This is a genomic window from Streptomyces sp. a15 (assembly GCF_059026085.1).
In genome coordinates this window covers 56254-113924 of record NZ_JBWLKM010000010.1, presented here as the reverse complement: position 1 = coordinate 113924, position 57671 = coordinate 56254, and the positions used below count along the sequence as shown (strand labels likewise).

Genomic DNA, 57671 nt, shown 5'->3' with positions numbered 1-57671 from the left:
ACGCGCACCACGACAAAGGGCCCCGGGACGAAACCCGGGGCCCTTTCGCCGCTACTCGCGACTACCGCTGCACGCGATTACCGCTGCACGCGCTAGTCGCTGCTGTTGAGGATCGCGATGATCCTCAGGAACTCCATGTAGATCCACACCAGCGTCAGCGTCAGCCCGAAGGCCGCCAGCCACGCCTCCTCGCGCGGAGCGCCGTAGGCGATGCCGTCCTCGACCTGCTTGAAGTCCAGGGCGAGGAAGCAGGCGCCGAGCAGGATGCCGACGACGCCGAAGATCACGCCGAGCGGGCCGCTGCGGAAGCCGAGGCCGTCACCGCCGCCGAAGACGGCGAACAGCAGGTTCACCATCATCAGCAGGATGAAGCCGAGCGCGGCCGCCATCACAAAGCCGTAGAACCGGCGGTTGACGCGGATCCAGCCTGCCTTGTACGCCACCAGCACACCGGCGAAGACCGCCATGGTGCCGATCACGGCCTGCATGGCCGCACCGTCGGCGATGCGGTTGTCGACGATGTTGGACAGGACGCCGAGGAAGACGCCCTCGAACGCGGCGTACGCCAGGATCAGCGCGGGCGAGGCCTTGCGCTTGAAGGCCTGGACGAACGCCAGGACCATGCCGATCAGCGCGGCGCCGATACCGATGCCGTACGAACGGCTGATGTTCGCGTCGTCGATGGGCAGCAGTGCCCAGGCGAGCGCGGCCGTGACGATCAGGACGCCGAGCGTGGTGCCGGTGCGCAGGACGACGTCGTCGATCGTCATGCCCCGGGTGGTGACCGGGGCCTGCGGCGGTGCGCCCTGCTGAAGGCCTTGCTGTGCGTAGGGGTTCTGCGCGTACGGGTTGCCGGCCTGCGGCTGCGCGTACGGGTTGCCCTGCGTACCCACAGCTGCGCTCCCGGCCTGCGGCGCGGTGTTGAAGCCCGCGTAGCCGTTGTCGCGGCTGAACCCCCGTCGCGAGAAGACCGGGTTGCTGCTCCTCATTTCACTCCTCCATGGCCACCGTGTGTGTGGGCCTTGGCTCAAGAGTAATAGGTAGGCAAAGGAATGACCCTAGTGCTTGGGGAGGATCTTTCCCTCGTCGTGGTGCGCAACACGCTACGCGGCCCGCTGATTCCCGGCCACGGCGGCCTCACCCGAACGGAAACCCCGTGTACCCCTCGGCCAGGTCGGTCTCGGCGGCCCGGGAGGACGCGAGCCGTTCCAGCCGGGCCAGCTGGAGGCGGTCCTCGAAGGCGGTGGCGTCGGGGGATCGGTGCAGGAGAGTCGTCATGTCGTAGGAGAACCGCTCGGCCTGCCAGACCCGGCCGAGGCAGGTCGCGGAGTAGGCGTCGAGCAGCTCGGCCGAGCCGGTCTCCTTCTCGTACGTCAGTGCCCTCGCGAAGGTGACGACGTCCCCGACGGCCAGGTTGAGGCCCTTGGCTCCCGTGGGCGGCACGATGTGGGCCGCGTCGCCGGCCAGGAACAGGCGGCCGTGCCGCATCGGCTCGTGGACGTAGGAGCGCATCGGGGTGACCGACTTCTGGGTGATCGGGCCGCGCTGAAGGCGCCAGCCGTCGGCGGTCTCGAAGCGGCGCTCCAGCTCCGCCCAGATGTCCTCGTCGCGCCACGCCTCGGCGTCGGTGCCCTCGGGCACCTGGAGGTAGAGGCGGGAGACGGACGGGGTGCGCATGGACAGGAGGGCGAACCCGCGGTCGTGGTGGGCGTAGACCAGCTCGTCGTGGGAGGGCGGGACGTCGGCGAGGATGCCGAGCCAGCCGAAGGGGTACGTCCGTTCGAAGGTCCGGGACAGCGCGGCGGGGACCGCCTTGCGGGCCACGCCCCAGAAGCCGTCGCAGCCGACGACGTAGTCGCACTCCAGGACGTCCTCGATCCCCTCGTGCCGGAAGCGGACGCGCGGGCTGTCGGTGTCGGCGCCCTCGACGGCCAGCGCTTCCGCCTCGAAGAGCAGCGGGCCGCCCTCCTTGAGCTGGAGGGCGATGAGGTCCTTGCAGACCTCGGTCTGGGCGTAGACCATCACCGACCGGCCGCCGGTGAGGGTGGGGAAGTCGACGCGGTGGCGCTTCTTGGCGTACCGCAGCTCTATGCCGTCGTGGCGCAGGCCCTCGCGGTCCATGCGCTCCCCGGCGCCGGCCGCGCGCAGGACGTCCACCGTGCCCTGCTCCAGGATTCCGGCCCGCTGCCGGTGCTCGACGTAGGCGCGGTCGCGGCTCTCCAGGACGACCGAGTCGATGCCGGCGTTGTGGAGCAGCCGGGCGAGGAGGAGGCCGGCGGGGCCCGCTCCGATGATGCCGACGGTGGTGCGCATCGACCAGCCTCCGTGTTTCCGCGTCGTCGCGTGCTCGCGTGTTCGCGTGGTGAAGTTTATTTCACTCACTTTCAGACATGAGTTTCCGACCGCACGCGCCCGCTGTCAACGGTCGTGCGGTGAACTCTTCAATGGAGGGTGCAGGTTCCCGAAGTGCCCGGAGCCGGACTTGAACCGGCACGCCCGCGAAGGGGCAGCGAGGTTTAAGCTCGCCGTGTCTGCATTCCACCATCCGGGCAGGCCATGGGCTCCGCATCGAGGTTCCGAGCCTATCGGGATACATCCCCCGAACATCGGCCGGGCGGACCGATGTTGTCTTATTTTATTGATGTCTGAGGGAGCATCAGCACCCGGAACAGGCCATCCGCACTTGCCAATAGCCTTGCGCGTGACCCTCGACGGCGCATGCGGAATGACGGAATTTCACCGCCCGAACGAGGGGGCTCCACCTGTTCTCTGCACAACACCGGTCAGGGACCACGGTCATCCCCAGGTATGACACCGCGGAGTGTGGTCCGACCCGAGTCCCCCCAACGAACCGGAGCAGCGGCTGACTACACGGCGGCTCGCGGGCCGGACGATGGATGTCGTCCCTCCGACCAACCCATCGTTCTTGGGGAGTGCCTTCTCGTGACCACCGCATCCATCGCCGGCCGGGCCACCGCCGTGGCCGCGCGTGCCACGGATCTGTCGAAGATCTACGGACAGGGCGAGACCCAGGTGGTCGCCCTCGACCGGGTCTCCGTCGACTTCCGGCAGGCCGAGTTCACCGCGATCATGGGTCCCTCGGGGTCCGGCAAGTCCACGCTGATGCACTGCGTGGCCGGTCTGGACACCTTCTCCTCGGGTTCGGTGCGCATCGGCGAGACCGAGCTGGGGTCCCTGAAGGACAAGCAGCTGACCAAGCTGCGCCGGGACAAGATCGGCTTCATCTTCCAGGCGTTCAACCTGCTGCCGACCCTGACAGCCCTGGAGAACATCACGCTGCCGATGGACATCGCGGGCCGCAAGCCGGACAAGCAGTGGCTGGACTCGGTGATCGCGATGGTCGGCCTCGCCGACCGGCTCAGCCACCGTCCCTCCCAGCTGTCCGGCGGCCAGCAGCAGCGCGTCGCCGTGGCCCGCGCCCTGGCCTCCAGGCCCGACATCATCTTCGGCGACGAGCCGACCGGAAACCTCGACTCGCGCTCCGGCGCCGAGGTGCTGGGCTTCCTGCGCAACTCCGTACGGGAGCTCGGGCAGACCGTGGTGATGGTGACCCACGACCCGGTGGCGGCGGCGTACGCGGACCGTGTGGTGTTCCTGGCGGACGGGCGGATCGTCGACGAGGTGTACGGGCCCACGGCCGAGTCCGTCCTCGACTTCATGAAGCAGTTCGACGCGAAGGGCCGTACCAGCTGATGTTCCGTACCGCCCTGCGCAACGTGTTCGCGCACAAGGCCAGACTGCTCATGACCGTGCTCGCCGTGATGCTCGGCGTGGCCTTCGTGTCGGGCACCCTGGTCTTCACCAACACCATCTCCGAGGCCTACCAGAAGAGTTCGGCCAAGGGCTTCGACCAGGTCGACGTGGCCGTGGAACCCGAGCACCAGGACAGCGAGGGCGACACCGTCGGCAAGACGGCCGAGCTGACGCAGCCGCTGCTCGACGAGAGCACGAAGGTGCCGGGTGCCGCCTCCGCCATCGGCGTGGTCAACGGCTTCACCGCCATCGCCGACAAGGACGGCAAGCTGATCGGCGGCGGCTTCCAGTCCCGGGGCGGGAACTACTGGGGCACCAAGGACACCCGGTACCCGCTGGTCAACGGGCATGCGCCGAGCGGTGCGGGCGAGGTCCTGATCGACTCGGAGACCGCGAAGCGCGCCGGGTACGAGGTCGGCGACACCGTACGGCTCTCGGTGGACGGCCCGGTGCTCGACCCGAAGATCACCGGCATCTTCACCACCGACGACGGCAATGTCGCCGCCGGCGGCAGCCTCGCCCTCTTCGACACGGCCACGGCCCAGCGGCTGTTCGGCAAGACGGGCACGTACGACCAGATCGACGTGCGGGCGAAGGCGGGCGTCAGCCAGACCGCGCTGAAGGCCGAACTGGACAAGGCGCTGCCGAAGAACCTCGTCGAGACGACGACCGGCCGGCAACTGGCCGACGACCAGGCGGAGATGATCTCCTCCTCGATGTCCGGCCTCAAGCAGGGCCTGCTGGTCTTCGCGGGTATCGCGCTGTTCGTCGGTACGTTCATCATCGCCAACACCTTCACCATGCTGGTCGCCCAGCGCACCAAGGAGCTGGCCCTGCTGCGGGCCGTCGGTGCCTCACGCCGGCAGGTCACCCGCTCGGTCCTCATCGAGGCGTTCGTGGTGGGCGTGGTCGCCGCGGTGACCGGTCTCGCCGCCGGTATCGGCATCGGGGCGGGGCTGCGGTCGCTGATGGGCTCGCTCGACGCGACCGTCCCGGACGGACCGCTGATCATCACGCCCGGCACGGTCGGGGCGGCCCTCGCGGTCGGCGTCCTCGTCACCATGCTGGCGGCCTGGCTGCCGGGCCGCCGGGCCGCGAAGATCCCGCCGGTGGCGGCGATGAGCAGCCTGTACGCCGCGGCGACCACCAAGTCACTGGTGCTGCGCAACACGCTGGGCGCGCTCTTCTCGGGCGCGGGCATCGCGGTCGTCCTCGCGGCGACGACGATGTCCGGCTCGGACGGCCAGGCCCCGATGGGCCTCGGCGCGGTCCTCCTGATCATCGGCGTCTTCATCCTGACCCCGCTGTTGTCCCGCCCGCTGATCGCGGCCGCGGCACCGGTCCTGCGCGTGTTCGGCGTCTCGGGCAAGCTGGCCCGCCAGAACTCGGTGCGCAACCCACGCCGTACGGCCGCCACGGCCTCCGCACTGATGATCGGCCTCACCCTGATCACCGGCATGACGGTGATGGCGGGCAGCCTGCAGAAGTCGATCGACAAGATGGCGGCGTCCGCGATCAAGGCCGACTACGTGGTGTCCATGGCGAACGGCAACGAGCTGTCGCCGGACGTCGAGAAGAAGCTGGGCCGGATCGACGACGTCACGGCCACCAGCCCGCTGCGCAACGCGCCTTCCCGCATCGACGGCGAGACCGAGTACCTCACCGGCGTCACGGGCAGCACCATCGGCGAGCTGACCGACCTCAAGGTCGACAGCGGCGCCTTCAAGGTGGGCGGCACGCAGGTCGTCGTGGACGACAAGACGGCCACGTCCCACGGCTGGAAGGCCGGTTCGAGCTTCACCGTCTCCTACGAGGACGGCAAGAAGCAGGAACTGAAGGTCGCCGGGGTCTACGAGGGCAACGAGATGATCCAGGGCATCATCCTGGACAACGCCACGCTCTCCCCGCACCAGTCGGACCCCGCCGACATGCAGGTCATGGTCAAGACGTCCGACGGCACGTCCGGCGCGACGAAGGACCAGCTGGAGAAGGCCCTCGGCTCCAACCCGGCCATCAAGGTCCAGGACAAGAAGGACCTCTCCGACGAGATCGCGCAGATGTTCACGCTGATGCTGAACATGCTCTACGGCCTGCTGGCCATGGCCGTCCTCGTCGCGGTCCTCGGTGTCATCAACACCCTGGCCATGTCGGTCTTCGAACGCTCCCAGGAGATCGGCATGCTCCGCGCGATCGGCCTGGACCGCAGGGGCATCAAGCGGATGGTCCGCCTGGAGTCCCTGGTCATCTGCCTCTTCGGCGGAGTCCTGGGCATCGGCCTGGGCGTGTTCTTCGGCTGGGCGGCCGGCGAACTCCTCGGCTCGAGCCTGGCGACGTACGAACTCGTCCTGCCGTGGGCCCGAATGGCGGTCTTCCTGCTCCTGGCGGCGACGGTGGGCGTCCTGGCGGCGCTGTGGCCGGCCCGGCGGGCGGGACGGCTGAACATGCTGGCGGCGATCAAGTCGGAGTAGCGGTACGGCAGTCGGGGCCCGTCGCCGGTGGCGACGGGCCCCTCTTGTTGGTCTGCTTGTTTGTCTGCTTGTTTGTCTGCTTGTTTGTCTGCTTGTTTGTCTGCTTCAGTTCCAGGTACGGGACCGTAGAGGCATCCCCGAGTCGCCGGACTCGGGGGTCCGGATCGCCAGGACCTGGTTCACGCCGATTCGGTTGTGCTCGAAGGCGAGCGCGGAGGCGGCCATGTACAGCCGCCAGACCCGGGCCCGCCCGGCACCGGCGAGCCGCACCGCACGCGCCCACTCCCCCTCCAGGTTCGTGACCCAGCGGCGCAGCGTGAGGGCGTAGTGCTCGCGGATAGACTCGACGTCCCGCACCTCGAACCCGGCGCGTTCGAGCTGGGTGACGGTGGTACCGACGGGGGCGAGCTCCCCGTCCGGAAACACATAGGAGTCGATGAAGTCGTCGACGTTGTACGCCGATTCGTCCCGGTGGGGCCGCCGGGCGATCTGATGGTTGAGCAGCCGCCCACCGGGCTTGAGAAGCCGGCAGAGCACCTCGGCGTACTCCAAGTACCGCTCGGAGCCGACATGTTCGGCCATCCCGACGGAGGAGATCGCGTCGTAGGGCCCGTCGGCCACATCCCGGTAGTCCTGTACGCGGATCTCGACCCGGTCGGTGAGTCCCTCGTCGGCGACGCGCTTACGGGCGTACGCGGCCTGCTCCTGGGAGAGGGTGATCCCGACGACGCTCACGCCGTGCTCGCGGGCGGCGTGGATGGCCATGGAGCCCCAGCCGCAGCCGACGTCGAGGAGGCGCCGGCCGGGGCTCAGGCCGAGCTTGCGGGAGATGAGTTCGAGCTTGTCGCGCTGGGCGCCTTCGAGGGTGCCGCCCTCGGACTCCGGGGCCTGCCAGTAGGCGCAGGAGTACACCATGCTCGGCCCGAGGACGATCTCGTAGAAATCGTTCCCGACGTCGTAGTGATGACTGATGGCCCGCTTGTCGGTGCGCTTGGTGTGCAGATGACGGCGGGGTCTGCGGACCTCCTCGCGGGGCGGGGCGGGCGGCAGCGGGTGTCCGGCAAGGGCGACGAGTCCGCGTACGGCGGCCCGCACCTCGGGGTCGCGCAGGGCCTGGGCGAGGCTGCGGGCGTCCTCGTCGCGCTCCCAGACGAGCCCCGACACCAGGTCGAGGCCGGCGTAGAGATCCCCCTCGATGTCCAGGTCCCCGGCCACCCAGGCACGGGCGAGGCCCAGCTCGCCGGGCTTCCACAACAACCGCCGCACAGCCCGCCGATTACGCACCACGAGTGTCGGCGCGCCCGGCGGCCCCGCCTGCGAACCGTCCCAGGCGCGGATGCGCACCGGTAGCGGTACACCCAGCAACTGTTCAACGAGGCTCTTCAACCGCAGCGCGGCGTCTGCCATGGCGCGCACCTCCGTGACGAGGGATCCCGGAATGTCCAACACCACGTAAACACCTGCGGGGCTCGGCCGCAGTCCCCCGTTCGCGTTACGGCTGGGCAAAATGTGTGTACGGGCCATGGGCCTTGGGCCGGACCGTCAGAGCGCGTCGAGGGCGTCCGAGGTGATGTCGATGTCGATGTCGTAGGGGACGTCGACCTTGAGCAGCTCACGGTGGATGCCGGTGAGGGCGTAGACCTTGGACACCGGATCGAGCTCGTACGCACGGACCACGGGGCTCCGGCTCGCCCCGGTCGTCTCGACCAGCCAGAAGTGCGGGATGCCGGCGGCGGCGTACTTGTGGGGCTTGGTGTCGCGGTCGCGGGCTTCGGAGTCGGGGGAGACCACTTCCACGGCGAGCAGGACGTCGGCGGCCTGAAAGCGGGTCTGCTCCCTGCTGGTGACCGCTTCGGCGCGGACGACCGAGATATCGGGCTCGGGGCCGTTGCGGCGGTCGAGGACGACGGTCATCTCGCGGCGGACCTTCATCTCCTTGGGGACCGTGCGGCGCAGACCGGCCACCAGAAGGTCGATCATCGTGCTGTGGAAATCCCGCTGCGGACTCACGAAAACCAGGCTCCCGTCGATCAGCTCGGTGTGCGGCGGGAGGTCGGGCAACGTGAACAGGTCGTCCACGGTGTATCCGTCCCGGGGCGGCACCGGCCAGCGGCAGCCGGGCTCGGCGGTCGGCTCGGCAAGGGGCTCGGCGGTCATGATTCCTCCCATGGGCGGGATTCTCGGCCTGCCGGTCCACGGTAGCCGCCGTAATCGGTGATCGTCATCACAAAGAGTGACGTCACGGCTGTTCGGGTTCCGGGGCGAGGCCCATGTCCTTCGCGCTGTAGCGGGGCAGGTCCGTGGTGTCGATCGTCCAGGTGCCGACGTCGGTGGCGAGGGTGACCGGCTTGCCGTACGGGAGGTGCAGGCGGTTCTCGTAGGCGGGTCGGCCGCCTGCGCGGCCGATCGCCCACTGGTACGTCCAGGTGCCGTCGCGGGGATCGAGGATCAGGTAGTGCGGGATGCCCATGGCGGGGTAGTCACGAGTCTTGTCCCGGTACTCGTTGTCCGGATTGGACGGGGACACGATCTCGATCGCCAGAGCGATCTCGCGGGGATCGAGAGGATCGTCGGTCTCCATGGCCTCGTACGCACAGACATGGAGATCGGGGACTCGAAGCTTGCCCAGCGCCTCGTCGTCGGTGTCCGTGGCCTCGAACACGCCCAGTGCGTCCGGGAGCTGCGGGCTGAGCTGGTCACGTACGCGCGTCGCGGTCAGCTGGTGCCGCGGGCGCGGGCTCATCATCATGACGATCTTCCCGTCACTGATCTCGGGCCAGGTCAGGCCGGGCGGCGGAGTGAAATGGTCACGCACTTCGCGCAGTCGCCGGTACAGGGTCTGCTGGGTCATGGGTCCTCCCGCCTCCCAGTATGGGGGCGACGGTCCGTCCACGCGGAGAGCAGGGCGAACTGGTGATGACGCCGGTTCGGAGGAGACGGTGAAGGTCATCCGGCGGGCTCCACGGGGACGAGGGCGATGTCGGCCCAGACCGTCAGCCCGCTGCCCGCCCGTCGCGTTCCCCACCGGTCGGCCAGGGCTTCGGTGATCAGGAGTCCGCGACCGTGCTCTTGCTCCGGGTTCGGCAGTCCTGCCGTGCCCGGGGGCGGCGCAGGCGGGTACCCCTTGCCCTCGTCGGTGACGCTGATCGTGACCGTCCGAACGGTGAGGGCACAGGTGACCGTGATGGTGCGGCTGTCGGTGTGCTCCAGGGCGTTGGCGACCAGCTCTCCGGTGATCGTTTCCAGATCGTCGGTCGTCTCGGGTGGCAGCCCCCACGCCCCGGCCGTGTCGCGCACGTACCGCCGGGCGGCGCCGGCGGAGGTCAGGTCACGGCCGGGGAGGGTGAGCAGGCCGAAGCCCCGGGGGTCGGTCGGACTGTGCGCCAGAGCGTCGTGAAGGACGGTCTCCGAGAACGGCGCGGAGGCCACTCCGCCCTCTCGTGTCCACCGATCCCCGTGGAGGCGACCGCCCCGAGAGACGGCGATGAGCAGCACGTCCTGGAGCGCATCCGCCAACTGACCTGCCAGGCCGGCGAATTCGTCGGCTCCACTCGGCCCGGATGCCGAGAGCCCGTCCCGCGCACGCCCCAGAAGCCTCTGCGCGAGCCCGAGTTGCATGCCCTCGATCCGGTCGGCCAACCGGGAGGCGACCCCACCCTCTCCGTCCGTGAGGAGGAGACAGGGCTGCCCGTGCGCACCGGTCCAGGGCAGGAGCCGTACACGGTCCGCTTCCTGGCTCATGACGCAGCTCCCAGCACGGCGTGGATGTCACGGACATCGAGATCCACGCCGTACGTGGCACACCAGAGCGTGTCCCGGCGCAGGCGCTGGAGGCGGGCCTTTTCCTCGTGTTCGTGTGCGGTGAGGTAGGGGCGGACGAGGGGGGTGGAGGTGCCGTCGATGGGGGTGTGCCAGGGGCGGACGGTGGGGGCGATCGAGGTGCGGAGCAGCCCGGCGCGGGTCACCGCCGTAGCGGACGGCTCTGGAGGCCGTCTCGACATCCCGCTGCGGGCAGGAAGTGTCCTGCGATGCCTCCCTCGTGGGGTGAGGCAGTCCCGGATGCGGTCCCGTACCCGAGCGATTACACGAAACACGAGGTCAACTCCCTTTCAAAGAATCTCCGTTGGGTTCACTACTTGTCGTACGGGCGTCGATCTCCGCCCAGACGTGCGCGCCCTGCGCCGTCACGTCATGGCCGTATCGGTCGGCACGAGCGAGAGCCACAAGCAGTGAGCGGCGGCGGGCATCCGTGAGCGTCACAGGAAGTGCGGCTCTGACGCGGATCCGGCCGATGAGCTCCTCGGTGCACACCGCACACCCCGTGAGAGCGGCGAGTTCGGCGGCCAGCGCGACCGCTTGAGACTGTGCGAAGCACACGAAGAAGCCCCCGTGACGAGATGAGCCGTGACGAGGCGAGCACTGAGAGTATTTCTACTTCAGTAGCTCCTACCTGATGCAGTAGCTTGCCAATGTCGTCGGAAGAAGCACCGCCTTACGGCAGAGGAACCGGAGAGCCGCCCATGCCCCGAGAGGCGCCCTACCTCGAAGTCGCCGACTCCCTGCGCGCTCGGATCCTCGCGGGAGAGTGGGGAATCGGAACACGTCTGCCGTCCCGCGCGCAGCTCGCCGAGGAATACGGCGTCGGCCGCAATGTCACCCAGCGGGCCATGGACCGGTTGATCATCGAGGGACTCCTCGAAGGACGCGCCGGCTCCGGCACGTACGTCCGGAAACCGCGTGAGCGCATGCGGATGGTCCGTTCAAGGCATCGCGAACGCCGAGGCGGGTCCCCGTTCGGCGCTGACATGAAGGAGCAAGGTAAGGCCGGCACTTGGGAATCGCACAGCCAGGCACGTGTTCCTGCGCCGGAGGCCATCGCCGAACGGCTGGCCATCAACCCCGGGGACCTCTGTGTGACCACGCGCTACGAATTCCTGGCCGACGGTCAACCCGTCCAACTCTCCGAGTCCTGGGAACCAATGGCCGTCACGGACGGGACACCCATCGTGCTACCCGAGATGGGACCCCTCGCCGGGATGGGAGTCGTGGAGCGCATGCGCTCCATCGGCGTGGAGATCGAGACCGCGGTCGAACTGCCGCGCCCCGCCCGGGCCACCCAGGCCCAGGCGAATCTGCTGGGCATCAGCGTGGGCGACCTGGTACTGGAGATTGAGCGGATCTATTACGCCACTGATGGAAGGCCCGTCGAGACAGCGAACATCGTGGTGCCGGACGTTCGCTTTGAAGTGGCTTATGAGTTCGGTGTCGACGGGCCGTAGGTGTCGGCGCTCTCGCATCGCGTCGATACGCAGAGCTGCGAGCCAGCGATCCCCTGAGGCGCTGGGCGTGTGCAGATTGCGTGTGGACAGCGCGCCATCCTGGGTGCGCGCCAGGGGGTGAGCCGCCCCTCGCCGTGTGCGGTCGCGATAATGAGCTCCATGCCTGAGCACGGAGGCGGAACGAGCGAGCCGCCGCACAACAGCACTCCCAGGTCACGACTTTGGGACTATGTGGAGATGACCGTCCGGCCTGCCGCGCCGGAGTCGGCGGCGTCTTCGCACAAGCATCAGGAGCTGGCCGAGGAGGTGCCGGCCCCGGAGCCCGTTCAGGAGCCGACACCTGAGCCGGCACCCGAGGACAATGAAGTCGAGTCGCGCAGGCGGGAGTTCGCCGAGTTGCTGGATGAGTTCCGGCATACGGCGGTGCTGGTGCCGCTGGGTGACGCCCCCGGTCCGGACGGTGAACGGGGCCTGCTCACCACCGGCTTGAAGGGCATCCGGTTCATCCTGGCCTTCTCCGACGGGCAGGCGCTGGCCCGCTATGCCCAGGCGCGCGGCGAGTACGCCTGTGAGTGGACCTACCAGACGGTCCTCGGCGCACGGCTGCTGGACGTGGCGGTACCCGCGGCCGGAGTGCCCTGCGGGGTGGCGCTGGACTGCGCGGACGGCCCGGATGGCATGGTGTTTCCGCCGGTACGGGGCGTCGTGCCCGACGAGGTGGCCGTGGACCGTGAGCAGGAGGATGCCGTATGACCGCCGACGGGGGCAAGGACCTGAGGGCCGTCGGTCTGGACCTGGTCGCCAAGGGTCTGACCGAGGCGCTGGGCGAGCTGAAGGAACTCGGCATGGTCGGCACGGCCGGGGCCGGCCGCGGCTTCGGTGACCTCGCCCTGTCCGGGCTGGAGTTGGGGCACGAGGGGCTGACCGAGACGTTCTCGTCGTTCTGTGAGCGCTGGGAGTGGGGTGTGCGCTCGCTCATCAACGAAGGCAACGCGTTCGCTGTCAAGACCGATCTGTCGGCCGGCACCTACTACGAGACCGACCAGTACGTCGAAGGCACCCTCAAGGTCGTCACCAACGCCGCCATCGGCAACCCGTACGCCTCAGAGGACGAGGTCACCCAGATGGGCTGGGGCGACCTCGCCACCTCCGGCGTCTACGGCGGCGATGTCGACTACAGCAAGGAGTCCTTCGACCAGGCCATGGCCAACAGCGGCCAGGGCTGGAAGGACGCCGGACGCGACGTGATGACCTCCAGCACCGTGGGCCCCATGGGCCTCAACCCCGAGAACCTGCACGACACCTTCGGTGTCTCCGACACCGAGTACAACCACATGCTCGACGACACCTTCGGACCCTCGCCCGAAGCCCGCGCCCAGGCCGCCCCGGCCGCCCAGCCACAGGGTGGGAGTGAGCAGTAGTGGGCGTCTTCGGTGACATCGGTGACGGCCTCAAGGACGGCCTCAACTCAGGCCTGAAAATCGGTGAGGACCTCATCGATGAAGGCAAGAAGAAGCTCGGCGAGGGCGTCGACTACGCCACCGACAAAGTGGGCGACAAGCTCGACGACGCCGGCCTGCACGGCGCGGCCGACACGGTGCAGGACTGGGGCGACGACGTCGCCTCCGACCTCGGGGCCACCCCCGGCGAACAGCAACTCGGCCAGACCGAACAGGCCAACGAACTCGTCCACGGCAACCCCGGCAGGATCCGGGAGAGCACCAAGCACCTCAAGGACTTCCAGGCCGCCTTCGACAAGGTCGGCTCAGGCATGAAGAAGGTGGACTCTTCCGGCTGGCAGGGCGAGGGCGGCGACGCCTTCCGCGCAAAGTTCGGCGTGCATCCCACGAAGTGGCTGCACGCGGCCGACGCCTGCGAGACGGCCGCAGGAGCACTGGAGTCCTACGCCGACACCGTCAAGTGGGCACAGGCCCAGGCCCGGGACGCCATCGAGCTGTACCGGAAGGGCAAGAAGGCCTCCGAGCAGGCCGTGGCGGCGTACGAGACGCGCATCGAGACCTACACCGCCAAGATCAAGGCGAACCAGGACCCCGGACCCGAGCTTGAGCCCTTCCACGACCCCGGCAAGGACGACATCAGGGCCGCCCGCGAGAAACTCGCCGAGGCCCGCAAACAGCGCAACACCGCCGCCTCTTACGCTCAAACCAAGGTCAAGACCGCCCTCGCCCACGCTCCCGCCGAACCACCACCGCTCGACCGGCTCGGCGACAACCTCACCGACGGCTACCAGGCCGTCAACACCGAACTCACCCATGTCGTCGGCGGCGCCTTCAAAGGCACCGCGGGCCTGCTCAACTTCGTCCGCGGCCTCAACCCCATGGACCCCTACAACCTCACCCACCCCGCCGCGTACCTGCAGAACGTCAGCATGACGCTCTCCGGCCTCGTCTCCACCGCCGCCCACCCCGAACGCGCCGTCCAGGCCGCCGTCGACGGCTTCAAAAAGGACCCCTCCGAGTTCGTCGGCCGCCTCATCCCCGAACTGATTGGGACCAAAGGCGCGGGGCTCGCCCGCAGCGGCGTCCGCTTCGCGGTCAAGGAAGGCGTGGAGACCGGTGCCTCGAACCTGGCGTCCAAGGGTGTGAAGTACGGGGATGAGGCCGCCGAAGCCGGGGCGAAGGACTGGAGCGATCTGGCGCGTTCCACCGACGATGTCTCACAGAAGGCAATTCACTACGACTCCATAGATCCGAAAAAGGCCCAGGAATTCCTGGACGATCAATACCCGTGGCTCAAGGACGTCAACAACACGGGGATGCCCGGATACACGCAGAACTGCAGCCACAACGTCGACGCGGTTAACCGCAGACTGGACGGCATCGAGGTCAGCGCCGCCCCCAAGCAGGTGCCCGACCATGTCCCCCCGGAGCAGCTTGGCCTGAAGGATGTACCCAAGGGCCACTATCATATGGTGAACAGCTACGACGACCTCATCAACAATCTCGCCACGCGAGGGGAGGACTCAAGAAGCGTCGTGTACATCAGTCGCTCCGACGGCTCGGCACATGTCTTCAACGCCGTGAACACAAAGCACGGTGTCGTGTTTCTCGATGGCCAGAGCGGAACTCTCGGAAGACTCGAGAAAGACGTCTCCTCTATCGGGCACATTCCATATCGCGATGGAGTTCCTAAACCATGACAAAAAACGAAGCCGTGGCGGCTGCTGCCAATTTCCTGAAGACCACGGCCTATCCGGACCGGGCCGATTCCGTGGTTATGCTCCCAGATATGGCCATCGAATTTACTTACGGCTGGACGGTGCGCTTCGACTTCAAGGAGCACATCGAGACAGGCAACCCCATGACGGCCCCATTCACCTCCGTCATCGTGGTCCCGCACACTGGAGCAGCCGCACACTTCCCGCCGACCCACCTTCCCGTGGCGGAGTACATGGAACTGTGCGCGATGGGCAACTGGCCCCCGAAGGACCGTTGAGATGTCGAGCAGTCCCGAGCAACGGGCTTCGGCGTGGCTGAGCGTCACCTACGGTGGCCTTGTCGAACTGGCCGCGCCTCATCCTGTGCACGATACGGCCGCCGCCTGGCTGATGGCCTGCCGGACGGTGCCACAACCCGGCTACCCGAACACGCCGATGATGGCGGCCTCCGTGGTGGTGCCAAAAGACGGCGGTGTGCCGTTCCACCCGGCCCCGAGCAACCCGCTCGCGGACCTGGATCCGGCCCCGTCCGAGGAGGCGGCCCACCGGGTCGACGGCCAGTCCCGCCGGATCAACGCCCGGGGCTGTCTGGTCGCCCTACACTCCGCCATCAACGGCTCCCCGTCCGTTCCACTGCCCTGGCGCCCCTCCGACGAGGCCCCCGGGTGGTGGGCCCGGCTGAACCGCCGGTACTTCCACGAGTTCACGCGCATCGCCGTCGACGGCTGGGACGACGTGATCAAGGCCGTCGCCGAGTCGGGACCGGACACGCGTGGCGTGGTGTGGGTGCGCCGTGAGATCGGCGGCCACGAGGCGACCGGCAACCTGCTCTACGCACACAACAACAAGGGCCAGGTCGTTCTGCTGGACGGGCTGACGTCGTCCCTCGCCAGGCCTGACACGGCCCTGGTGCGCGAGTTGGTGCTCCTCCGGTCATCGCCCGAGGCATACGCGTCCCGACGGCATTCGTGGGAGCGTGAAGCTCAGGACTTCGCGTCCGCGGTCACCAAGGCCCGGCTCTGGCTCGAGGACGCGTACCACGGGCAAATCGACCTGGCTGCGCCGACACCCCAGGACGAGACCCAGCGGGGCTGGGTCTTCTCCTGCAACACCAAACGGTTCCTACACGATGGACATTGGCAGGACGCCATGCTCGACGCAACGCTCGTCGTACCGAAAGACGAAGCGGCGCCGTTCGGCCTGCCGAATGCAGACCCCTGGGCCTGGCTCGCCCGCTGGGACGCAGGCGCGAACCCCGGATCGGCGGAACTCCCGGCTCCACCCCCGCCCGGCCGTGCCTTCTGGTTCGAACCCACGCTCGCAGAGCTGGGCTTCGTCCTCTCCGTTTCAGAGCATCAGGACTGGCAGACCGCGTTGGGCACCCTGTCGGCGCTGCCGACCGGGGCACGTGCGCTGGTCTGGGTACGCCGCACGGACGGCCGGGCGCGAGAGGCTGTGGGCTGGTTGGTGAGCGTCATCAAGACCGCGAACGGCCCGATGCTGTTCGACGGTGCGTCCGACGCCCCCGTATCTCTCGGTATGGCAGGGGTCCACCGTCTGCATGTGATCCGTTACAGCTGAGGCCGAGCAACTAGTTCTGGCCTGCCCGTCCGTCAGTACGCGGCTCCTTCCACGGTCCTGACTCATCCGATGCTCGGCGCGTCGCCCGGCAGGCTCTCGGCACCGGCGCAATGACGAATGTCCTGGGCGGCGTGCCGAGCGGTGTCGGCGGCAAGGCCGACCGCGCTCGCACGCGTGGCGGGGGCCTTCATGTCCGCGCCGTTGCCGCCCACACCGACCGAGACCTCCAGGAGCTCGTTGCCGCCCGCACGGACCGGGCAGTCGACAAAGAGGTGGGCGCCGGGGCCGTTCAGATATCCCACCGCGTCCCCGAGCGTGAGTGGCGTAGTGCCGGACTTTTTGGCATCGCGCTCGACGTCGTCGCGCGTGTAGTCGCCCCCTTGGAGCAGCCGGTACTCGACCTCGACGGTCGTCCCTCCTCCGGTCAGCAGACACTGCCCAAGTCCCCAGTCCTGCATGGCGTCTTGGCTGTGTCCGGTGGAGGCGAAGTTGTAGGCGTTCTTCCCCTGAAACTTGTCACCGTGCTCAGACATAAGGCCCTTCACCTCCCCGCCCGGCAGCGACTTCTCGCACACCTTCCCGGGCACCGCCACGGCAACGTCTTCGTCTGGCCACAGCAGCCAGACACCGGCGCCGGCCAGGACCAGTAGTACGGCCACCACGGCGGCGGGGACCTTCCAAGGTCCGCCGCCCGCGGGGCGGGCCGTCGTCGCCAGGGCTGTTTTCGTCATGTCCTCGTCCTGTCACCGCAGCCTGCTGGCCCTGACCGTAGGTGTCCTTGGCCGTCTCCATCACGCCGATGGCCTGGCTCCTGGGGTTCCGGTCGTCGACCCCCGCGTGAGTGGCGGCCGTGTCCGTGGCGTCGTACGCGGCATCGGCGGTCCGTGCGCGCTGCATGACGACTCCGGGACCGCCTTGCGGATGTCCTCGATCAGCGGCGGATCGTCGCACACGGACTGCGCCCGCGCCTCCGCCGTGATCCCGGCGATCTCGGAGCCGAGTGAGACCCGGCACGCCTCGTTGATCAGCTCGGTGCTGACGGCCTGCTGTGCGTTGAGGACGGACCCGTACGCCTCGGGGGCCTTGCCGACGCCGCCCAGGAACTCGGCTGGCTCGGGGTCATGTCGCGCTCTTCCGCGTAGTTCAAAAGCGGGGTCATTGCGTTGTGCTGTTTTTCAGTCCTGTTTTGCCTTCTGAATTCCTTCGATGGCTTGCTGGTCGTTGTTGTAGGGGTCTTCCACCTCAGCCAAGTTTCGGCGCCCCGGCCGGGAGGTCGTCCGCACTTTCACAACCCACCAATTCCTGGGCCACGACCCGAGCGGTGTCGGCCGCGAATCCAGCAAGGTCCTGCTTCGTATCGCTGGCTGTCTCATCAGAGAAACCGCTGGCACCGATCTCGATCTCAAGGAGATCAGCACGCCCTGCGGCGAAAGGACAGCTCACAAAGAGCTCTGTACGTGCACCTCGAATGTACCCCTGGGCCGACCCGAGGGTGATCGGCGTACTACCGGACTCCGCCGCAGTTCTCCTGACCTCGTCGAACGTCAGATCAGGGCTTTGAAGCCGACGATAGTTGATCGTCAGGGACTTTCCTCCACCAGAGACTTCACAATCGCCTGCGGTGGGTCCATCCGCCTCTCCGGAACGACTGGAGGAAAAGTTGTAGGAGCGTTCCTCCTTGAAAGATTCCCCCGTCTCCGGCAGAAGGGATTTCAAAGACGCACTCGGCACGGAATCCTGGCAGACTTTCGAAGGCACGGAGACGACAGACTCCTCGCCCGGCCAGATCTGCCATACGGTGACTCCAGCCAGCGCGAGCACAGTCACACCGGCGACGATGCCCCATACCTTGGCCTTGCGTGCATGCCGACGCTCGGGCACTGGTGTGGTGGTCTGCTGCATTTCCCCTACCCTGCTGCCCTCTGCCGACCCTGGCCGTAACTGTCCCGGACCTGCCCAGCCGCAGTATCAGCCTTGCTCGCCGCATTGGTCTCGTCGTACCCGGCCTGGATGGCGGCTGTGTAAGTGGCGTCGTACACGGCGTCCGCCGACCTGGAACGTTGACCCTCCAAGAACGCGTCTCGGTCCTGCCCGGCCTCTTCGCTGGAATCCTGCGTGTAATGTTTCACAACTGCTTCGCGAATATCCTCGATGATAGGAGACGCGAGCTCACCGGCTACAGGGAACCTACTCAATCCCATATCGATGGCACGCCCCGCCCATTTATCTGTGGTCGCCAGGCTTTCATTGAACTCCTCATCCTTGGCGATCTCGTCATCGTAGACGGCCTGCGTGCGCGATTCAGCCATGATTCCGGCAATTTCTGCCCCAGGACCGACCCGGTTGGTCACCTCGGGCGACACTTCCTCATACTTGTCCCTGTCTTGGAACGTCTCATTGATGAGTTCAGTAGTGACAGCCTGCTGGGCATTGATGATCGCGCCATACGCGTCGGGGTCCTTCCCAACCGTTCCCAAGAAGTCCTTCAGCACCGCCGGATCGAGGTCAACAAGGTTCGCATTGCTACCAAATGTCTTTATGTCTCGCCCACCGTTCAGCCCGTCCTGGACATCACGCATGTATTCGGCAGTGATATTTCCGAGGCTGTCGCTCATCGGCGAGTCGTCGAGTTGGTCGGGATTCTTTCCGAACTCTCCGACGATCCTGTTGACGAGTTCCGCGCTGCCCGCCGAGTGCGTCGGCGGCGTGGCGTCGGAGTCGTACGGAACCCCGATCGTCGCCGACTCCAGCGCATGCCCGAGTGCGTCGTGTCCGATCGGCTTGCCGTCCTCACCCAGCGGCCACTCGCGCGCGTCGTCGCCCTTGGCGACCAGATAGTCCCAGTTGTCGAGCGCCTTCCCGCCTGCCGTCGTCGAGTCGTTGAAGAATTCGAGGGAGGCTTCGGGATTGTGGCCGAGGGCCTCCATGAAGCCGGCGACCGGGTCGTTGGCGTTGCCGGTGGGCGGGTAGGTGAGGTCGGTCGTGTCGCGCCAGGCGACGCCGGGGTCGCCCGGGTACTCGCGCTCGTACTTCAGCACCGCGTCGCCGTAGTCGTGCAGGAAGTCGTCGTCGAACTTCCCCTTGCCCATCAGGCTGCTCATCACCTGGAAGCCGTTCGGGCCCATGGGCATGGCGGGGTCGACGGGGAAGATCTTGGTGCCGGACGCGATCACGTCCTTCTTCCACGCCTCCATTTCCGGGCTGTTGCTGTGGGAGGCGTTGGCGAGGGCCATGCTCAGGTTGTCCTGCACGTGTCCCATCAGCTTGGCCCGGTCGCCCTCGACCGCGCCGCCGGGCGGGGCGGCGAGGTCGCGCCAGAACTGGAGAGTGCCGTCCGCGCCAAGGCCGGTGGCGAAGGTCTCGGTGAAGCCGGGGTTGTCGCGCTGGTTCTCGAGGGTCTCGTTGAAGCGGGCCAGTTTCTCCTCGCTCCACTCGGAGACGTCCCCCTTGGCGATCTCCTTGCGCCAGTAGTCGGCGTCCGCCTTCCCCTGGTCGCGGTCGGCGTCCCTCAGGCTGTCCGGGCCCTGGTCGGTGAAGTCGTACTTGTTCTTGGCGAGTTGGCGCAGGGCGCGGGCAGCGATGCGGTCGGTCTCGGTCGCCTCCCAGAGGATTTTGGTGATCCTGCTCTGGGCGGCGTCGAGTTCCGCGTCCGTGGGCTTGTGGATGTCGGCGCTCCCGGCAACTGCGCCGGGCGGGACGGAGGCGACGACATTCCCGTTCCCGTTGACGTAGATGTTGCTCTTCGCCAGCTCGTCGGTGGCGGTGCGCAGGTCTCCCTTGTGCTTCGTGAAGGCGGAGTGCGCATCGCGCAGAATCGCCAGGACACTCTTGGCCTGGTCGGCCGCGTCCGTGAACTGCGCGGCGGTCTTGGTGACGAACTGCCGCGAGACCGTGGCGTTGACGCCCTTCCAGTTCGCGGCGTTGGCCTTCTTCTCCAGATCCGTCGCGCTGACCTCGCCGTTGCCGCCGGTGGCCAGCCGTTCCAGTCTGCCGACCATGGTCTTCCAGTCGGATACCGCGGTGCTCAGCGTGCCCAGGCGCAGGTCCGTGAGTTCCTGCGCGGTGAGCGTGTCCGTCGCCATCTTCGTCAGCCCCGTTGCCGCTACTTGAAGTACCCGTTGATGCGCGAGACCGTCATCAGGTCGCCCGTCGCGTTCCGCATGCCGGTCTCCACGTGTACGTCGTCCTTCGCGTGCTGGGCACGGGTGAAGTCCAGATGGTTGGAGATGTGGGCGCAGGCCTCATTCAGCGTCTGCTGCTGGGTGTTCCACGCGTCATGCAGCTCGGTGAGGGCGGAGCCCATGTCAAGGCCGTCGTTGAAGAGGTCGATGGATGCCGTGAACGTACTCGGCCGCGCGAAGTCCGCGTCCACGCGGAATCTCTCCAACAGGTCGTACGCCATGTTCCCGAGCTTGCCCAACTCGTCGTCATGGACGACCAAATCCGCGGAGCCGCCACCGCCTCCGTCCCCGTCGGCAGGCAGCTGGTTGAGCTGCATCTGCGTAGAGCTCCGCTGCGCCGCGTCGGACTTGAGCTGCTCCCACTCGTCCCAGGCCATGACCCCCGCGCCCTCCCGTGATCCCCGTGCCGCGGCAGTCCCGATCGTGACGGACCGCGGAGCTTCTTACCCGAGCCTCAACGTACCAACGGCGGCGACGGCCTGAGCAGTCGAACGTCAACGCGCATCATTACTTCACACTTACCCCGCCCGCATGACCTTGCGCTCGCACGACTGTCATTCCTACGGTCTGAGGGCGCCGGATCACTTGATCAACGGCGGCTACCGGATTGACGGGCATACCCCTCTCGGAAAGGCGCCCCATCGTGAGACCGAACGGACTGCCCGCCACCATCGCGATCACTGCGACGATTCTGGCCACCCTGGCCGGATGCGGCGATGAGGCTCCCCCTGACCGGGTTTCCGTACTCACCGCGCAGGAAACCAAGTCAGCTGCTCCCGACGGGGAAGCCATGCCCGGCTGGAAAGTCGAGAATGCGCCGCATATGACGTCGATGACGAGCGAGCTCGCCGAAGCAGCCTGCGGGGGAGGCGCGAAACAGACCTGCACAGACGCCCGCTACATGGGTACCTCCGCATACGAGCGTTCGGACCGGACGCGGGTCCTTTTCTGGGCCACTGCCTACAAGAGTGAGGCAGCAGCCAAGGCGGCGTACGGGGCGAACCTGAGCTGGTACTCCCGATCAATAGCCGAACCGAAGAACATCGACCTGGGCTCCTTGGGAGACCGCCGTGACGGCGTACAGGGCGGTGTTGGCTATGAAAAGGGAACCGAAGTCGGGGCATACGCACAGGTGAGAGACGGCACCTGCATCGCCGCTTTCACCGTCCGCGAGTCCGGTGCGGGTCCCATCGACGAAGAACTCCTCAAGGACCTCGCCACCATGCTCACCAACCGAGTCCGCCAAGCGCAGAACGGGGACACGCCCTCGGCAAAGCTGGAGTCCTGAGGCCGGGGGTCTATTGGCGGGCGCCGGGGTCCTGCTGGGGGTGCGGGGGTTGCGTACCCCCGCCGTGCCATGTTTGTGGTGCCTGCGCTGTGTGGTTCGGGTGGTACGGGTTCTGGGTGGCCGTCGGGTAGGGCGGCTGAGCCGGCTGGCCCGGGTACGGATACGGGCCGCCCTGGTGGGGTGGCTGCTGAGTTGGGAACGCCCGCTGCGTCGCGCCCGACCGCTTGCGCATGACGACAAACACGGCCACTGCTCCAAGGGCTACGACGGTGCCGGCTGAGCCCAGTACTGCCCAGAGCGCGGTGTTGCTGCCTTCGTCCGCCGCCTTGGCCGAGTCCGAAGCCGAAGCGTCCTCCGGCCCTGAAGCGGAAGCGACAGGGGAGGGCGAAGTCGATGCCGCGGCCGCCAGGTCCGGGAGCGGGTACTCGTCCGCCGGGCCCGGATCACCCGGGGTCTGAAGGGCGATGCGGGGGCGGACGATGCCGTAGCCGATGGAGTCGTTGCGCTTGGTGCCGTCCGTGGGGGCGCCGATGGTGTTGAGCATGACCCTGAGGACCTGGTTGTTGGTCCAGGTTGGGTGCTTGGACCAGATCAGGGCGGCGCTGGCGGAGGCGAGGGCGGTGGCGCCGCTGGTGCCGTGGCCACGGCAGAGCCCGCTCTCGCTCCCACAGGCGTAGACCAAGTCTTCGCCCGGCGCGGCCATGTCCACCTGCGGCCCGTACTCCGACTCGTCGGTTCTCCGCAGATCCTTCCCCACCGCCGTGACACCGACAACGCCCGGTGTAGCAGCCGGGTACATCACCTCATTACCCTGATCTCCGTCGTTGCCCACTCCCGCGAAGACCAACGATCCCTTGGTCAGGGCGTACTTCACCGCGTCTGTCAGCCGCGCAGAGCCCTCGGTGTGCGCCATGGAGATATTGATGACCTTCGCGCCTGCGTCCACGGCGTAACGCATCGCCTTGGGAGCCACGTCATTGAACTGCTTGTTGCCCTCGGCCTTGTTGGCTGCCGCCCCGGCATTGGGCATCCGGATCGGCAGGATCTTGACACCTGGGGCGAGACCGAACGCCCCCTTCCCACCGCCGTACGCACCGGTTCCGGCAATCAGACCGGCCATGCCCGTGCCATGGCCCTCGTAGTCGGTGTACTCGTTGCCCGGCTGGTCTTCGGCGAAGTCCTTACCAGGAAGTACGCGCCCCTTCAGGTCTGGGTTGGTCGGGTCGACTCCAGTGTCGATCACGGCGACCGTGACGCCCTTGCCAGTGCTGGTCTGCCACATCTGCTCGGCCTGCATGGCGTCGAGGAACCACTGCTGCTCGCGCGTCGACTCCGCGTGGGCCGGCGCACCTGCGGTGCCCACCAGCAGCAGGCCGAGAACCGCTGATGCCACAGCCTGGCGGCGCCCGCGTCGAGTACCGCTTCTAAGCATGTGCTCCCTCTTGCCTTCCTGATGTGTCAGTCGACGATCGGCGGCACGGTGCGGCGCCCGCCCTGCTGCCGAGTCTCATCGCCCCCGGTCGGGCGGCGAGAACGATCACTTCTATTGCCCGTACGGGGCGGGGAGGCCGACTGCGCCGTGCGGGGAGCGCCGTCGCTACGGCTCTCACCCGGGCGTCCCGCACTGGGCGCACCGCCCGAGATGCCACCTCTCGCGGCAGCGCCAGTGCTTCCGACCGCGCCAGAACTGCCGGGTACGGATGGGCGAGCTCCCGTACGGCCAGGCTGTTGCTGGTTGCCGCCGACGACGCCTCCGTTCGAGGGAGGGAGGGCTCGACCGGTAACCTGGCCCGGCCGACCGGTTGCCGACTGGGCCGGAGCGGCGGTGTTTGCGGTGGGGCCGATCGGGCCACGAGGGGTCGTACCCTCGCCGCCCACCACCGTGCCTCGCGGGATGGCGCCCATCGACCTGCCTGCGGGCGGCATGGTGGGACGGCCACCGACGATGCCGTTGCCGCCAGGCACGCGGCCGGGGTTCGCGGCGGGGGCTCCCTGGCCCGGCAGCGAGGGCGTCCGTCCGGTACCTGCCGCCCGCCCTGGTACCGCTGGACCAACAGGGGCTGCCCTACGGTCTCCAAATGCGGGAGGCACCATCCCTGTTGGTGGAGTCAGCCCAACCTCCGCCCGGCCAGGGACGGGCGGGCTTGCTGCCGGACCCGCCGGTGCCTGTGGGGTGCGCGGCAGCGTCTCCACCGAGTCGATGTCCATTCGAGTCGGTGGGGCGACGTCCACCAACTCGGAGCGATCGGGAGAAGAGACGCCCCGGCCCTGCGCCGCACCCGCCGAGGCACCGCCCCCCGAGGTACCCGCACCCTCTGCAGAGACATCCGGGCGGGCCATGGTTTCACCAGCGATGACCGTGTCGCTCTGCGGCGGCACAATCGCCCCCGGCGGCGGCGGAAACCTAGGCCGCTCCAGCGCGTTCATCTGCGTAGCCGACCAGGAGTACGTCTCCCCCAGCTTCCGCATCTGCGCCGCGGCCTGCTGCCGTACCTCTTCCTTGTCCGCCGCCAATGCCGCAAGTTCGCTCGCGGACTTGGCCCCGACGGACGCCGCATCCGGGTCGTTGCGCGCAGCGCTCGCCACGTCGAGATTCGCTTGCGCGCTTCCGGCGTCCCGCGGGATCGACACCTGCGCCTGGGCGATCGCGTCCGACGCCTGCCCCAGCCACTTCCCCGCGCCCTCGCTGAAGTCGCCCAGTCTCAAGGTGGAGTTGGCCAGATCCGCGCTCCAGGTGCGGAAGGCGTTCGCACCCTCGCCCTTCCACTCCACCCACTGCGGACGGATCTTCAACTCCTCGGCGATCTTGCGGATTTCCTTCGCCGCGGTGACCAGCCGGTCGGCGGCGGCCTGCACCGTGCCCGCGTTCGCCTGGTCCAGCCACGCCAGCATCTGCTCGTGGCTCATGCCCTCGAAGGGGGTGCCGCCACCCGGTCCCTTGGCCGGCATCAGATCGTGCCTCCCGCGTCGCCGCCCGTCGATGTCCTGCCGCCAGTACCGCTGCCCGCATCGCCGGCAGCACGCGGAAGCCCCGGCTCGTAACTGCCCCCGTAGTGCTCGGTCGTCTCCGTGCTGATCGCCGTCATCCGGTCCCGGATGTCCAGGTCGATGTTCTCGTAGCCCTTGTGCGACGCCAGGACCGCGATGCCCATGCCCTCCATGGAGTCCGACAGCAGCTTCGACAGGGTCTCCAGTTCGGGGATGACCGTGTTGTACGCCGCGAACAGCCCGGACGCCTCCGCCCACGCCCCGTCCCCGCCGCCGAACTGGTGGCGTACGAGTTGCTCCTCGCCGAGCTTGCCGGGGCCCGCCTCCGAGCCCTTCAGGTCATGGATCAGTTCGTCGACGCGCCTTCGGAACTCCGTGAACGACGACAGCTCGGCGGCCACGTCGGCGGTGGCAGCGGTGGCGGCGTCGAACAGGCCCGAGGCCCAGGACCCGCCCATCGCTCCGCCAAGGCTCGACGACACAACACCCTCCCCGTACGACCACCGTGGCGACCCGGGCTTTCGAAGTCGCACCCACCACTCTAACTACCGGCAGTGACAGCGGGCATCCGCCCTGTCTTGAACATGCACACATCCAACACCCGGACGAGACAAGGGACATGAGCACCGGCACTCAGAGGACAGAGCCGAAACACACCGAAGGGGCCGCCCGCACCACGGATGGCGGGCGACCCCTTCGGGGCGTTCAGTGACCGGTGGTCAGGAGGCCTTGGCCTGCTCGGCCTTCCGCTTCTCCTCGGCCTTGGGCTTGTCCTCGGCCTTGCTCGCGGCAGCGACCGGCGCCGGCTTGGCGGCCTCGTAGAACTCCTCGCGCGGAGTCTCCAGGGCACCGAGGGCGACGACCTCGCGCTTGAGGAACATGGCGAGGGTCCAGTCGGCGAAGACGCGGATCTTGCGGTTCCAGGTCGGCATGGCCAGACCGTGGTAGCCGCGGTGCATGTACCAGGCGAGACGGCCCTTGAGCTTGATCTTCATCTTGCCCATGACGATCATCGCGACGCCCTTGTGGAGGCCGAGGCCTGCCACAGCACCCTTGTTGGCGTGGCTGTAGTCCTTCTGCGGGAAGCCCCGCATACCGGAGATCACGTTGTCGCCGAGGACCCGCGCCTGACGGAGGGCGTGCTGGGCGTTCGGGGGGCACCAGGCGTTCTCCACGCCGGCCTTGCGGGCGGCGATGTCCGGAACCTGGGCGTTGTCGCCCGCGGCCCAGATGTAGTCCGTGCCCTTGACCTGGAGCGTCGGCTCGCAGTCGACGTGACCACGGGGGCCCAGCGGAAGGCCGTAGCGGCCAAGGGCGGGGTTCGGCTTGACGCCGGCCGTCCACACGATGGTGTTGGAGTCGACCTCCAGGCCGTTCTTCAGCACCACGTGGCCGTCGACGCAGGAGTCCATGGAGGTGGAGAGGTAGATCTCCACGCCCCGGCTCTCCAGGTGCTCCTTGCCGTACTGGCCGAGCTTGGGGCCGACCTCCGGGAGGATCTTGTCGGCGGCGTCGACGAGGACGAACCGCATGTCCTCGCGGGAGACGTTGTTGTAGTACTTGGCCGCGTCGCGGGCCATGTCCTCGACCTCACCGATGGTCTCCGCACCCGCGAAGCCACCGCCGATGAAGACGAAGGTGAGCGCCTTGCGGCGGATCTCCTCGTCGTGCGTGGAGTCGGCCTTGTCGAGCTGCTCGAGGACGTGGTTGCGCAGGCCGATGGCCTCCTCGATGCCCTTCATACCGATGCCCTGCTCGGCGAGGCCGGGGATCGGGAAGGTGCGGGAGACCGCGCCGAGGGCGACGACCAGGTAGTCGAAGGGCAGCTCGTACGCCTCGCCGACCAGCGGCGAGATCGTGGCGACCTTGCGGTCCTGATCGATGGTGGTGACCCGGCCGGTGAGGACCTCCGCCTTGGGCAGCACGCGTCGCAGCGGGACGACGACGTGGCGCGGGGAGATGCTGCCGGCGGCGGTTTCGGGGAGGAAGGGCTGGTAGGTCATGTACGACCGGGGGTCGACGACCGTGACGGTCGCCTCGCCGTAGCGCATCTTCTTCATGATGCGCCGAGCTGCGTACAGGCCTACGTACCCACCGCCTACTACGAGGATCCTGGGACGCTCCGTGGTGCTCATGCCATCGAGTATCCACCCGCCTCAGGGGGGTCGCTCGTGCGCCCCTTCACAAGCTTTCTGGTGGTGTGTGCTATCCTCCGCCGCTCGCGTGATCCACGTCATGGCGCGGAGTGGGAACCAGCGTGTACGGCAGGCCGTTGTCAATGCCGCGTGAGCTGCCTCTCTGGCCTCGAAACCCCTCTGCCAGACCCTCGCGAGAGACCCTTCCGGCGCCTCCGTGAAACGTCCTCGCACGCCTCTTTTGAACACGTTCACGCGGGTGTTGAACCCCCGGAGGGGTCAACGGGGACGCCTTCGTCCTCCGACAGGGCCGAATTCCTTGTGAAGAACTTCACGAACTTTCCCTGAGGAGTGTCACCGAGGGGCCCACCAGGGCCCCTCGGGTGTGCTCAAACGGGCATCCGGCCTGCTCAGCAGAGTGCTACGCGAGCTCTTCCGCCACGCTCCAGGCGATGCCGTCGAGGATGTCGTGCTCGCTGACGACAACCTCCGCCGCGCCGATCCGCTCCATGATCGAGAGCAGGACCAGGGCGCCCGCGGCGATGACGTCGACGCGGCCCGGGTGCATGGAGGGGACGGCCGCGCGTTCGGCGTGGGTGGAGTGCAGGAGCCACTCGGTGATCTCGCGGACGCGGTCGTGGGTGACGCGGGAGTGGTGGATGGCCGTGGAGTCGTACTCGGGGAGGTCCTGGGCGATCGCCGAGACCGTCGTCACCGAGCCGGCCAGGCCCACCAGCGTGTGCGCCTCGCGCAGCGGGACCGTCTGCTCGGCGAGGTCGAGGGCCGCCTCGATGTCGGCCCGCATCGCCGCGATCTGCTCCGCGGACGGCGGGTCGCTCACCACCCCGTCCTTCACCAGGTGCCGCTCGGTCATCCGGACACAGCCCACGTCGACCGAGCGCGCCGCGCGCACGTGGTCGTCGCCGACGACGAACTCGGTCGAGCCGCCGCCGATGTCCACCACCAGGTAGGGCTTGGCGAGGTCGTCGCGGCCGGTCAGTTCCTTGGTGGCGCCGGTGAAGGAGAACTCCGCCTCGTGGTCGCCGGTGATGACCTCCGGCTCGACACCGAGGATGTCCAGCACCCCTCGTACGAACTCGTCCCGGTTCTCCGCGTCCCGGGAGGCGGAGGTGGCGACGAAGCGCAGGCGCTCCGCGCCGTGCTCCTTGATGATCGCCGCGTACTCGCGGCAGGCGGCGAAGGTCCGCTCCAGGGCCTCGGGGGCGAGCCGTCCGGTGCGGTCGACGCCCTGGCCGAGGCGGACGATCGTCATACGGCGGTCCAGGTCGACCAGTTCGCCGGTCGCCGGCTCGGCGTCGGCGACGAGGAGCCGGATGGAGTTCGTACCGCAGTCGACGGCGGCGACCCGGGTCACTTGGCGTCCTCCTGAACGGACTGAGCACGCTGAGCGGGCTGAGCGGGCTCCGTGGATGTCTCCTGGAGCCGCGTCACACACGTCCCCTTCCTCCACCACTCCGGCAGCATCTCCAGCGCCTCGTCGCCCAGCGGGTTGACCCCAGGGCCGGCCGCCAGGGAGTGGGCGACCAGGACGTGCAGGCACTTCACCCGGTCCGGCATGCCGCCCGCGCTGGGGAAGCCCTTCAGCTCCTCGATCTCGTCGCGGCGCCGGATGTAGTCCTCGTGCGCGGCGCGGTAGGCGGCGGCGAGTTCCGGGTCGGTCGCCAGTCGCTCGGTCATCTCCTTCATGACGCCGTTCGCCTCGAGGGTGCCGATCGCGGAGTTCGCCTTGGGGCACGTCAGGTAGTACAGCGTCGGGAAGGGCGTGCCGTCGGGGAGGCGGGGGGCCGTCTCGACCACGTCCGGCTCGCCGCACGGGCAGCGGTGCGCGATCGCGCGCAGACCGCGCGGCGGACGCCCGAGCTGCTGCTTGAAGGCCTCGACGTCCGCGTCGGTGGGCTCGGTGCGCGGAGTAGGGGGCGGGGGCGTTTGCATGCCTGTCTTTCTATCGGTCAGTTCGCTGGTCTCACGAGTCTCACTGAGCGGAAGCGTCGGACTTGTCGACGCCGTCCCAGACGTTCGCGTACCAGGGGCGGTCGGCCGCCCCGAGGTCGGTGCGCGACTGCCTGGCCGCGTCCGGGTCGATGACGATGTAACCAGTCTCCCCCGGCATCACATAGTGCAGCCGCTGCCGGATCTGCTGCTCCGCGTACGCGTCGTCCTGCCAGCGCGCCTTGAGGTCGCGCAGCTGCTCGACCCGCTGCCGGGCCTGCTCCTGCTGCTGCTCGAGATCGGCGATCTCGGCGCGCTGGGAGACGTACTGCCTTATGGGATAGGCCAGGGCCACGATCAGCGTGCACAGGACCAGGGCGAGGAGCGCGGCCCGTCCAGTGAGCCGGGAGCGGCGGGCCTGCCGCTTGGTCTGGGAGCGGTACACACGGGCCGCGGTCTGCTCGCCGAGCAGCTTGATCCTGGTCGCGGTGGAGAAACGGTCCCGGTCCTTCACGGCCATGTTTCCCCGCCTCCCGTCTCACACGTGCGTACGTCCCCGCACACGGTACGGGACCGGTACGGGGACGTACGTACGACTGGCTAAGGCTTAACCCTGCTTGGCTCAGCCTTGGCCGGCTGAGCCCTGCTTCGGCTCAGCCCTGCTCGGCTCAGCCCTTGAAGCGGGGGAACGCGCTGCGGCCGGCGTACACCGCGGCGTCGTCGAGGATCTCCTCGATGCGCAGCAGCTGGTTGTACTTGGCGACGCGGTCCGAGCGGGCCGGGGCGCCGGTCTTGATCTGGCCGCAGTTCACCGCGACGGCGAGGTCGGCGATGGTGACGTCCTCGGTCTCGCCGGAGCGGTGGGACATCATGCACTTGAAGCCGTTGCGCTGGGCCATCTCCACGGCGTCCAGGGTCTCGGTCAGCGAGCCGATCTGGTTGACCTTGACGAGCAGGGCGTTGGCGGAGCCCTCCTCGATGCCGCGGGCGAGGCGCTCCGGGTTGGTGACGAAGAGGTCGTCGCCGACGATCTGGACCTTGTCGCCCAGCTTCTCGGTGATGACCTTCCAGCCGGCCCAGTCGTCCTCGTACAGCGGGTCCTCGATGGAGACCAGCGGGTACGCGGAGACGAGCTCCTCGTAGTACTCGGTCATCTCGGCGGCCGAGCGGGACTTGCCCTCGAACTCGTACTTGCCGTCCTTGTAGAACTCGGACGCGGCGACGTCGAGCGCGAGCGCGATCTGCTCACCGGGGACGTAACCGGCCTGCTTGATGGCCTCGAGGATGAGGTCGAGCGCGGCGCGGTTGGACTCCAGGTTCGGGGCAAAGCCGCCCTCGTCGCCCAGGCCGGTGGACAGGCCCTTGGTCTTCAGCACCTTCTTGAGGGTGTGGTAGACCTCGGCGCCCCAGCGCAGCGCCTCGGAGAAGGACTCCGCGCCGATCGGGGCGATCATGAACTCCTGGATGTCCACGTTGGAGTCGGCGTGCGAGCCGCCGTTCAGGATGTTCATCATCGGAACGGGCAGCAGGTGCGCGTTCGGGCCGCCCAGGTAGCGGAAGAGCGGGAGGTCGCTGGCCTCGGAGGCGGCGTGGGCGACGGCGAGCGAGACGCCGAGGATGGCGTTGGCGCCGAGGGAGCCCTTGTTGTCGGTGGCGTCCAGGTCGAACATCGCCTGGTCGATCAGGCGCTGCTCGGTGGCGTCGTAGCCGACGAGCTCCGGGCCGATCTGCTCGATCACGGCGAGGACGGCCTTCTCGACGCCCTTGCCCAGGTAGCGGTTGGGGTCACCGTCGCGGAGCTCGATGGCCTCGAAGGCGCCCGTGGAGGCGCCGGAGGGGACGGCGGCACGACCCGTGCTGCCGTCGTCGAGGCCGACCTCGACCTCGACCGTGGGGTTGCCTCGGGAGTCCAGGATTTCCCGGGCTACGACGACGTCGATGGACGGCACGAGCATCTCCTTCTTCAATGTGACGCGGTTCGGCAGGACCGCGGTGGGTTCTGCGAGACGAGCCTAACCGGCTCCGGGCGATCGGCCAGCCGGTCGACCACCGGATGGACAGAACCGAGAGTAAATTGTTTCCGAACGGAACAAAGAGTGCCGTGCAACTCGCGGGGAAATCGCACGGGACCGGCACGAAAAAGCCCCGCCCCGGTGCGTACGGGGGAAGACGCACCGGAGCGGGGAGCCCGTGGGGACGGGGGGTGGCCCTCACGAGGCCTCCACTATGGAGTCCACGGATAAGAGGGCGCTGTGGTTCAGCTGAGAGCCGCGTAGTACTTCAGGTGCGGCTCTTACCTTCGGGCGCAGCCCTTACTTCAGGTGTAGCCCTTACTTCCGGTGCAGCCCTTACTTCAGGTGCAGCTGCTGGCCCGGGTAGATGAGGTCGGCGTCCGTGACGATGTCCTTGTTCAGCTCGAACAGCTTGTCCCAGCCGCCCTTGACGTCGTGCTCCTCGGCTATGGAGCTGAGGGTGTCGCCGGAGACGACCTTGTACTCGCCGTCGCCCTTCTTGACCTTCTTGCCGGTCGGGGTGGTGACGGTCTTCTTCGCGGCCGGGCGGTCCGCGGAACGGGAGGCCGGCTGCTCGGTCGAACGGCTGCTGTCCGAGGAGCTGCTGTCCGAGCTGCCGGAGCCGCTGGACGTGTTCGACGAGGTGTCGGCGCTGCCGTTGTAGGCGGAGTTCGACAGGTTCACACCGCAGTTCGGCCAAGCACCCTTGCCCTGACCCGCGAGGACCTTCTCGGCGACGGCTATCTGCTGCGCCTTGGAGGCCTGGTTGGCCTGCGCGGCGTACTGCGTGCCGCCGTACGCGGCCCAGGTGGAGGCCGAGAACTGCAGGCCGCCGTAGTAGCCGTTGCCGGTGTTGATGGACCAGTTGCCGCCGGACTCGCACTGGGCCACGGCGTCCCACTCGGAGGCGGTGGCGGCGGAGGCGCTGCCGGCGGCCATCAGCGGGGCGGCGACGGCGGCACCGGTGACACCGGCGATGGCGATGGCACGGGTGGCCTTGGACGGACGGCGGTGCTTGCCCTTGGCGGAAAACAGCATGGTGGATCCCCTCACCGACGCCTGCGAGGTGAGCTGTCGGGTTCGGGCCGGTTGAGTTGCCCGGCCGTGCCTCGCGCTGTTTCGTGCGCGGCACGGCTTCACCCCAAGCCGGTCCCAGCTCAACTGCTGGTCCCGGCGCCTACCTTGGGTCCCCCGCTCCTGCCTACGGCGCATTACGCGACGACTGTTCCCGGGCGCCACTGGCAGGATTCGGCGTTGCGGCGGCCGGGGCTCGTGTTGGCGAGCGGTCCTGACGGTAGACACGCGATCCGCGGAATTTCAAAGACGATCAGGGCTTCTGAGACTCATCCCACACTTCGCCAAATCGGACATTCGGTGGCGAAGTGTGACGCGAACTCCCGCTAGTTTTCGCCCGATTCGATACCTACGGTGAGGGTCTGACCGGGCACGATGACGCTCGCGTCGGCGCCGATCGCCTGCTCGTTCTCCGCGTAGAGCTCACGCCACCCGCCTTGGAGGCCAAGGGAGTCGGCAATGGAGGCGAGAGTGTCCCCGGGGCGGACGGTGTACGAGTCCGCGCGGGCGGCGTGACGGCCGGCAGAGGCGCCCGTGTCGGCGTCGGCGGTACCCGCGTCCGCGCCTGTGGCCGCGGCCGTCTCGTCGGCGCTGTCGCCGCGGTGCTTGCCCGCACCGAGGGAGCCGGTGTCGACGAGGGCCGAAGAGCCGCCCTCTTGCCAGAAGTTGTCCGAGTCATCCGGATTCGTCGCGCCGGTGGAGTCACTGTCGGAGTCGTCGCCGGAGCCCTGCGAGGCGCCGGGGGTTGCAGCAGAATCAGACGAGGTGTCGGACTTGGCCGAGTTGTCGGCTTCGCCGGAAGAATCCGACCGGGCGTCAGAATCGGACGGTGTGGGCGACACGGACGACGAAGGCGCGTCCGAAGCCGCATCGCCGGACGAGTCCGCCGACGACTCGGAGGAGTCCGACAAGCCGGATGATCCGGATGAGTCGGGCGAGCCCGACTCATCCTCCGCACCCGACGTCGCGTCGTCCGCCACGCCCGTGTCGACGTCGGGCGCCGCGGTGTCCTTGCTGAGGCCGTTGAGCAGGCCGCAGGTGGACCAGTAGCCGACGCCCTGGTCCGCGAGGATCTTCTCCGCGACGGCTATCTGCTGGGAGCGGCTGGCCTGGTCGGCGCGCGAGGCGTAGTCGAGGCCGCCGTACTGCTCCCAGTCGTCCTGGGCGATGTGGAGCCCGCCGTAGTACCCGTCACCGGCGTTCTCGCTCCAGGAGCCGCCCGTCTCGCAGTTCGCCACCTGGTCCCACGTGGTGCCGGTCGCCGCGCTCGCGCCGGTGGCACCGAGGAGCGGGATCGCGATGGCGGAGCCGGTCACTCCGGCCGCCACAAGGATGGCCGGAGCCTGGCGGGGGCGACGATGACGGCCGTTCCCGGAGAGCATGCGGAAACCTTTCGCGAGACAACGGTGACCAGCGTGGCGGGTGAGGCTCGGCGCCGCGCTGGCGTGAACGTATAGGCAGCCGATCACTTGTCACAAGTTAATGCCGCGCAGATCACGTGAAGATCACAGACTTGAAGGCGCGTCACCTTTACGCAGGTGAGCGAGTCAGCCACGCGGCGTGAACTCGACGGGCAACGTCCGCAGCCCGCGCATGATGAGACCGCCCCGCCACCGCACATCAGCTGAATCCACCGCGAGTTGCAGGTCCGGGAGGCGGGTGAGAAGCGTCGCGAGCGCGGTCTGGCCCTCCAGGCGGGCGAGGGGGGCGCCGAGGCAGTAGTGGATGCCGTGGCCGTATCCGAGGTGCTGGTTGTCGCGGCGGGACAGGTCGAGCGTGTCCGGATCGGCGAACCGCTCCGGGTCCCGGTCCGCGGCGGCCAGGACGACGAGGACGGGGTCGCCGGTCGCGATGTCCTGCCCGCCGATGCTGACCGGCTCGGTCGCGAACCGCCAGGTGGCGAGCTCGACGGGGCCGTCGTAGCGGAGGAGTTCCTCCACGCCGGTCGCGAGGAGCGCCGTGTCGCCGGCGGCGAGCGCCTTCTGGAGTCGGTCTCGCTGTTCGGGGTGGGTGAGGAGGGCGTAGGTGCCGTTGCCGATGAGATTGACGGTTGTCTCGAAGCCTGCGAACAGGAGGATGAAGGCCATGGCCGCGGCCTCGTTCTCGGTGAGGTGCTCACCGTGGTCGGAGGCCCGGATGAGACCGGAGATGAGGTCCTCGCCGGGGGTGCTCTCGGCCGTCAGGGCCTCGCGTTTGCGGTGGATGAGCTCGGCGAGATAGCCCCGCATCTTCTTCACCGACCGCGCCACTCCGCCGCGCGGGCCGCCGCCATGACGGATCATCATCCCCGCCCAGTCCCGGAAGTCGTCCTGGTCCTCACGGGGGACCCCGAGCAGGTCGCAGATCGCGTAGATGGGGAGCGGGAAGGCGAAGTCGTGGATGAGGTCGGCGCTGCCCTTGTCGGCGAACTGGTCGATGAGGTGGTCGGTCAACTCCTGCACGCGGGGCGCGAATTCGGCGACGCGTCTCGGGGTGAACGCCTTGGAGACGAGCCGGCGCAGCCTTGTGTGGTCGGGCGGATCGATGTTGAGCAGATGCGTCATCAACTCGGCCTTGCGCTCGCCGGGGATGCCGGTCTTGCCCTTGGCGTGCGCGGGCTCGTCGTGGTGCGCGGGGTTCTTGGAGAGCCGCTGGTCGGCGAGAGCCTGTTTGGCGTCCGTGTAGCGGGTGACCAGCCATGCCTCCACGCCGCTGGGGAGTTCGGTCTTGTGGACGGGGGCGTTTTCCCGGAGCCAGGCGTAGGCGGGGTAGGGGTCCGTCGCGAACTCCCAGGTGAAGAGTTCGGGGGCAGGGCTCGTGGGGGTGGGCTGGTCGGTCACTCCTTGACGGTAGCTGGCTTCTTGGCGGGGACGTTCCTGGCGGCGGGGTGACCCCGAAATGCCCATGCCGACAGCTGTGCGGTACGCCTCTCTCTACTGCCTCTCTACTCCTCTCGCTCCCCCTCCCCTTGCGTCTCCGGCTGCGTCTCCGGCTGCGTCTCCGTCTCCGTCTGTCTGATCGCGTCCCGGTACGTCCGCGCCGCCGCTCGTAGGGCCGCCTCCGGATCCACGCCCTCCGCCTCGGCCCGTACCGCCAGTGCGAGCAGGTCGTAGCCGACGCCCTCGGCCGTGGGCAACGGCACGTCCAGGCCGGCCGTCCGCACTCTCGACGCCAGCTTCGCCGCCAGGGCGAGGCCCGGCTGGCCGAGGGGGACGCCGTCCGTCACCGACTCGCGCTGCTTCTCTATCGCCTTCGTGCGCAGCCAGTGCTCCTTGACCTCTTCGGGGGTTGTGGCGGTCTCGTCCCCGAAGACGTGCGGGTGGCGGTGGATGAGCTTGGTGACGATGCCGCCGGCGACGTCGTCGATGGAGAAGGGGGCCTCGGAGTCCTCCTCGGCGATGCGGGCGTGGAAGACCACCTGGAGCAGGACGTCACCCAGCTCCTCGCGGAGTTCGTCGCGGTCGCCCTCCTCGATGGCCTCGACTAGTTCGTACGCCTCCTCGATGCCGTACTTCGCCAGGCCCTTGTGGGTCTGCTGGGACGACCACGGGCACTCGGCGCGGATGCGGTCCATGACCTGGACGAGGTCGAGGAGGCGGGCGCCCGGCAGGTCGTAGGAGGCCGGGAGCAGCTCCAGGTCGGGCATGTGGACGCGGCCGGAGCCCGCGAGGCGTGCCAGGCCGTCCGTGAGGGCCGGCTCGCCCTCGCCGGTGGCGACCACGACGACCGTCCGTCCGCCGGCGCACGCGTCGACCAGTTCCTCGGCGGTCGGGGACGCCTCGTCGACCGTTATGCCCGCCTCGCGGAGATACGGCAGCTGCGGGTGCGCGCCGTCCGCGCAGAGCACCCGGTCGGCGGCGTGCAGTGCCTGCCAGGCGGGCCAGGACAGCAGGCCGGGGGCGACGCGGTGGCTGGTGGTGAGGAGGACGATGCGGCCGGTGGCGGGCTCGGGAGCGGTGGCGGCTTCGGGGCTGGTTGCGTTCACCATTCGAAGCTAACGCACGCCGCCGACGAAGCGATCAAGTTGTCCACAGGGCGGGGGGCTCGGTGTGATCGTATGAACAACCCCGCGGTGCGGTCAGGCCGTCTGCTGCGTCTCCGTCGCCGTGACCTCCCGCACCCACGGCGTCTTCGTGTCGACGCGGCTGCTCTTGTCCACGTCCCAGGTGCCGTAGCGCGGGTTGAGGTCGACGTTCAGTTTCTTGGAGGCCTCGGCCAGGACGTTCCAGAAGGCGGGGTCGCCGGTGTTGGTGCCGAGGCTGGTGGCGAGCTTCTGGGCCTCCAGCTGGAGGCGGAGGTTCTCGTCGAGGCGCTCGGGGGCGATGCCGTACTGCTGCAGCCAGGCGGCCTCCAGGGCCTTGGAGCCGCCGGTCTGCTCCTCGAGGCCGCTGCGCATCTGCTGGATCTCCTTGCGGCTGACACTCACGCCCGCGTCCTGGGCGGCGCGCTGCAGCACCCGCTCCAGGACCATGTTGTGCAGGGTGTCGCGGGAGAGCGTGCCGGTCTTGGCGATCGCCTGCTCGTACTGCGCGTCGTCCGGTACCGCCGCCCGCTGTGCCGCGCGCACCTCGTTCACCCGGGTTTCCAGCTGGGAGACGGTGATCCGCTGGCCGCCGACGACGGCCGCCGCGCCGGGATGCGCGTCGTTTCCGCAGGCGGTGATGAGGGGGGCCGCGGCAATCGCGGCGGAGAGGAGGAGCGCGGTGCGACGACGGCGGTGCAAGGAAGCCTCCCGAGGAGATTGTGCGGCGGTGCACAAAGTCTTGCGGTGATCGATGGTAGGCAGTGCGCAAGCTCTGGCCAACCCATTCGACCAACGATTCAGCAGTACTTCTGGCACCGCCGCGCCTCACCGGCCACGGCGGCTGCGGTACGTCTTGGCGCGCAAGGCCTTCGCCTCCCTGCGGGCGTGCACCTAACCCCGCGACTAACCCCGCGACTAACCCCGCGACTAACCCCGCACCTGCCCCAGCCACTGGAGTGTCCGGCGGATCTCCGCCGCGAAGGGGTGGCCGGGGCCGTGCAGGCGCTCCGCGTCGTGCAGCAGCCGTACCAGCGTGTCGTGGGCGGCGGCGCGGTCGCCCAGGGCGAGGAGGAGGTGGCCGATGCGGCGGCGGACGTCGTGGGCGAGTTCCGGGTCGCCGGCCACGTACTGGTTCTCGTAGTACGGCAGCAGCGCGCGGTACTCGGCGAGCGCCGCCGCCGGTTCGCCGAGCTGCTCCAGGCACTGGGCGGCCTCGTAGCGGTAGCGGAGCGACTGGGGGTCGGCCTGGCCGGCCTCGGCGGCGCGTTCGTCGGCGAGGCGGCGCAGTTCGGGCAGCGCGCGCCGGTACTGGCCGTCGTCCATGAGGGTGGCCGCGTACTGCTTGCGCAGGGTGCGCACGACCGGGGAACGCTCGCCGTGCTGTTCGGCCGCGGCCGGCAGGATCGCGCCGAGGATGTCGACGGCCTGGGTGATGCGGCCCTCTCCGAGGAGACGCTTGACCTCGTCGACGGCCCGGGCGACGTCCGGCTTCTCGGCGGCGGGCGGCACGGCCGCGGCGGGGGCTGGCTGGGGCGCGGGCGTGCGGGCGCGGTCCGGCCAGGGGGCGTGCGGGCGCAGGAAGGGGCGGGTGGGGTCGAGGGGCGCCCCGGTGGGCATCCCGCGCGCGGGCAGGAGCAGCGCCAGTTCCTCGTACACGTCCTGCGCGGAGGCCGGGCGGTGCTGCGGGTCCTTGGCGAGCAGGCGCAGGACGAGCGCTTCGAGGGGCTCCGGGACTTCGGCGCGGATCCGGCGCACGGGCAGCGGAGGCTCGTACAGGTGGCGGTGCAGCACACCGAGGGCCGTCGAGCCCGCGAACGGGACGTCTCCGCTGAGGAGCTCGTGCAGGAGTACGCCGAGCGCGTACAGGTCGGTGTACGGGCCGACCGCGCCGCCCATCGCCTGCTCGGGGGCCATGTAGGCGGGCGAGCCGATGGGGGTGCCGGTGTGGGTGAGGCGGGTGGTGTCGGCGTCCATCACGGACGCGACGCCGAGGTCGAGGACGGTGACCGTGCCGTCCTGCTTCACCATCACGTTGCGCGGCTTGAGGTCGCGGTGGACGATCGGCACGGCGTGCACGGCGCTCAGCACGGCGCACAGTTGCGCGGCGACCGCGACCGCCCACTGCCACGGGTACGGGTCGTGCTCCGCGAGGTGGTCGGAGAGGTCGGCGCCGTCGACGTACTGCATGACGAGGAACAGCTCCTCGCCCTCGCTACCCGCGTCGTGGACCGTGACCAGGCCGGGGTGGTCGACCTGCGCGGTCACCCGGCACTCACGCACGAAGCGGCGGCGCAGCTCGTCCGCCTCCTGGCCGGCCACCTTGTCTGGGCGCAGCAGCTTCACCGCCACGCGCCGGTCGAGCCGCTGGTCGTAGGCCGTCCAGACCTGGCCCATGCCGCCCTGCCCGATGAGCGTGGACAGTTCATACCGGCCGGCGACGACACGTCCCGTCGTCACGCTCACCTTCCGCCCTCGTGATTGCCGTCGTGGTGGCCGTCGTGGTGGCCGTCGTGGTGGCCGTCCTGGCGGCGCAGGTAGTCACTGAGCTCGTCGAGCTCGGCGCGCACCTGGTCGATACGGGCGGGCGCGGGGCGATGGGGCGGCGGGGCGGGGACTGCAGGGCCGGTGGGCGGCGGGGTCTGGGAGCCCGGTATCCCGGTTCCCGGGGGCTGCCGGAGCAAGGGTTGCTGGAACGAGGACTGTGGGATCGAGGATTGGTGGGGCAGGGGCTGCTGGGGCGGGGCGGGCGGTACGGGCATGGCCCCGTATGGTCCCGCCGGGCGGGTCTGGCCGTAGCTCCCGCCGACGGTCGGCGTGCCGAGCGGTGCGTAGCCGGAGGGCCAGCGTGCGGCGGCGTGCACACGAATGTCCGTCACCAGGAAGTACACGGTGGCCGCCGCGCCGATCAGCAGGACGAGGGCCAGGGCGATGTCCGTGCGGTTGTCGGACTCCGGCAGTGAGCCGACCACGGCGAGGCAGGCGATGGACGCCGGCAGGCTCACCCAGGCCACCACCCAGTCGAACCAGCGACCGCGCAGGACGGCGACCCGGAACAGCGGAACGCAGGAAAGCATGCCGCACGACAGGAGGCCGCAGGCGGCGAACAGCACGCGCAGAGTGATGACGGTGGCCGCGCTGCGGGACGGCGGCGGCACCGCGCTGTTGCCGTACATGACTGCTCCTGGACCGGTGTTGCCGACGTGACGAACGGGCGGACGGGGGTGGTGCGGTGTGGAAGTCCGAGCGTATAGGCCGACAACGGACAAGCGGTCCCGAGTTGTGCCGAACCGTTGTCGTACTGATCGCCGGTTGATCACTGGTTGATCACTGGCCGGCCGCGACCGTTCCGTCCGTCAGGCCGTCGTACATCCCACGCACGAGCTGCTCCCCGAGCCGGCCCGCCTGCCTGAGTGCCCGCTCGAAGTCGTCGAGGGCGCGGAAGCGCGCGCCGTAGCGCAGCTGTTCGTCGAGCGGCAGCCGGGGGAGCTGGAGGCGGCGCACATCGAGGCGGGTGGCGGTGGACGCGTAACTGCTGGCCTGGCGGTTGTTGGCGGTGCCGCGCAGGAAGCCGGCGAGGAACCACGGGTCGAGCGCCGTGGGATCGCGGCGCAGGAGCACGAGGTTGCGCCCCAGGGCGGCGCCCGCTGTGGCGTCGTCGATCACGCGCGTCACCGAGCCGCCGCCGACCACCGGCACCACTCCATCCCCCGCCTGCATGAGCACGGCCTCCTCGTCACTCTCGGGAAGCGTCCCCGAGGGGGCGTTTCCGGCGAGGACGTCGTGGTCGGTGAGGACGGGCACGCGCGCGTGGCCGCCGGTTCCGCCGGTACGCAGCACCAGCGCGCCCCCGCGCGCGAGTTCGCCGACGGTGGTGAGCGGCCAGCGCGCGGGCTGCGCGCCGGCCGCGGGGGACGGCGTGAGCTCACTGGTCAGGCGCAGGGTCTCGCCGAGGCGCTCGCGCACCGCGGTGAGCGCCTCGGCGCCGTCCGCCGCCGTCGCGGGCGGAGGTGGCGGGCCGGGGCGAAGTCGACGTCGTCGTCGAGGAGTTCGATGACGGGCACGGAACGGGCCAGCCCGCGCCGTTCGTCGAGACGGCCGGCCTTGTCCGAACAGGTCGGCTCGGTCGAGCGAGCCGAGCACGCCGGGTTCGTCGAACAACCCCGAGTGCGCCGAGCACGCCGAAGGACCCGTTCGCCGGGCTGGGCGCCGGTGCTTTCGTCGCAGGCAAAGGAGCCGGGCCTCGGAATCCCGAGGCCCGGCTCAGGGGTGCTCGTCCGCCGGCCAGGACCGGCTAGGACCGGCTAGGACCGGCTAGGAATTGAACGGTGTGGTGCCGTCGTCGGTGACGAGCCGCCACAGATGGTCGGCGGTGCCGGTGTCGTCCCACTGCAGGGCCGCGGCCCCGGATGATGTGGACATCCCGTCGATGCCCAGGACCATGCCGCTGTTCTTGTTGACGAGCTTGCAGTAGCCGTTACCTGCGTCCACCACGGACCACAAGTGGTCGGCGGTGAGGGTGTCGCCCCACTGCAGCGCGGTGGCACCGGCCGTCTTGGAGGCGTCCTTGATGCCGAGGACCTGGCCGCTGTTGGTGTTGAAGATCTTGTAGTAGCCGTTCTCGGCGGGGGCGATCGTCCATCGGTGGTTGGCCGTGGTGTTGGCCGTCTGCTGCTGGACAGCGCCTCCGGCGGCGATCGAGGAACCGGCGATGCCGAGTTCCAGGCCGCTGTTCTTGTTGACGATCCGCACCGCCGGTGTCTCCGGGTACCAGGACTCCAGCTCGGTGATGCCCACGAACTTGCCTGCCTGCGGGGTGAGGACGACCCGGAACTGGGCGGTCGTGATCGTCGGGAAGGTCACCTCGTTGGAGTTGTTCGCCCTCGGGGTCGCCGGGCTCTTGACCTGGCCGGGTACGGACGTCCACACGCCGTTGTTCAGGTACTGGACGGTGTAGCTCGCCGGGACGCGGATGTTCGCGCCGTCGTCGTAGGTGTAGAACTTGACCTCGTTGATCTTGCGTGGCGCACCGAAGTCGACTCCGAGGTGGTCGGTGGCGTTCGGGGAGCCGGAGTTGGTCCACCGGTTGTCGGGGATCTTGTCGTAGCGGATCCAGCCGTCGGTGGCCCGCAGCGGGGCGTCGAAGGTGGTGGGCTTGCAGGTCTGGCCGCTGTGGCAGTGCGGACCGTTGGAGACGGTGTTGGTGTAGGAGGCGAAGGCCTTCGGGTAGGGCTGCGTGACCGTGCGGCCGAGCCAGTCCTGCTCGGCGGTCAGCGGGTTGGCGGCCACGTTCATCATCCGCGGGGGCTGCGCCGGGGTGACGGGGGCGGCCACGTTCACGGTGGTGTTGCCGACCGTCGAGGACTGGTGGATGCGTACGCCGTCCTGGAAGACCTGCAGGCCGGTGCCCTTGCCGTAGTGCGTGCCGTCCCGGTCCCAGCGGATCGAGAGGGTGTGCCCGTGGTAGGGCACGTTCTCCGCCGCGAAGTAGTCCCAGCCGGACGGGATCAGCGGCTTCAGTACGAGCGTGTTGCCCGCCTGGGGCTTGATGCCCAGCAGACCGGAGAGCACCAGGTCGTTGAAGCTGGAGTGGTTGTAGTGCTCGCTGAAGTTGAAGCCGTCGTAGATCCAGTCTCCCGTGTCACCGTTGGCGGCCTCGGCGACATAGGGCTTGCCGTCCTTGTGCTGGAGGCCGGCGAACTGGGTCAGCATGGTCGCGTAGTCCTGCTTGGTGACGTAGCTCTGCGCCGGGTAGTCCTGGAGCAGGTTCGCCATGCCGGTCAGGATCTGGCTCGTCTGGAACGGCCAGCTCGGGCCGTTCCAGTGGCAGCAGTTGGCGTCGTCGCGCTTCTGCTCGGCGGGGATCGCCTGGTAGTTGAAGTAGGGGTTCGCGGCGATCCGGTCGAGCTCCGCGAAGCCCGTTCCCTTGGTGAACTTCAGCGTGTTGGCGCCGGCCTTCATCGGGACCTGCGCGGTGACGGACTTCGACTCCGAGAACTGGCCCCAGCTGCCGGTGGGGGCGTAGCTGACGGTGACCGGGTTGGCGGTGTCGCCATTCACGACGACCTGGTGGGTCGAGGTGCTGGAGGTGCCGTTGGCGTAGTGGACCGTCACCGGGTACGTACCGTCGCCGGGCGCGTCCACGGTGAAGGTGACCTCGCTGTCGGCGAAGTCGATCTGTCCGACGTACTTGCCGTTGGAGGCCGTCGACGAGTCGTGGGTGTTCGCGTGCGTGACGGCCGCCTGCTCGGCCTCGAAGTCGTGCACCCGCTCCAGCGTCGTGGGCCCGAAGGCCGCCCCGAACCGCTTCGGATCCGTCAGGTACTTCCACGCCGAGGAGTACTGCGCGTCGGGCAGGTTGAACGCCCAGGGGGCGAAGCCCATCGCCTCACGCCAGGTCGTCCTGGTCTGCTTGAGGGTGTCGTTGGTGCTGTGGGTGTTGTAGACCTGCATGAAGAACTGGCGCTGCGGGTCCCAGAGCGAGTTCTGCACCCCGGCTTTGAGCGAGGCGGCCTTGTCGCCGTACTCGGTCGCGGTCGCCGTGTCCCCGGTCATGGTGGCGATCTTGCTGATCGCCTGGGCGGCGCCGAACATGTACGCGTTGATCGTGGGCCGGTAACCGGGGCCGCCGCTGAACCAGTTGCTGCTGTGCATCGACGTCTCGGTGTACTCCGTGGCGTCGGACAGCGGGGTCTGGTGGTACAGGTCGCTGGTGGAGGCCGTGCCGTTCACCGTGATGTCGTTGGTGGAGTTCGAGTCCCACCTCTTGTACAGCGCGATGAGTTGCGGGAGTTCGGCCTTGATCTCGGTGGCGTCACCGGTGACCAGGAAGCGCTGGTACGCGGCGCTGGTGATCCACTCGCTGAAGTTCCGCGCGCCCGAGTTGCCCGCCCCGCGCAGCCAGAAGTCCAGGTAGTCACCGGCGTAGTCGCGGTTGTGCAGCCAGCGCCCGTCCAGGAGGTGGTAGCCGGTGGCGTCCGGGAGCGCGGTGTACGGGTTCCCGGCGTAGCCGATCGGCACGTCGTACTCGGTCGACACGTACCCGGTGCCCGGCACGGTGTAGCGGAGCGCGCGCTTGTAGGTGCTCCAGCGGTAGTAGTAGACCTCGTCGATGGTGTTGTCGGGGGTGTCCAGGAACGGGATGTTGTCCTTGTACCACTGCGGCTCGTCGAGCTGGTTGGCAGCGAGGATCGCGTCCTTGTCGAGTGCGACCGCGTTGGGGTCGTCGGCCGCCTGAGCGGTACCCGCCCCGGGCCCTCCGGCCAGCAGGGCCACGGCCAGGATCGAGCTGGACAGGGCAGCCGCCAGGGGTCTGCCACGTCTGGGGGATCGGTCGTGCATAGGGGTGTCCTCCGTCGCACACGCCACATTCGATTCGTCCGACATGTCGAACAATGTTCGAAATACTGCGCGACGGTAATGACACGCCCGAATTGAAGTCAAGAGGTCGGACAGAACCGGGCCGGCGCCTCACCGCAGAACCGGACCGGCGCGCCACCGCCCGACATCGCCCCCGCCTGCGCACCGATCTGTGTCGGAACTCTTGACGCACTTCCGTAGCAGGCAGTCTGATGTGCGGCAGCGTTCGATTCAGCCGAATTTTGTTCGGTTGTGGTCTGCCTTGATTCCCTTCGCGGATCGCCGGGGCAGCCGAGTGAAAGGGAAAGACCCTCGATGCGCCGTGCCTGGCTACTCGTACTCGCCGTGCTCCTCAGCCTCGTCCCCCAGGCCCTTTTGACCGGCACCGCGCACGCGGCGACCGTCACGATCTCCAACGGAACCCAGTTCACCGACCCCACCGGAGCCGTGGTGCACGCGCACGGCGGTGGCGTGATCAAGGTTGGCTCCTCCTACTACTGGTTCGGTGAGAACCGCAACGAGGACAACTCCTTCCGGTATGTGTCCGCCTACCGCTCGACCGATCTGAAGACCTGGGAGTTCCGGCGCCATGTCCTGACCCAGGCCACCGATCCGGAGCTCGCCTCGGCCAACATCGAGCGCCCCAAGGTCATGTACAACGCGTCCACCGGCAAGTTCGTCATGTGGATGCACAAGGAACTGGCCACCGACTACACCCAGGCCCGCGCCGCCGTCGCCGTCTCCGACACCGTCGACGGCGACTACACCTGGCAGGGCAGTTTCCGCCCGCTGGGCCACATGTCCCGCGACATCACCGTCTACACGGACGACGACGGCACCGGCTACATGATCTCGGCCGCCCGCGAGAACCGCGACCTGCACATCTACCGTCTCAGCCCCGACTACCTCACCGTCGAGACCCGTGTGCAGCTGCTCTGGGCCGGCCAACTGCGTGAGGCCCCGGCGCTGTTCAAGCGCAACGGCGTCTACTTCCTGCTGACCTCCGGCGCCACCGGCTGGCGGCCCAACCAGCAGATGTACGCGACCGCCTCCAGCATCACCGGCACCTGGAGCGACCTGCAGAACGTCGGGGACTCCACCGGCTACGGCTCCCAGACCACGTTCGTCCTGCCCGTGCAGGGCAGCGCGGGCACCGAGTACCTCTACATGGGCGACCGCTGGGGCAACTCCTTCGGCCAGAACGTCAACGCCTCGACATACGTCTGGCTGCCGCTCGAGTTCCCCACCGACACCACGATGACCATGGACTGGTTCGCGCAGATCAGCATCGACACCGCGGCCGGGAAGGTCGACGGCGTCGGCGGGCCCTGGGAGACGGTCACCGCGCGCCACAGCAACAAATGCCTCGACGTGCCCAGCAGGTCCCTGGACGACGGCACCCAGATCACCCAGTACACCTGCAACGGCGGCATGAACCAGTCCTGGTGGTTCAAGGACATGGGCAGCGGATACGTCCAGTTGGCCGCCCGGCACAGCGGCAAGTGCCTGGACGTGGCCAACAACTCCACCGCCAACGGCAACCCGGTCATCCAGTGGACCTGCGGTACCGGCACCAACCAGCAGTGGCAGCTCCAGGACGCCGGTGACGGCTGGGTCCGCCTCGTCTCACGTCTCAGCGGCAAGTGCCTCGACGTGTCGGACAAGTCCACCGCCGACAACGCCAAGCTCATCCAGTGGACCTGCGGCACCGGCACCAACCAGCAGTTCAAGCGCGGGGCCTGAACACCGGTGCCCTGCCCCACGGGCGGCGGAGGTCCCCGGCAAGGTGCCGGACCGGGCCGGCAGTAGGAACGGGCCGGTAGTAGAGGCGGGCCGCCGGAGCCGAGGCTCGGGCGGCCCGCCCTCACCCCGTCCTGTCTCCCCGGCCCGCTGGCCCTCGCCCTCTCCTCATTCCTCGCACTGCTCCAGCATCATCTGCCGGTCGGGCGCGGTCACCGCCAGTTCGTACTTGAGGGCGACCTGGGTGAAACGGACCGCGTAGGCGCAGCGGATCTGCTTGTTGGGCGGGAGCCAGGAGGCGGGTCCGGAGTCACCCTTGGACGAGTTGGCGCGGCCCTCGGCCGGGATCAGGTTGAGCGGGTCGTTGGCCAGTTGCTCGCGCTTGTCCTCCGACCAGCGTGCGGCGCCCATCTGCCAGCTGTAGGACAGTGGGACGACGTGGTCTATCTGCACCTCGGTGGCCTTCTGCTTGCGCCACTCGATGGTTGTACCGGTGTACGGGTCGTGCAGGGTCATGGCGATGACCACGCAGTCGGAGCCGGAGCGGAAGCGCAGGCCCTGGCCGTCGCGCTGCAGGAGGTCGTTGCGGGTGTCGCAGCCGTTGCGGGCCAGCGGGACTCCGTCGGCCGTGTCCATCCACGCGTAGCCGAACTCGTCCCTGTCGTAGCCCGTCTTGGGTCCGCGTCCCTTCGTCCGCAGGGTCTCGATGAGCTTGCGGGCCGCCGCCTCGTCGGTCTCGCTCGTCACGGGTGCGAGGCCCGGCTTGGTGCCGTCCGGGTTCTTCAAGGGACTGACGGCACGACCGTCCGGTGCCGGGGCACCGCTGTCCGTCGCAGTGCCACCCTCTTCGAGGGCTTCGCACCCGGTGGCGAGTGCCATGGCGGCGAACACCGCGATACCGGTCCTGACGGCGGCTGTCGCTCCGCCCTTCAGACGCCTCATGGTGCGCCCCTCCCCTTGCCTACCCGGTTTCCGCCCCTGCTCGGCGGGTTGCCGGTCTCACCGTAGCGGCCGAGAGGTCCAGACCATATGGGTCCTAAATGGGCATTGCTCGCGAGTCGGGCGTATGGTCGATTGCGAGTCACCTCCGGAAGGAGCTCTGGATGGGCATCCTCGACAGATTCAAGAACCAGGCGAAGGGCCGCAAGAGCAAGGACATGTCCGACGCCGCGGAACGGAAAGCCAACGAGAAGACGGGCAACAAGTACGAGAGCCAGGTCGACGACGCTCAACAGCGGATGGAAGGCCAGCTCGGTATGGATCGCGACAGGCCCGAACAGCCGTAAGGCCGGAGACTCACGGAGGTCATGGGGCCCGCCGGGCACAGCGTCCCGGCCGGGCTCCCTGAACCACCAGGTGAAACAGGGGCCGTCCGCGGAGACCCACCTCCCGCGGGCGGCTTCCTGTTTTTCACCGCACGGCGGGCCGGCGAGCCCGACTCACACCCGACTCACACCTTCCCGATCCCCAACGTCGTCTCCGAAGGCAGCAGTCCGGACGACAGCACCGCGACCCAGAAGTCACCGAGCAGGTCGACCAGGCGGTCGGCGCCGTCCCGTCCGAGGAACTGCCAGGGAGCGGCGGCGAGTCGGTCGGTGTCCTGTTCGACGCGGCGTCGCAGCGCACGGCCCGCCTCCGTGGCCGTACCGTCCTCGTCGACCAGACCGCGGGCGGACAGCCGCTCCCGTGCGGCCGCCCACTCCGCGGCACTCCAGCCGCGGCTCTCGAAGCGTTCGACGCTCGCGGCGCCTATCGCGGCGAAGGAGACGAGCGACTCGACCGGGTCGAGGCCTGCGACGAGCAGGGCTGCTATGTGTCCGTCGCCGCGGTGCTCGCGCAGGATCGTCGCCGCGTGCCACAGCTGGAGGTGAGGGGTCTTGGGCCACTCCAGTGCGGCGTTGGCCGCGGCGAGAGGACGGCCCGCGGTGTTCGCCGCCTCGGCCGCGCGCCGGGCCAAGGCCGCGGCCTCCGCCAGTTCGGCACTGTCCGTCCGGTCGCCGAAGATCGCGCGGTACGCCCCGTCAACCCCTCGCAGCCGCGCCTCCAGCATCACCTCGGGGCTCGCGACCGACCACGCCGATTCGACGTACTCGGCGACCATGCGCGGGCTGAAGCTGTAGAAGGCGGACGTCACCCGCTCGGCACCCACCGGGCCCAACGGGGCCGCGCGGTACGGGAAGTAGGTCGGCCAGCGCTCCCCGGTGTCATAGCCCAGTGCCGCGGCCTCCGCGAAGACCTCCGGCGCGTAGTACAGCACCGCGTGCAGCGGCTCCAGCAGCTGCCAGAGCTGACGCACGCGCGCGAGCTCCACAGCCTCATCGACCGTCCCGTCGATCCCGCCGCCGCACTCCCCCATGACCTACCTCCTCGACGCATCCCGCACCAGCACTCGCATCAGCACAACTTGACACTGACAAGATTGCCCGACCCGTCCGAACTTGTCAATGCCTAGATCGAGCGTACGCTGCTGCCCATGAGCCCCACCGAACCGAAGAAGACAGACGACGCCCCCCGCCGGTACCACCACGGCGACCTGCGCCGCGCCATCCTCAGCGCCGCGCTGGACGTCATCGCCGCCGACGGCCCCTCCGCACTGAGCCTGCGCGACCTCGCCCGCCGCGCCGGCGTCTCGCACGCGGCGCCCGCCCACCACTTCAAGGACCGCACCGGACTGCTCACGGCGATCGCGGCCGAGGGCTTCGGGCTGCTCGCGGCCGCGCTCAACGAGGCCTCGGACCTCAAGGACGCGGGCGTTCGCTACGTACGCTTCGCGCGCGAGCACCCCGCGCACTTCCAGGTGATGTTCACGCCCGAGCTACTGCGCGGCGACGACCTCGAGCTGACCACGGGCCGTGCCCTCGCCGCCGACGCCCTGCGCGTAGCGGTCTCCGCCGTGCGCGCCGAGGACTTCGGCGTCGACTCCCGCCTCGCCGGCGTCGCCGCCTGGTCCCTGGCCCACGGCTTCGCCACGCTGCTCCTCGGCCACAACCTGGACGGCGCGGTCGGCGACGGGGACCCCGAGGAGGTGTTCCGGACGCTGGCGACCACGCTGTTCCGTTCCGCCTGAGGCCCGCTCCAAGGGGCCGCCGCCGAGACTGAAAGCCCCGACCGAAAGCCCCTACTCCCCCGTTGCCAGGACCCCAGACCCTACGACCCCAGAATCGACGTCAGGAACTCCCCGACCCAGCCCAGCAACTCCCGCCCGATCAGCGGCTTCCCGCCCACCTTCGCGGTCTTCGGCCGCGGCACCAGCACCTGATGCGCCGCCGGCTTGATGACGGTCCCCGGGTACAGCCGCTTGAGGCGCAGCTCCTGGGACTCCCTCAACTCCACCGGGGCGAAGCGGATGTTGTTGCCCTGGAGGACGACCTCGCCGACGCCGCACGCGCGCGCGAGCATGCGCAGCCCGGCCACCAGCAGCAGGTTCTCCACCGGCTCCGGCAACTTGCCGTAGCGGTCGACGAGTTCCTCGCGTACGGCCTTGATGTCGTCCTCGGTGTTGACCGAGGCGATCGCCCGGTACGCCTGGAGGCGCAGGCGCTCGCCGGGGGCGTAGTCGTGCGGGACGTGCGCGTCGACCGGCAGCTCGATCTTGACCTCGAGAGGTGCCTCCTCCTCGACGCCGCCCTCCATGGAGGCGCGGTAGTCCGCGACGGCCTCGCCGACCATGCGGACGTACAGGTCGAAGCCGACGCCCGCGATGTGGCCGGACTGTTCGCCGCCGAGGAGGTTTCCGGCGCCGCGGATCTCCAGGTCCTTCATCGCGACGTACATGCCCGCGCCCATCTCGGTGTGCTGGGCGATGGTCGCCAGACGCTCGTGGGCGGTCTCCGTGAGGGGCTTCTCCGGCGGGTAGAGGAAGTAGGCGTAGCCGCGCTCGCGGCCTCGGCCCACCCGGCCGCGCAGTTGGTGAAGCTGCGAGAGGCCGAAGTTGTCGCCGCGCTCCACGATCAGGGTGTTGGCGTTGGAGATGTCGATGCCGGACTCGACGATCGTGGTCGACACCAGGACGTCGAACTTCTTCTCCCAGAAGTCGACGACCACCTGCTCCAGGGCCTGCTCCGACATCTGGCCGTGGGCGATCGCGATGCGGGCCTCGGGGACGATCTCCCTGAGACGGGCCGCCGCCCTGTCGATCGACTCGACGCGGTTGTGGATGTAGAAGACCTGGCCCTCGCGCAGCAGTTCGCGGCGGATGGCCGCGCCGATCTGCCGCTCCTCGTAGGGGCCGACGAACGTGAGCACCGGGTGGCGCTCCTCGGGGGGTGTGGTGATCGTCGACATCTCGCGGATGCCGGTGACCGCCATCTCCAGGGTGCGTGGGATGGGGGTCGCGGACATCGTCAGGACGTCGACGTTCGCGCGCAGCTTCTTCAGCTGCTCCTTGTGCTCGACACCGAAGCGCTGCTCCTCGTCGACGATGACCAGGCCCAGGTCCTTGAACTTGGTCTCGGCGGAGAACAGGCGGTGGGTGCCGATGACGACATCCACCGAGCCGTCGCGCAGGCCCTCCAGGACCGCCTTCGCCTCGGTGTCGGTCTGGAAGCGCGACAGGGCGCGGACGTTCACCGGGAACTGCGAGTAGCGCTCGCCGAACGTCCCGAAGTGCTGCTGCACCAGCAGGGTGGTGGGGACGAGCACGGCGACCTGCTTGCCGTCCTGGACGGCCTTGAAGGCGGCGCGGACCGCGATCTCGGTCTTGCCGTAGCCGACGTCGCCGCAGACCAGGCGGTCCATCGGGACCGTCTTCTCCATGTCCTCCTTGACCTCGGCGATGGTGGTGAGCTGGTCGGGCGTCTCCGCGTACGGGAAGGCGTCCTCCAGCTCGCGCTGCCAGGGGGTGTCCGGGGCGAAGGCGTACCCGGGGGCGGCCATCCGCGCGCTGTACAGCCTGATCAGGTCGGCGGCGATCTCCTTGACCGCCTTCTTGGCGCGCGCCTTGGTCTTCGTCCAGTCGGCGCCGCCCAGGCGGTGCAGGGTGGGGGCCTCGCCGCCGACGTACTTGGTGATCTGTTCCAGCTGGTCGGTGGGGATGTAGAGACGGTCGCCGGGCTGGCCGCGCTTGGCGGGGGCGTACTCCACCACCAGGTACTCGCGGGTCGCGCCCTGTACGGTCCGCTGGACCATCTCGATGTAGCGACCCACGCCGTGCTGCTCGTGGACGATGTAGTCGCCCATCTCCAGGGTGAGCGGGTCGATGGTCTTGCGGCGGCGGGCGGGCAACCGGACGCCGTCCTTGCCGGCCGCCTTCTGCCCCGTGAGGTCGGTCTCCGTCAGGACGGCGAGCTTCAGCCCCGGGTCGACGAAGCCGTAGTCGATCGAGCCGCACGCCACGTGCACGACGGAGGGGTTCAGCGTGGCGAGATCCGCGTCCAGACGGGCCGCGATGCCCTCCCCGCCGAGCACCTCGACGGTACGGGCCGCCGGGCCGTGGGCCTCGGTCACGTACACCGCGCGCCAGCCGTCGGCGAGCCAGCCCTTGGTGTCGGCGAGCGCCTTCGCCGTGTCGCCGCGGTACGTCTCGGGCGCGTGCATGCCGAGCTTCAGGGTGTCGGCATCGAGCTCCTCGTCGGCCGCGAACGGCGACACCGACCACCACATCATGTCCAGCTCGCGCGCGCGGTCCCGGACGTCCGCGATGGCCCACAGGGAGGCCGCGCCGACGTCGATGGGCGCCTCGCCGCCGCCCGCGGTGGCCGCCCAGGACGCCTGCAGGAACTCCTGCGAGGTCGCCACGAGGTCGGAGGCACGCGTGCGTACCCGCTCCGGATCGCAGACGACGGCCATGGAGCCCTTGGGCAGGACGTCCAGCAGCAGTTCCATGTCGTCGACCAGGACCGGTGCCAGGGACTCCATTCCCTCTACGGCGATCCCCTCGGCGATCTTTCCGAGCAGCTCACCCAGCTCCGGGTGCTGCTCGGCGAGGGCACGCGCACGCGTGCGGACGTCTTCCGTCAACAGAAGTTCACGGCAGGGCGGCGCCCACAGGCCGTGCTCCGCGACTTCGAGGGAGCGCTGGTCGGCGACCTTGAAGTAGCGGATCTCCTCGACGTCGTCGCCCCAGAACTCGATGCGCAGGGGGTGTTCCTCGGTGGGCGGGAACACGTCGAGGATGCCGCCTCGTACGGCGAACTCGCCGCGCTTCTCGACGAGCTCCACGCGCGCGTACGCGGCGGCGGCGAGGGCCTCCACGACCTCGTTCAGGTCGGCGGTCTGCCCGGTCCTCAGCGCCACCGGCTCCAGGTCGCCGAGGCCCTTGACCTGCGGTTGGAGCACGGATCGTACGGGCGCTACGACCACGGAGACCGGGCCGGTCTCGGGGTCGTCGGGGCGGGGGTGGGCGAGGCGCCGCAGGACGGCGAGGCGGCGGCCCACGGTGTCGCTCCGGGGGCTCAGGCGCTCGTGCGGGAGGGTCTCCCAGGACGGGTACTCCACGACGCCCTCGGGCGGGAGCAGCGAGCGCAGGGCCGCGGCCAGGTCCTCCGCCTCGCGTCCGGTCGCCGTCACCGCCAGCACGGGGCGGCCTGCCTCGCGGGCGAGCGCGGCGACCGCGAGGGGGCGGGCGGCGGGCGGGCCGACCAGGTCGACGTGCATGCGGTTGCCGTCTGCGGCCGCGGTGATCGCTTCCGCGAGGGCGGGGTCCTTGACTACGGCGTCGAGCAGACCGTGCAGGCTCATTCGGGGGCGGCTTTCGTCTGAGGGCGGGCATCGCGAAGGGCCCGACGCGGGGACCGGCCGGGGGGTCTCCAGCGTACGTCGCTGCGCGGGCGGGTGCGGGAGCTGTGGATAACGCCCTGTGGATAACGTGCGTCGCCTGGTGCTCGGCGTCGGTGTGGGCGTACCAGGGGGCTCCGCCCACTGGACCCCCGGGCCTATGCCCACCCACCACCCGAATCGGTGGGTCGAAGGGTGGGCCTCGCCCGACTCGGTCCGCCGGAAAGTGAACCTCGGCAGACAGCAACGAACCCGGCGCCGAGAAGTCCCCCTGACTTCTCGGCGCCGGGCATCCCCCGTCCGCGGTGGCTACTCGGTCGCGATCGCGTTCAGTACGTTCATCCGCCCCGCCCGGAACGCCGGGATCAGCGCCGCGAACAGGCCCACGAAGGCCGAGCCGATGAAGACGCCGATGATCGTCGCCCAGGGGATCTCGAGGACGTTGAGGCCCTCCAGGGCGAGCAGCTTCTGGGCGGTGGCGCCCCAGCCCATCCCGAGCCCCAGGCCCAGCAGCGCACCGAAGAGCGCGATCACCACCGACTCCATGCGGATCATCCGCCGCAGTTGGCGCCGCGAGAGGCCGATCGCCCGCATCAGGCCGATCTCGCGGGTCCGCTCGACGACCGACAGGGCCAGGGTGTTCACCACACCCAGGACCGCCACGATGATCGCCAGGGCGAGCAGGCCGTAGACCATGTTCAGGAGCTGGCCGATCTGGTCCTTCAGTTCCTGCTTGTAGTCGGTCTGGTCGCGGACCTGGTACTGCGGGTAGTTGTCCAGCGACTTCTTCAGCGCCGCGTACGCCTGCTCCGTCTGGCCTTCCTTCGCCTTGGCGAACATGATCGTGTTCGGCGGGATCTGGTCGGCCGGGACGTACTTCCGCATCGTCTCGATGCTGATGTAGCGCGCACCCTGGTCGAGGGCGCTGTCGTCGCTCGTGATGGCCGCGACCTTCAGCTTCGCCGTCTCGCCGCCCTTGAAGGCGACGTTGACGGTGTCGCCGACCTTCACGCCATGCGCCTTGGCGTAGTCCGAGCCGACCGACATGGCGTCCTTGCCGTAGGCGGCCGTCAGAGTGCCCGCCGTGGTCACGCGGCGCAGGTCCTCGGCGTACGAGGGGTCCGCGGCGGTGACGCCGGAGGCGTCGGTCTTGCCGTCGGGCGAGGTCAGCGTGGCCTCGAGTTCCTTGTAGCTGGTGACGTGGGCCAGGCCGGGGCTCTGCTCCATCGCCTTCTCGGCCTGCGGGACGATCCGCTGGTTGCCCTGGACGATGAAGTCCGCGCCGACCGACTTGTCGAGCTCGCTCGTCGCCGAGGCGACCATCGAGGAGCCGACCACCGAAAGGCAGGCCACCAGGGCCAGGCCGATCATCAGCGCGGCGCCCGTGGCTCCCGTACGGCGCGGGTTGCGCAGGGCGTTGCGTTCGGCCATGCGTCCCACCGGGCCGAAGGGCCGCAGCAGCACCGTACTGATCACCCGGACGACCCCGCCGGCCAGCAGCGGACCGATGATGACGAAGCCGATCAACGACAGCACCACGCCCGCGCCCAGCATCAGCGAACCGTCGCTCGCCTTGTCGGCGGTGCCGGCCGCGTAGAGGGCGAACACGCCCGCACCCGTCAGAACCAGCCCGATCAGGCCGCGCACCAGCCCGGCCCTGCCGTCGGCCGGCGTACCGGCGTCGCGCAGTGCGGCCATCGGGGAGACCTTTCCGGCGCGGCGGGCCGGGAGGTAGGCGGCGAGGACGGTGACCACGACGCCCAGCAGGACACCGGCGACCGGGGTGGTCGCCTTGATGGTCAGGTCGTCGGTGGAGAGATTCATGCCGGCCGCCGACATGAGCTTCATCAGGCCGATCGCGATGCCGACGCCGGCCCCGACGCCCAGGATGGAGCCCACGATGCCGAGCAGTGTCGCCTCAACCAGCACGGACCGGTTGACCTGCTTGCGGGACGAGCCGATGGCCCGCATCAGGCCGATCTCGCGGGTGCGCTGGGCGACCAGCATCGAGAAGGTGTTGATGATCAGGAAGATGCCCACCAGGAACGCGATCCCGGCGAAGCCGAGCATGGCGTACTTGATGACGTTCATGAACTCGCCGACGTCCTTGCGGTTCTCGTCGGCGTTCTCCTTGGCCGTCTGCAGCTTGAACGTGCCGTCCAGCGCCTGAGCGACGTTCTGCTTGAGCTGCGTGTCACTGACGCCGGCCGCGGCCGTGACGTTGAACTGCGTGAACCGGCCGGTGGCGCCGAGGAGTTCGCGCTGTGCGGTCGCGGTGTCGAAGAAGACGATCGAGGCGCCGGGGTTGGTCACCTTGAAGGTGGCGATGCCGACGATCTTCGCCGTGAAGTCACCGGCGACGGAGATGGTGCGCAGTTCGTCGCCGAGCTTGAGGTCGTGCTTGTCGGCGGTGTCGGCGTCGACCGTCAGCTCGGTCGGCCCGCGCGGGGCGTGCCCGGAGGTGATCTCCATCGACCGCAGGTCGTTCTTCGTCCAGTTGCCGGCGATCGTCGGGGCGCCGCTGGTGGAGCCCATGTTCTTGTTCTCGCTGTTGACGACGGTCACGGCCGACGAACCGACCACGCCCTCGGCCGCCTTGACGCCCTCCGCCTGCTTCACCTGCTCCAGCAGGGAGGCGGGCAGTGACTCGGGCTTGCCGTTCTGCGGCGTGTCGTCGCTCTTGGCCTCCTTCGGGGAGACGGTGACATCGGAAGCGGTCGTCGCGAACAACTTGTCGAACGTCGTGTTCATGGTGTCCGTGAACACGAGCGTGCCGCACACGAACGCCACCGACAGCAGGACCGCGACGGCCGACAGGGCCATGCGTCCCTTGTGCGCGAAGAAGTTGCGCATCGAGGTCTTCAGGACAGTCATGACGTACGCCCCCGGGCGTCGAAGTCCTTCATGCGGTCCAGGACGGCCTCGGCGGTCGGCTTGTACATCTCGTCGACGATCCGGCCGTCGGCGAGGTACAGCACGCGGTCCGCGTACGAGGCGGCCACCGGGTCGTGCGTGACGATCACGATGGTCTGGCCCAGCTCGTCCACCGACTGCCGCAGGAAGCCCAGTACTTCGGCACCCGCGCGCGAGTCGAGGTTTCCGGTCGGCTCGTCACCGAAGATGATCTCGGGCCGGGCGGCCAGGGCACGGGCCACGGCGACGCGCTGCTGCTGTCCGCCGGAGAGCTGGGTGGGCCGGTGCTTGAGCCGGTCGGAGAGCCCGACGGTGTCGATGACCCGCCCCAGCCACGCCTTATCGGGCTTGCGCCCGGCGATGTCCATGGGCAGCGTGATGTTCTCCAGGGCGTTCAGCGTCGGCAGCAGGTTGAACGCCTGGAAGATGAACCCGATCCGGTCCCGGCGCAGCTGCGTGAGCTTCTTGTCCTTCAGCCCGGTGATCTCGGTGTCGTCCAGGTAGATCTGCCCGGACGTCACGGTGTCGAGCCCGGCGAGGCAGTGCATCAAGGTGGACTTGCCGGACCCCGAAGGGCCCATGATCGCGGTGAACTGGCCGCGGGCGATGTCCACGTCGACATGGTCGAGCGCGACGACACGGGTCTCCCCTGACCCGTACGCCTTCACGACCTGCCGCGCTCGCGCGGCAACGGCCGTACGCCCGCCAGTGCCCCCGTGCCTGGTGATGGTCACAGCCGATGTCACGGTATGTCTCCTATGTCGGTAAGCAGGTGAATCTGTTGTCCAGCGGATGCTCAGCAGCTGCTCAGCGGATGAGCCGTTCGCCTTGGTGCGTCGAAGTGGTACGCCGATGAGTCTGGCGCCCGGAGAGGGTCCGGCGCGCTGGTGCCGGGCCCCGTCTTGTGCTGGGGAAAACCCCACCCCCGGACGTGCGGTGAACCGCCCCCCGACCGTCCCCAGCGGCATAAAGCCAGGTTAAGGACCATCCCGGTGCCGTCTCGTCCTCCGGCGGTACGAACCCTCCCCCAGCCGTAGTACGGAGGTACCCCTAGGGGCAGTCCACCGCCGGGTGGAGCCGCTCTCGGGGTTCGCTCCACCTCTCGGCCCACTCAGCCTCCACCCTCCCGCGGCGTCAGGGTCAAGGCCTCCCGCGATGCACACGTCGGATGGGAAGCTGTCCGACGGCAGATAGGTGCACGGGGAAAGGACTTCGCGTGGGCGACACGCAACCCGCGATACAGCAGGCAGCGCAGCGCACCACTCCCGACCGGCGCGGTGCCGTGGTCGCCGCCCTGATGCTCGCGATGGCGCTGGCGGCCCTCGACTCCACCATCGTCTCCACCGCCGTACCGCAGATCGTCGGCGACCTCGGCGGCTTCTCGGTCTTCTCCTGGCTGTTCTCCGGCTATCTGCTCGCCGTCACCGTCACTCTCCCCGTCTACGGCAAGCTCTCCGACACCTTCGGCCGCAAACCGGTACTGATAGCGGGCGCGGTCCTGTTCCTCCTCGGCTCCCTGCTCTGCGCCCTGGCCTGGAACATGGGCGCGCTGATCGCCTTCCGGGTCGTACAGGGCCTGGGCGGAGGCGCGTTGCAGGGCACGGTCCAGACCCTCGCCGCCGACCTCTACCCCCTCAAGGACCGCCCCAAGATCCAGGCCAAGCTGTCCACGGTCTGGGCGGTGTCCGCGGTCGCGGGACCCGGCGTGGGCGGCGTCCTGGCGGCGTACGCGGACTGGCGCTGGATCTTCCTGGTCAACCTGCCGATCGGCGCAGTCGCCCTGTGGCTGATCGTCCGCCACCTCCACGAGCCGCAGCGGGACGTACGACCTGAGGAGGAGGGAAAGACCGCCACGCGCGCGCGTGTCGACTGGGCCGGCGCGCTCGCGGTGTTCGCGTGCGGCGGCGTCCTGCTCACCGCGCTGGTGCAGGGCGGGGTGGCCTGGCCATGGCTGTCGGCACCCTCGATGGCCCTGTTCGGTACGGGACTCGTGCTCGTGGCGGTCGTGGTGCTGGTGGAGCGCAGGGCGGCCGAGCCGATCATCCCCGGATGGGTGTGGCGTCGCCGTACGATCGCCGCGGTGAACCTGGCCCTCGGCGCACTGGGGCTGCTGATGGTCGCCCCGGCCGTCTTCCTGCCGACGTACGCCCAGTCGGTCCTCGGCCTGGGGCCGGTGGCCGCCGGATTCGTACTCTCCGTATGGACGCTCAGCTGGCCGGTGTCGGCAGCGCTGAGCCAGCACGTCTACCGGCGCATCGGCTTCCGCAACACCGCGATGCTCGGCATCGGCACGGCGACGCTGATCCTGTTGGCGTTCCCTTTCCTGCCGTATCCGGGTGAGGCGTGGCAACCGACGCTGCTGATGCTGCTGTTGGGCGGCGCGCTGGGGTTGTTCCAACTCCCGCTGATCGTCGGCGTCCAGTCCACGGTGGGCTGGGCGGAGCGCGGCACGGCGACGGCCTCGGTGCTCTTCTGCCGCCAGACCGGCCAGACCATCGGCGCGGCCCTCTTCGGCGCGGTCGCCAACGGCGTACTGGCCGCACGGCTCGGCGGCGCGAGCGACCTGGACTCCGTGACCCGGGCCCTGGACGCCGGCCCCGCGCCCGAGGCCACCCGGCACGCGATCGCGGACGCGGTGCATGCGGTGTATCTCGGGGCGGCGGGTGCGGCGGCGATCGCGTTCGTGGTGCTGCTGGTGCTCGCGCCTCGGCGCTTTCCGGTGCTGACGGAGCAATGACGGGTGTCCTGCGGGTGTCTTGCAGGTCCTTGCGGCGTGGTCGGCTCACGCAGTCGGCTCACGTTTATTCAGGTGCTCGACAGCCGCCCCCCGCATACCCTGCACCGCATGGTGAAGCTGGAACGACTGCGCCCCGACCACGCGGACGCACTCCTCGCCTTCGAGCGCGCGAACCGCGCGTATTTCGTCCGCTCCATATCGGATCGCGGCGACGCGTACTTCGCCGAATTCGCCGTCCGCCACAAGGCGTTGCTCGCCGAACAGGACGCGGGTGTCTGCCATTTCCACGTGGTGCTGGAC

Annotated in this window: 46 protein-coding genes, 1 tRNA gene, 1 pseudogene and 1 riboswitch (1 of these 49 running past the window's edge); of the genes and pseudogenes, 14 read left to right on the top strand and 34 right to left on the bottom strand. The window is 68.9% G+C overall.

The features are described 5' to 3' along the window. Positions 1-92: 92 nt before the first annotated feature. The 3 genes from AC5P09_RS13630 to AC5P09_RS13620 all read right to left on the bottom strand — a co-directional run bounded on the left by AC5P09_RS13630 (position 93) and on the right by AC5P09_RS13620 (position 2551). On the bottom strand, positions 93-989 hold the full coding sequence (locus AC5P09_RS13630; RefSeq protein WP_493874129.1) for a Bax inhibitor-1/YccA family protein: 897 nt from the start codon (positions 987-989) through the stop codon (positions 93-95). Between the two features lie 148 nt (positions 990-1137). After that, positions 1138-2313, bottom strand: coding sequence for a 4-hydroxybenzoate 3-monooxygenase (locus AC5P09_RS13625; protein WP_493874128.1), 1176 nt, complete (start codon positions 2311-2313; stop codon positions 1138-1140). 154 nt (positions 2314-2467) lie between these two features. Continuing rightward, positions 2468-2551: transfer RNA gene (locus AC5P09_RS13620), tRNA-Leu, on the bottom strand. A 392-nt stretch (positions 2552-2943) separates the two neighbouring features. On the opposite strand from AC5P09_RS13620, the gene AC5P09_RS13615 reads away from it, so the two are divergent. After that, positions 2944-3714 (top strand): ABC transporter ATP-binding protein, encoded by a 771-nt coding sequence (locus tag AC5P09_RS13615; protein WP_493874127.1) that lies wholly within the window; start codon positions 2944-2946, stop codon positions 3712-3714. Continuing rightward, entirely contained in the window at positions 3714-6242 is a 2529-nt protein-coding gene (locus AC5P09_RS13610; RefSeq protein WP_493874126.1) for an ABC transporter permease, read from the top strand. Before AC5P09_RS13615 ends, AC5P09_RS13610 begins: the two co-directional genes overlap by 1 nt. A gap of 105 nt (positions 6243-6347) precedes the next feature. Here AC5P09_RS13610 and AC5P09_RS13605 read toward each other — a convergent pair whose 3' ends face one another. The 5 genes from AC5P09_RS13605 to AC5P09_RS13585 form a co-directional block, all read right to left on the bottom strand. Then, a complete protein-coding gene (locus AC5P09_RS13605) occupies positions 6348-7649 on the bottom strand; it encodes a class I SAM-dependent methyltransferase (protein WP_493874125.1) in 1302 nt (433 codons plus the stop codon). Positions 7650-7784: 135 nt separating this feature from the next. Further along, positions 7785-8399, bottom strand: coding sequence for a Uma2 family endonuclease (locus AC5P09_RS13600; protein ID WP_493874124.1), 615 nt, complete (start codon positions 8397-8399; stop codon positions 7785-7787). 82 nt (positions 8400-8481) lie between these two features. Continuing rightward, a complete protein-coding gene (locus AC5P09_RS13595) occupies positions 8482-9093 on the bottom strand; it encodes a Uma2 family endonuclease (protein ID WP_493874123.1) in 612 nt (203 codons plus the stop codon). 95 nt (positions 9094-9188) lie between these two features. Continuing rightward, complete coding sequence (locus tag AC5P09_RS13590; protein ID WP_493874122.1) at positions 9189-9983, bottom strand: ATP-binding protein; 795 nt, start codon at positions 9981-9983, stop codon at positions 9189-9191. Next, entirely contained in the window at positions 9980-10207 is a 228-nt protein-coding gene (locus tag AC5P09_RS13585) for a hypothetical protein (RefSeq protein ID WP_493874121.1), read from the bottom strand. The genes AC5P09_RS13590 and AC5P09_RS13585 overlap by 4 nt, the downstream gene beginning before the upstream one ends. A gap of 555 nt (positions 10208-10762) precedes the next feature. Between AC5P09_RS13585 and AC5P09_RS13580 the strand changes: the two genes are divergently transcribed. The 6 genes from AC5P09_RS13580 to AC5P09_RS13555 all read left to right on the top strand — a co-directional run bounded on the left by AC5P09_RS13580 (position 10763) and on the right by AC5P09_RS13555 (position 16280). Continuing rightward, positions 10763-11521, top strand: coding sequence for a GntR family transcriptional regulator (locus AC5P09_RS13580; protein WP_493874120.1), 759 nt, complete (start codon positions 10763-10765; stop codon positions 11519-11521). Between the two features lie 237 nt (positions 11522-11758). Continuing rightward, positions 11759-12274, top strand: coding sequence for a hypothetical protein (locus AC5P09_RS13575; RefSeq protein WP_493874119.1), 516 nt, complete (start codon positions 11759-11761; stop codon positions 12272-12274). Beyond that, a complete protein-coding gene (locus AC5P09_RS13570) occupies positions 12271-12942 on the top strand; it encodes a hypothetical protein (protein ID WP_493874118.1) in 672 nt (223 codons plus the stop codon). Before AC5P09_RS13575 ends, AC5P09_RS13570 begins: the two co-directional genes overlap by 4 nt. Beyond that, positions 12942-14681, top strand: coding sequence for a putative T7SS-secreted protein (locus tag AC5P09_RS13565; protein WP_493874117.1), 1740 nt, complete (start codon positions 12942-12944; stop codon positions 14679-14681). Before AC5P09_RS13570 ends, AC5P09_RS13565 begins: the two co-directional genes overlap by 1 nt. After that, positions 14678-14977 carry a YrhB domain-containing protein gene (locus tag AC5P09_RS13560; RefSeq protein WP_493874116.1) on the top strand — a complete coding sequence of 100 codons (300 nt, stop codon included), beginning with the start codon at positions 14678-14680 and terminating at the stop codon, positions 14975-14977. Before AC5P09_RS13565 ends, AC5P09_RS13560 begins: the two co-directional genes overlap by 4 nt. A gap of 1 nt (position 14978) precedes the next feature. After that, the gene (locus AC5P09_RS13555; protein WP_493874115.1) at positions 14979-16280 is read left to right on the top strand and encodes a YrhB domain-containing protein; all 1302 of its coding nucleotides are present in this window, start codon (positions 14979-14981) and stop codon (positions 16278-16280) included. Between the two features lie 62 nt (positions 16281-16342). On the opposite strand, the gene AC5P09_RS13550 is transcribed toward AC5P09_RS13555, so the two are convergent. The 4 genes from AC5P09_RS13550 to AC5P09_RS13535 all read right to left on the bottom strand — a co-directional run bounded on the left by AC5P09_RS13550 (position 16343) and on the right by AC5P09_RS13535 (position 20838). After that, positions 16343-17011, bottom strand: coding sequence for a hypothetical protein (locus AC5P09_RS13550; protein ID WP_493874114.1), 669 nt, complete (start codon positions 17009-17011; stop codon positions 16343-16345). Positions 17012-17522: 511 nt separating this feature from the next. Further along, the gene (locus AC5P09_RS13545) at positions 17523-18182 is read right to left on the bottom strand and encodes a hypothetical protein (protein ID WP_493874113.1); all 660 of its coding nucleotides are present in this window, start codon (positions 18180-18182) and stop codon (positions 17523-17525) included. Between the two features lie 5 nt (positions 18183-18187). After that, the gene (locus tag AC5P09_RS13540; protein ID WP_493874112.1) at positions 18188-20362 is read right to left on the bottom strand and encodes a DUF6571 family protein; all 2175 of its coding nucleotides are present in this window, start codon (positions 20360-20362) and stop codon (positions 18188-18190) included. 20 nt (positions 20363-20382) lie between these two features. After that, entirely contained in the window at positions 20383-20838 is a 456-nt protein-coding gene (locus tag AC5P09_RS13535; protein WP_493874111.1) for a hypothetical protein, read from the bottom strand. A 266-nt stretch (positions 20839-21104) separates the two neighbouring features. Here AC5P09_RS13535 and AC5P09_RS13530 point away from each other — a divergent pair, with 266 nt between their 5' ends. Continuing rightward, on the top strand, positions 21105-21749 hold the full coding sequence (locus tag AC5P09_RS13530) for a hypothetical protein (protein ID WP_493874110.1): 645 nt from the start codon (positions 21105-21107) through the stop codon (positions 21747-21749). A gap of 10 nt (positions 21750-21759) precedes the next feature. Here AC5P09_RS13530 and mycP read toward each other — a convergent pair whose 3' ends face one another. From mycP to AC5P09_RS13445, 17 genes and pseudogenes are all read right to left on the bottom strand, one after another. After that, entirely contained in the window at positions 21760-23142 is a 1383-nt protein-coding gene (gene mycP, locus AC5P09_RS13525; protein WP_493874109.1) for a type VII secretion-associated serine protease mycosin, read from the bottom strand. 65 nt (positions 23143-23207) lie between these two features. Then, entirely contained in the window at positions 23208-24698 is a 1491-nt protein-coding gene (locus tag AC5P09_RS13520) for a WXG100 family type VII secretion target (RefSeq protein ID WP_493874108.1), read from the bottom strand. Beyond that, positions 24698-25219 carry a DUF2563 family protein gene (locus AC5P09_RS13515; protein WP_493874107.1) on the bottom strand — a complete coding sequence of 174 codons (522 nt, stop codon included), beginning with the start codon at positions 25217-25219 and terminating at the stop codon, positions 24698-24700. The genes AC5P09_RS13520 and AC5P09_RS13515 overlap by 1 nt, the downstream gene beginning before the upstream one ends. Positions 25220-25456: 237 nt before the next feature. Then, positions 25457-26872: an NAD(P)/FAD-dependent oxidoreductase gene (locus tag AC5P09_RS13510; protein WP_493874106.1), complete on the bottom strand. Its 1416-nt coding sequence runs from the start codon at positions 26870-26872 to the stop codon at positions 25457-25459. Between the two features lie 421 nt (positions 26873-27293). Beyond that, the gene (locus tag AC5P09_RS13505; protein ID WP_493874105.1) at positions 27294-28247 is read right to left on the bottom strand and encodes a Ppx/GppA phosphatase family protein; all 954 of its coding nucleotides are present in this window, start codon (positions 28245-28247) and stop codon (positions 27294-27296) included. Next, positions 28244-28825 (bottom strand): DUF501 domain-containing protein, encoded by a 582-nt coding sequence (locus AC5P09_RS13500; RefSeq protein WP_493874104.1) that lies wholly within the window; start codon positions 28823-28825, stop codon positions 28244-28246. The genes AC5P09_RS13505 and AC5P09_RS13500 overlap by 4 nt, the downstream gene beginning before the upstream one ends. Before the next feature lie 40 nt (positions 28826-28865). Then, the gene (locus tag AC5P09_RS13495) at positions 28866-29342 is read right to left on the bottom strand and encodes an FtsB family cell division protein (protein WP_493874103.1); all 477 of its coding nucleotides are present in this window, start codon (positions 29340-29342) and stop codon (positions 28866-28868) included. A 148-nt stretch (positions 29343-29490) separates the two neighbouring features. Then, complete coding sequence (gene eno, locus AC5P09_RS13490; RefSeq protein ID WP_493874102.1) at positions 29491-30777, bottom strand: phosphopyruvate hydratase; 1287 nt, start codon at positions 30775-30777, stop codon at positions 29491-29493. 393 nt (positions 30778-31170) lie between these two features. Then, on the bottom strand, positions 31171-31872 hold the full coding sequence (locus tag AC5P09_RS13485) for a transglycosylase family protein (RefSeq protein ID WP_406493441.1): 702 nt from the start codon (positions 31870-31872) through the stop codon (positions 31171-31173). A gap of 3 nt (positions 31873-31875) precedes the next feature. Beyond that, a riboswitch (cyclic di-AMP (ydaO/yuaA leader) is annotated at positions 31876-32053 on the bottom strand. A 181-nt stretch (positions 32054-32234) separates the two neighbouring features. Further along, on the bottom strand, positions 32235-33290 hold the full coding sequence (locus AC5P09_RS13480) for a LysM peptidoglycan-binding domain-containing protein (protein ID WP_493874101.1): 1056 nt from the start codon (positions 33288-33290) through the stop codon (positions 32235-32237). A gap of 165 nt (positions 33291-33455) precedes the next feature. Continuing rightward, entirely contained in the window at positions 33456-34727 is a 1272-nt protein-coding gene (locus AC5P09_RS13475) for a cytochrome P450 family protein (RefSeq protein ID WP_493874100.1), read from the bottom strand. Positions 34728-34831: 104 nt separating this feature from the next. Next, positions 34832-35875: a nucleoside triphosphate pyrophosphohydrolase gene (locus tag AC5P09_RS13470; protein ID WP_493874099.1), complete on the bottom strand. Its 1044-nt coding sequence runs from the start codon at positions 35873-35875 to the stop codon at positions 34832-34834. A gap of 90 nt (positions 35876-35965) precedes the next feature. Then, positions 35966-36610 carry a SurA N-terminal domain-containing protein gene (locus tag AC5P09_RS13465; RefSeq protein WP_493874098.1) on the bottom strand — a complete coding sequence of 215 codons (645 nt, stop codon included), beginning with the start codon at positions 36608-36610 and terminating at the stop codon, positions 35966-35968. A 228-nt stretch (positions 36611-36838) separates the two neighbouring features. Then, positions 36839-38332: a protein kinase domain-containing protein gene (locus AC5P09_RS13460; protein ID WP_493874207.1), complete on the bottom strand. Its 1494-nt coding sequence runs from the start codon at positions 38330-38332 to the stop codon at positions 36839-36841. A 38-nt stretch (positions 38333-38370) separates the two neighbouring features. After that, on the bottom strand, positions 38371-39084 hold the full coding sequence (locus AC5P09_RS13455; RefSeq protein ID WP_493874097.1) for a hypothetical protein: 714 nt from the start codon (positions 39082-39084) through the stop codon (positions 38371-38373). A gap of 151 nt (positions 39085-39235) precedes the next feature. Further along, a pseudogene (locus AC5P09_RS13450) lies at positions 39236-40011 on the bottom strand (restriction endonuclease subunit S domain-containing protein); the annotation flags it as partial. 211 nt (positions 40012-40222) lie between these two features. Further along, positions 40223-43249: an MGH1-like glycoside hydrolase domain-containing protein gene (locus AC5P09_RS13445; RefSeq protein ID WP_493874096.1), complete on the bottom strand. Its 3027-nt coding sequence runs from the start codon at positions 43247-43249 to the stop codon at positions 40223-40225. A gap of 333 nt (positions 43250-43582) precedes the next feature. Between AC5P09_RS13445 and AC5P09_RS13440 the strand changes: the two genes are divergently transcribed. Then, positions 43583-45010: an RICIN domain-containing protein gene (locus tag AC5P09_RS13440; protein WP_493874095.1), complete on the top strand. Its 1428-nt coding sequence runs from the start codon at positions 43583-43585 to the stop codon at positions 45008-45010. Between the two features lie 165 nt (positions 45011-45175). Here AC5P09_RS13440 and AC5P09_RS13435 read toward each other — a convergent pair whose 3' ends face one another. After that, positions 45176-45949 (bottom strand): HNH endonuclease family protein, encoded by a 774-nt coding sequence (locus AC5P09_RS13435; RefSeq protein WP_493874094.1) that lies wholly within the window; start codon positions 45947-45949, stop codon positions 45176-45178. A gap of 161 nt (positions 45950-46110) precedes the next feature. On the opposite strand from AC5P09_RS13435, the gene AC5P09_RS13430 reads away from it, so the two are divergent. Next, positions 46111-46293: an Rv0909 family putative TA system antitoxin gene (locus tag AC5P09_RS13430; RefSeq protein ID WP_493874093.1), complete on the top strand. Its 183-nt coding sequence runs from the start codon at positions 46111-46113 to the stop codon at positions 46291-46293. Between the two features lie 164 nt (positions 46294-46457). Here the strand turns inward: AC5P09_RS13430 and AC5P09_RS13425 are convergent, their stop codons facing one another. After that, a complete protein-coding gene (locus AC5P09_RS13425) occupies positions 46458-47363 on the bottom strand; it encodes an SCO6745 family protein (RefSeq protein ID WP_493874092.1) in 906 nt (301 codons plus the stop codon). A gap of 117 nt (positions 47364-47480) precedes the next feature. Between AC5P09_RS13425 and AC5P09_RS13420 the strand changes: the two genes are divergently transcribed. Further along, the gene (locus tag AC5P09_RS13420; RefSeq protein WP_493874091.1) at positions 47481-48074 is read left to right on the top strand and encodes a TetR/AcrR family transcriptional regulator; all 594 of its coding nucleotides are present in this window, start codon (positions 47481-47483) and stop codon (positions 48072-48074) included. An 80-nt stretch (positions 48075-48154) separates the two neighbouring features. Here the strand turns inward: AC5P09_RS13420 and mfd are convergent, their stop codons facing one another. The 3 genes from mfd to AC5P09_RS13405 all read right to left on the bottom strand — a co-directional run bounded on the left by mfd (position 48155) and on the right by AC5P09_RS13405 (position 55380). Beyond that, positions 48155-51685 carry a transcription-repair coupling factor gene (mfd, locus tag AC5P09_RS13415; protein ID WP_493874090.1) on the bottom strand — a complete coding sequence of 1177 codons (3531 nt, stop codon included), beginning with the start codon at positions 51683-51685 and terminating at the stop codon, positions 48155-48157. A gap of 345 nt (positions 51686-52030) precedes the next feature. After that, a complete protein-coding gene (locus AC5P09_RS13410; protein ID WP_493874089.1) occupies positions 52031-54595 on the bottom strand; it encodes an ABC transporter permease in 2565 nt (854 codons plus the stop codon). Then, on the bottom strand, positions 54592-55380 hold the full coding sequence (locus tag AC5P09_RS13405) for an ABC transporter ATP-binding protein (RefSeq protein ID WP_266438411.1): 789 nt from the start codon (positions 55378-55380) through the stop codon (positions 54592-54594). Before AC5P09_RS13405 ends, AC5P09_RS13410 begins: the two co-directional genes overlap by 4 nt. 470 nt (positions 55381-55850) lie before the next feature. Here AC5P09_RS13405 and AC5P09_RS13400 point away from each other — a divergent pair, with 470 nt between their 5' ends. Both AC5P09_RS13400 and AC5P09_RS13395 read left to right on the top strand, forming a co-directional pair. Then, complete coding sequence (locus AC5P09_RS13400; protein ID WP_493874088.1) at positions 55851-57371, top strand: MFS transporter; 1521 nt, start codon at positions 55851-55853, stop codon at positions 57369-57371. A gap of 108 nt (positions 57372-57479) precedes the next feature. After that, positions 57480-57671, top strand: the 5' portion of a protein-coding gene (locus AC5P09_RS13395; protein ID WP_493874087.1) for a GNAT family N-acetyltransferase. It continues 309 nt past the right edge of the window; 192 of the gene's 501 nt are visible here — the first part of the coding sequence; it begins with the start codon at positions 57480-57482; the stop codon falls past the right edge of the window.

Coding starts and splice junctions, on each gene's coding strand:
- AC5P09_RS13535 (WP_493874111.1), bottom strand. CDS start 20,838: ATGGCCTGGGACGAGTGGGAGCAGCTCAAGTCCGACGCGGCGCAGCGG.
- AC5P09_RS13580 (WP_493874120.1), top strand. CDS start 10,763: ATGCCCCGAGAGGCGCCCTACCTCGAAGTCGCCGACTCCCTGCGCGCT.
- AC5P09_RS13410 (WP_493874089.1), bottom strand. CDS start 54,595: ATGACTGTCCTGAAGACCTCGATGCGCAACTTCTTCGCGCACAAGGGA.
- AC5P09_RS13455 (WP_493874097.1), bottom strand. CDS start 39,084: ATGTACGGCAACAGCGCGGTGCCGCCGCCGTCCCGCAGCGCGGCCACC.
- eno (WP_493874102.1), bottom strand. CDS start 30,777: ATGCTCGTGCCGTCCATCGACGTCGTCGTAGCCCGGGAAATCCTGGAC.
- AC5P09_RS13600 (WP_493874124.1), bottom strand. CDS start 8,399: ATGACCGCCGAGCCCCTTGCCGAGCCGACCGCCGAGCCCGGCTGCCGC.
- AC5P09_RS13495 (WP_493874103.1), bottom strand. CDS start 29,342: ATGGCCGTGAAGGACCGGGACCGTTTCTCCACCGCGACCAGGATCAAG.
- mfd (WP_493874090.1), bottom strand. CDS start 51,685: ATGAGCCTGCACGGTCTGCTCGACGCCGTAGTCAAGGACCCCGCCCTC.
- AC5P09_RS13430 (WP_493874093.1), top strand. CDS start 46,111: ATGGGCATCCTCGACAGATTCAAGAACCAGGCGAAGGGCCGCAAGAGC.
- AC5P09_RS13590 (WP_493874122.1), bottom strand. CDS start 9,983: ATGAGCCAGGAAGCGGACCGTGTACGGCTCCTGCCCTGGACCGGTGCG.
- AC5P09_RS13470 (WP_493874099.1), bottom strand. CDS start 35,875: ATGGTGAACGCAACCAGCCCCGAAGCCGCCACCGCTCCCGAGCCCGCC.
- AC5P09_RS13550 (WP_493874114.1), bottom strand. CDS start 17,011: ATGACGAAAACAGCCCTGGCGACGACGGCCCGCCCCGCGGGCGGCGGA.
- AC5P09_RS13425 (WP_493874092.1), bottom strand. CDS start 47,363: ATGGGGGAGTGCGGCGGCGGGATCGACGGGACGGTCGATGAGGCTGTG.
- AC5P09_RS13595 (WP_493874123.1), bottom strand. CDS start 9,093: ATGACCCAGCAGACCCTGTACCGGCGACTGCGCGAAGTGCGTGACCAT.
- AC5P09_RS13500 (WP_493874104.1), bottom strand. CDS start 28,825: ATGCAAACGCCCCCGCCCCCTACTCCGCGCACCGAGCCCACCGACGCG.
- AC5P09_RS13420 (WP_493874091.1), top strand. CDS start 47,481: ATGAGCCCCACCGAACCGAAGAAGACAGACGACGCCCCCCGCCGGTAC.
- AC5P09_RS13510 (WP_493874106.1), bottom strand. CDS start 26,872: ATGAGCACCACGGAGCGTCCCAGGATCCTCGTAGTAGGCGGTGGGTAC.
- AC5P09_RS13555 (WP_493874115.1), top strand. CDS start 14,979: ATGTCGAGCAGTCCCGAGCAACGGGCTTCGGCGTGGCTGAGCGTCACC.
- AC5P09_RS13440 (WP_493874095.1), top strand. CDS start 43,583: ATGCGCCGTGCCTGGCTACTCGTACTCGCCGTGCTCCTCAGCCTCGTC.
- AC5P09_RS13445 (WP_493874096.1), bottom strand. CDS start 43,249: ATGCACGACCGATCCCCCAGACGTGGCAGACCCCTGGCGGCTGCCCTG.
- AC5P09_RS13520 (WP_493874108.1), bottom strand. CDS start 24,698: ATGCCGGCCAAGGGACCGGGTGGCGGCACCCCCTTCGAGGGCATGAGC.
- AC5P09_RS13570 (WP_493874118.1), top strand. CDS start 12,271: ATGACCGCCGACGGGGGCAAGGACCTGAGGGCCGTCGGTCTGGACCTG.
- AC5P09_RS13610 (WP_493874126.1), top strand. CDS start 3,714: ATGTTCCGTACCGCCCTGCGCAACGTGTTCGCGCACAAGGCCAGACTG.
- AC5P09_RS13545 (WP_493874113.1), bottom strand. CDS start 18,182: ATGCAGCAGACCACCACACCAGTGCCCGAGCGTCGGCATGCACGCAAG.
- AC5P09_RS13560 (WP_493874116.1), top strand. CDS start 14,678: ATGACAAAAAACGAAGCCGTGGCGGCTGCTGCCAATTTCCTGAAGACC.
- AC5P09_RS13435 (WP_493874094.1), bottom strand. CDS start 45,949: ATGAGGCGTCTGAAGGGCGGAGCGACAGCCGCCGTCAGGACCGGTATC.
- AC5P09_RS13485 (WP_406493441.1), bottom strand. CDS start 31,872: ATGCTGTTTTCCGCCAAGGGCAAGCACCGCCGTCCGTCCAAGGCCACC.
- AC5P09_RS13575 (WP_493874119.1), top strand. CDS start 11,759: ATGACCGTCCGGCCTGCCGCGCCGGAGTCGGCGGCGTCTTCGCACAAG.
- AC5P09_RS13605 (WP_493874125.1), bottom strand. CDS start 7,649: ATGGCAGACGCCGCGCTGCGGTTGAAGAGCCTCGTTGAACAGTTGCTG.
- AC5P09_RS13625 (WP_493874128.1), bottom strand. CDS start 2,313: ATGCGCACCACCGTCGGCATCATCGGAGCGGGCCCCGCCGGCCTCCTC.
- AC5P09_RS13540 (WP_493874112.1), bottom strand. CDS start 20,362: ATGGCGACGGACACGCTCACCGCGCAGGAACTCACGGACCTGCGCCTG.
- AC5P09_RS13630 (WP_493874129.1), bottom strand. CDS start 989: ATGAGGAGCAGCAACCCGGTCTTCTCGCGACGGGGGTTCAGCCGCGAC.
- AC5P09_RS13480 (WP_493874101.1), bottom strand. CDS start 33,290: ATGCTCTCCGGGAACGGCCGTCATCGTCGCCCCCGCCAGGCTCCGGCC.